Below are 57,671 nucleotides of genomic sequence, written 5' to 3'. Positions count from 1 at the left end.
CCGCGCGAACAAGACTCCCGAACAAGCCGCCACCGAAGCCGCTTCTGCCTGGCGCAATGGACTCAATGAGTGGGGCATGACCCCCGAGCGCGTACTTGATCTAAAAAACTCAGCAGACTTTGCCATCTATACCCCCGGTTCGAACTCAGGCATTCCGGTCAGTGTGCTTTCTTCGCTTGATGCTCCCAAACTGGATTGGGAGGAAAACCGTGAAGTTCTGCGCGAACGTATTTCGAGCACTGTAACAGCCTTGCTTGGCTTGGTCGGTATGAACGATCTTGACCCGCTTCAATCGCGTGAGCACATTCTGCTTTCCAATATTTTTGAAGAGCATTGGAGTGCGGGTAATGGCATCCAACTCGACGAACTGATTCTGCAAACTCAAAATCCGCCTTTTGATAAACTTGGCGCTTTTCCGGTAGACACCTTCTTCCCGCCCAAAGACCGCACCTCATTGGCCATGACCTTGAACAACATCCTCGCCGCACCTGCTTTTGAAGCCTGGCGCGAAGGTCAATCTTTAGATATTCAATCCCTGCTTTTCACCAATGAAGGCACGCCTCGTCATAGCATTTTTTACCTTGCGCATCTCTCTGATGGTGAGCGCATGTTCTTTACAACACTGTTGCTCTCTGCCGTGGAAACCTGGATGCGCACCCAAAAAGGCTCCACGTCTCTGCGCGCACTTCTTTATATGGATGAGATCTACGGGTATCTTCCGCCGACTGCCAACCCGCCATCCAAACAGCCCTTATTGCGCATGTTGAAACAGGCACGTGCCTTTGGCTTGGGCCTGCTGCTCGCCACCCAAAATCCGGTCGATATGGATTACAAAGCCCTCTCGAACACAGGCACATGGTTCATCGGCAAACTTCAAACCGAACGTGACAAGAATCGTCTTCTCGATGGACTCGAAAGCTTGGCGGGCGGTTTCTCGCGTGCGCAAATGGATAAGCTCATTTCATCGTTGGGTAAGCGCGTTTTCGTGATGAACAACGTTCACGAAAAGAATCCCATTCTTTTTCAAACCCGTTGGGCAATGAACTTCCTTGCCGGACCAATGACCCGCACACAGATTCGTGACCTCAACGCACTCGTTGGTGCTGGAGAAGTGGCTGCGCCTCGCTCTCAGCCCAAGCCTGCTCCAACACTTCGAGCCGAAGTGACGCCTCCACCAGTAGACCACGTTCAACCGATCTCAGTTCCGGCGGCTGCACCTGCACAAGTCAAACCTCAATCTCCACCGCGTAGTACAACTTCCGCTGCATCTGCCGCTAATGGCAGCATGACCAAGCCTCCGCTTCCGGCGGGGATTCGCGAATATTATCTGCCGCAAAATTACAGTCTGCCCGAAGCTTTCAATGCGGCAGGAAAAACCCAGGCGTACGGCGCGGCAATTCAAGGCGTAGTCTATCGCCCGACCTTGCTTGCCTCCGCCCAGATCCGCGTGCTTGACCGCAAATACGGCGTGGATGTGGAAGTGACCAAGACCACCCTTGTCAACAGCCTTGACCGCCGTGGGATTGTCCGCTGGGATGAATTCCCCTATGCGGGTCCCGCTCTCGACAAGCTCGAAAGTGGTCCAGCGCCTTCCTCAAAATACGGTTCCATTGAACCGCCTCTGAATGATTCAAAGTTGATGACCGCCCTGCAAAAAGACTTTACCGATTGGGTTTTCCGTAATTCGTCGGTCAATGCCCGCGCCAACACTGCTCTTAAAGTCTTTGCCGGTCCCGATGTCAGCCAGGCAGATTTTATGAAAGCCTGTGCCGACACCGCCAGAGAAGCGCGTGATGCTGAGATCACGAAAAAGACTTCAGCGCTCGACAAGAAGATCAAAACGCTTGAAGACAAACTGTATCGCGAGGAACGTGAACTGCGTGAGGACGAAACCGAATTGCAGAATCGCAAGATGGAGGAGTATGGCACACATGCCGAGAACGTCATCAGTCTCTTTGCCGGTTCACGCAGTACCCGCAAACTATCCTCGTCGCTTTCGAAGCGCCGTATGACCGAGAACGCCAAAGCCGATGTGGAAGAATCCATGCAGGCGATCAAACAGATGCAGCAGCAGCTTGCCGATTTCCAGCGAGAACGTGAGCAGATGGCGAAGGAGATCACGGATAAATGGGGCAGCATTGTCAGCAATATTGATGAGGTGACCATCAATCCGAAGAAAACTGACATTTATGTGAATATCTTTGGTGTGGCATGGATGCCCTACTACGTGATCCAGGTTGGGGCTGACAGCATGGAGCTTGCAGCATTTGGAATGGAATAGTTTGTAACGGATCTTTCAAAAACAAAAGGCAGAAGGCGTTTTAGAACCTTCTGCCTTTTGTTTTCATTTTGTATGTAACGAAACCCGCACCGACCGCATCTAAGCAGCATGAACATTTTGATCATCTTACTTTCACTTGCTCTCTGGGGCGTGGTTCATTCGATCCTCGCCTCACACTTTGCCAAAGACATGTTCAAAGGCGGGGTGGGGTCTGGCGGCATGCGCTTGTACCGGCTTGGATACAACATCTTTTCAGTCGTGAGCTTTGCGCCGATCCTGTATTTACTGGTCATCCTTGAAGACCAGCCCCTTTACCAGGTCTCAGCGCCGTGGAGTTGGGTCCTGCTGGGCGGGCAGGGAGTTTCAGCTCTGCTTCTTTTGGTTGCCGTACTGCAAACCGATACGCTTTCATTTATAGGTCTGCGTCAATTATTTGAAGAGGAAACTTCCGGTGCATTGGTAACGCGCGGTTTATATAAAGTGGTGCGGCATCCGTTATATCTGTTCAGCCTGTTGTTCCTATGGCTGAGCCCATCCTTAAGTGTAAACTCACTGGTTTTCAATATTGGTGTGACGTTGTACTTCATCATTGGCGCTTATTTTGAAGAACGTAAGCTTTTGAAAGACTTTGGGGATGCCTACGCGGAGTACAAACGCAAAACGTCGTTTTTGGTTCCCGGTTTGTAAGATGCAGATACAGGCAATGGATTTTTTTATTTGCCTGTATCTTTCATCCGGTGTTAAATTTCTAACGAACTTTTTTTCATAAAATCTTGACACTGTATTTAAGGCATGATAATCTTGCCCTCACGTGCCCGACCCGCCTTTGAAAGCGCAAGGTGGATGGGCATAAATTTTTTAAGCAGGAGTAACGAAAGATGTCAGAACGTATTGTTGGAACCGTCAAGTGGTTCAATGCGACCAAGGGCTATGGCTTTATTGGGCGCGATAGTGGCGAGGATGTTTTCGTCCATTTCTCCGCCATTCAGAGTGATGGCTATCGCAAGTTGGAAGCCGAACAGAAGGTGGAATTCTCCATCGAGGAAGGTCCCAAGGGCTTGCAAGCCGCCAATGTGGTGCCCCTCTCGTAAGAACACATCATTTGGCATACCGAACAGGGTCGTCGTGAGACGACCCTGTTTTTCTTTTAATCATATATTTTCGTTTTTCAATTCAGACTTATAAGACTTGCTTACTTTCTTTTCAAACACCTTCCAGGTTTTCAGTTCCATGACTTTCAACACTATTCGGATATGCTCAGGCAGATTTAGAATTTGATGGAGGGGACCCATAACTTTTTTAACTATCCTGCGACAGATATATTGGAGGTTTCACTTGTCCATATTGAATGTATTTAAAACCAATGCAAGCCGTCAAACAACTGCATCATCCGGTTATGTTGTTCCCGATCCGTACCGTTGTGTGCAGTGCGGCATTTGCAGTTATAACTGTCCGATCGGGATCGATGTCCGTGCCCATGCCTGGCGTGGGGAGCCGGTAAAGCACAGTGAGTGCCTGACATGCGGCGAATGTGTGGCAAGGTGTCCACGCGGGGTACTGCGTTTTGAGTTAACGGATTTATTTGCGGAGAACGGCTCATGAGATACGTCATCATTGGTACCGGCGTGGCGGGGATCTCGGCGATCGAAGCAATTCGCAGCGTGGATCGAAGCGGAGAGGTCATCTTGATAGGGGATGATCCGCACGCCTATTATTCCCGCCCGGGCTTGGCGTATCTGCTCACAGGCGAGGTACAGGATAAGACCTTGTTCCCCAAATCACGAGAAGATTTCATCAAGTTGAAATTTATTTACAAGAAGGCGCGAGTGATGAAGATCGACCGCGCCGGTAAAACCCTGCTCTTGCATGATAAATCACTCCTTTCTTATGACGTATTATTGGTGGCAACTGGAGCTTCCGCCGCTCCATTAACCGCGCCAGGCGCAAATTTACAAGGTGTCGTTAAGCTTGATGATCTTGAAGATGCCCGTGGCATTTTAAAATATGCCAAACGCGGGCGGACTGCCGTTGTGGTGGGTGGGGGCATAACCGCCCTTGAGCTGACCGAAGGTCTGCTGGCGCGTGGGGTGCATGTCCATTATCTTCTGCGCAGTGACCGTTACTGGAAGAATGTTTTGGATGAACAAGAGTCGCGGATTGTGGAAGCCCGCCTTCAGGAGGAAGGTGTAACTTTGCACTTCCGCTCCGAGGTCAAAGAGATTATTGGAAAGTCCGGTAAGGTGGCGGGGATTCACCTGACGGACGGACGAAAAATGAAATGCGATATTCTGGCATATGCAGTCGGCATCAAACCGCGCTTGGGGCTGGCGCACAATGCTGAACTTGCAATCGACCGTGGAATTCTGGTTAATGAATTTTTGCAGACCAACGACCCGGCAATCTATGCCGCTGGCGACGTGGCGCAGGTGTATGACCCTCTCACGGGTCGTTCAGTGTTGGATAGCTTGTGGAGTCCTGCTCGTGAGCAGGGCTTTGCCGCTGGCTTAAACATGGCAGGCGAGCGAAAACCTTATATCAAAACAGTGCCTTTCAATGTAACCCGCCTTGCCGGGTTGACGACCACCATCATTGGCGCGGTGGGAAGCGGGGTGGATGAAGATGTAGTGGGTATTGCGCGCGGCGATAGCGAGACCTGGCGTCAGCTTCCCGATGCCATTGTGGCTCAAGGTGGCTTTGATATGAACCATGTGCGCGTATTGATCGGTGAAAATCACATTGTTGGCGCTGTGGTGATGGGAGACCAGAAAATATCCACACCATTGCAAAAGATGGTTGAGCAACGATTGGATATTTCACCCATCCGCGACAAGTTGCTGGATAAGAATGCCAAGATTGCCGATGTGATCGTCGATTACTGGACGCACCATTTGATGGCTGCTAAATGAATTCATTTGAGAACACAGAGTTGCTGAGTTATTCAAACAGCATTTGTGTTCTTTGTTTTTATCTGCTAAATAAAGGATCGTCAAAACCAATTGCCTCGGGAGGGCACAACGATGCTTCGTGGAAACATAGAACTTTGGCTTGCTTTTTTAACTTGCATATTGATCAGTACGGGGTACAGTCTCGTTGCGTTCTTGACTCGCGAGATCCCCGCTGCTAGTGAATTTTTTGGGCATGCTCTGGGGATTCTGGGTTTCATTTTGATGTTAATGACTGAAACTTTTTACAGCCTGCGCAAGAGAAGCCGTAGCGCCGCCCTGGGGCGCATGTCCACCTGGTTGAAGTTCCATATTTACATGGGCTTGGTGGGACCTTTTATGGTGCTGCTTCACACCTCATGGAAGTTCAACGGGCTGGCGGGTGCCACCACCTTGCTGACCTTCATCATCGTTGTCAGCGGATTTGTTGGACGTTACATTTTTACCCGCATTCCCCGCACCATGGATGGGCTTGAGATCGAAGGTACGCTCTCTCAAGAAGCTCTTAAACGCGCCCGGCAGATGATGTCCCTTTGGCATACCGTCCATATTCCCATTGGCATTGCCTTGTTTTTTTCCGCTTTTGTCCATTTGGGTGGGGCGTTATATTACGCCACACTGTTGAAATAGGCGGCGGTCATGAACACTACCAATCGACTAGGCTGTCTTACCGGCACAGGTTTTGTTGCTGCACTTATTACACTTTTTGTTCTCGTTGGCGTGGCGTTTGCGAGTGGTTCGCAAATGTTCAGCGCAGGGGAGCTTAATGCTCAACCTGGCGAAACCATGGGCGGGGTGACATCTCATGCCGATATAAAAGAATGCAAGACCTGTCACTCTGCGCCGTGGGAACGTGCCACCATGGCAGACCGCTGCCTGGAATGTCACACCGAAATTGCCAGCCAGATGTTAAACACGGCTGAATTACATGGCAGCATTGTTCAAAAATCACCTAGTATTGCCTGTCGTGATTGTCACCAGGATCATCGCGGCGCCAACGCTGAGTTAACCAACCTCGGTGAAAATGTATTCCCGCATGAAGCATTGGGGTTTTCACTGAACGAACATCAACGAAAAGAATCAGGTGCACCCATCACTTGTGATGATTGCCATGGGGAAGATGTTACTACCTTCGTCTCTGACTCGTGCCAGACCTGTCACAGCGAAATGGATGTTGCCTTCGCCCAGGCGCATCTACTCTCGTTCGGTTCCGACTGCATTGCCTGTCATGATGGGGTGGATCGCTTTGACGATTTTAACCATAATGCCTATCCCTTCAAACTTGAAGGTGGTCATGCAAATGTTGCCTGCACCGAGTGCCACCTGGATGCCCGCTCCATTGCAGACATGCAGTCCGCGCCGCAGAGTTGCTATTCCTGCCATTATCAAGACGATGAACATAACGGGGACTATGGGCAGGAATGTGAAAATTGCCATAACCCCTCCAATTGGGAAGATGCGCAATTTGACCATGAACGTTTTGCTGTTTCAAATAGTTGTGTTACCTGTCACGCTGAACCACAGGAGCACGCCGGCCAATTTGGTACAGATTGTGCAAGCTGTCATACCACAACGGCATGGGAACCCGCATCCTATAATGGTACACATACATTCCCGATCCAGCATGGTGACGGAGATGGTAGCTGTCAAACCTGTCATCCCAACAGTCTCACAACCTATACTTGCTATGGCTGTCATGAACATAACCAGGTTAATATTGCGGCAGAACATTTAGAAGAAGGTATTTCTGATTACCAAAATTGTATTGAATGCCACAGCGATGGGCGGGAGCATGAAGGCGGTGACGATTGATACCCACCTTCATGCAGAGGTTTTCTGACCGATGAAGAACTCAACCGCCCAACTGGGTTGTCTGTCCCCGTCAGCTTTCATTGCAGCCATTGTCACCGCAGTGGTGATAGTGGCTGCCCTATATTCCAATGGCGGCTTGCTGTTCAGTTCTGGCGAGTTGAATGCGCACACCGGTGAAACTTTAGGCGGCGTCTCCTCGCATGCCGGAACAGAAGGGGAGTGTTCTGCCTGTCACACTGCGCCTTGGAGCACCGAAACCATGGCAGATCGCTGTGTTACCTGCCATACCGGTGTTGCTGTTGAGATCAACTCAGGTAGTGGACTGCATGGCATTCTTGCGCAGCCTTCTGCTTTGCAGGGTACGAACACTTTCATCCGAGCACGAGGCGGAAATGTTCGCATGCAACTGGCATTGGAAAGCCAAGCCCTTTCCTGCCGGGAATGTCATCCAGAACATCGCGGCGCGGAGGCTGCACTTATCGAAGTAGACCTCGTAGATTTTCCCCATGACGACCTGGGCTTTTCCTTGCGTGCTCATCCACAAAAATCAGATAACACTTCATTTACCTGCTCCGATTGTCACCAGGGTGAATATGATGAACCCTACGATGTCAGCACTTGTGTCACCTGTCATTTCAGCATGGATGCAGTATTCACAAAATCGCATTCTCTGGTCTACAGCCTCGACTGCCTGAATTGTCACGATGGATTGGAAACCCTCGCTTCTGACTTTGACCATAGCTTGCTTCTGTTTCCTTTGAAAGGATCCCACACTCAGGCAGCTTGTCAGGATTGCCACGAAGCCGCCACTACTTTTGCCGACTTCAAGTTGACTTCACAGAACTGCTTCGATTGCCACAAGGACGATGATGCTCATCAAGGGGCGCTCGGTGAAAATTGTGCCGCTTGTCATTCTGAAGAAGCGTGGGAGCAAACTCATGTGGACCATTCTCAATTTGCCTTCCCGTTAACTGGAGCGCATCAGGTTGTAGATTGCGAAGCCTGCCATCAAAACGAGATATTCAAAGGTACGCCTCAAGATTGCGCTTCCTGCCACCTAAAAGATGAGCCTCATGCAGGGCGTTTTGGCACAGATTGTGCGGCATGTCATACCACCGCTGCCTGGGAACCAGCGTCTTTTGATCACAATCTTTCTGTTTTCAAGTTGACCGGAGCACACGTCACTGCCGCCTGCGAAAGCTGCCATGTTAATAACGTTTTTCAAGGTACACCTCAAGAATGTATCGCCTGCCACCGCAGTGACGATAAACACAACGGTCAATTTGGAGCAAATTGTGCTGCCTGTCATACAACCGATACATGGGCGGGTGCCGCTTTCGACCACAATCTCGCCGCTTTTAAATTGACCGGAGCGCATGTGGCTGTAACCTGTGAACAGTGTCATGTGAATGGCGTCTTTAAAGGAACGCCGCAAGATTGTGTCACCTGCCATCGCAGTGACGATAAACACAACGGAAGTTATGGCACGAATTGCGCCGCCTGTCATTCGACCAGTTCGTGGAAAGGAGCTAACTTCGATCATTCCTTGAGCGGGTTCCCATTAACAGGTCGCCATGTCAATTTGGCTTGTGAGCGCTGCCATGTTGGTGGAGTGTATTCAGGGCTGGCTTCAGCTTGTGTTTCATGCCATGCCGATCCGGCTTATCATGCTGGTATGTTTGGGACGAACTGTGCATCATGCCATACCACCAATAATTGGTCTGCTGCATATCGTGGGCAACATCCCAGCATAGCAGATGAAGGCGGTAGTGGCGTTAATCATGGTAATACTACCTGTCGAACCTGTCATACCGCTTCACTGCATTCCGCCACTTGCACTGCTTGCCATGACGGAAACAACTTCGAGAATGATGGCGGTGGTGATGGCGGCGATGATGATTAGTGCGCGTTAGACTGAAACTGTCCTTAAAACAGAACTCCTCGAACCGATATTCGAGGAGTTCTGTTTTGCTTATTTCCCGTTCTTTTTTATTTCTTCCGATTCTCTAGGCTCTATCATGCCCCAACGACCGGCGGCGAGATAGAGGATATCCAGCACCAGATCGGTATGGGTGATACCCTCAGCAGCGGCTTGCAGGCACAAATCACTGTAGTCGGGGGTTAGTCCTGGCAATGTGTTGATCTCGATGAGGCGCGGGTTGCCTTCTTCATCCAGGCGAATATCCGTGCGAGATACATCAAGCACGTTGAGTATATTGTGCGCGCGATAGGCAAGATGCTTTAATTTCTTTTCCAGTTCCGGGTCAATATTGGCAGGACAGAAGAAGCCCGGGTTATCTTCAGGACCAACATCTTTCGATTTAGCTTCATTGGTGTAAACCCACGGACCCTCGGTATTGCCGGTATCAAGCTCTAAAACAGGAAAGCGGTGGAAACCGTCTTTTTCGTACCATTCCGGGTGGCGGGAATACAATTTTGCATCACTGTGGCCGAGAATCCCAACTGTGAATTCGCGCCCCGGTAGAAAATTTTCTACCAAGGCTGGTTGCTGATAGGTGTTAATGATGTAATCAGTGCGTTCTCGTAATTCTGCCTCGTTGTTGACGATGGCTTTCATATCCACACCCATGCCGGTGCCTTCACGTGCAGGTTTGACAAAGAGCGGAAATTTCAATTCTGGGCGCAAGGGCTCGTCACCGAAAGTGAACTCTTGAAAAGGGGCAACTGGCAACCGGCGGTCTCGCCAGATGCGTTTGGTCAATGTTTTATCGAGGGAGATGCCGTTTGCAAGCACACGAGAACCAGTGTAAGGGATGGCGAGCATTTCAAGCAAGGCTGGTACTTGTGCCTCTCGGGCATCGCCGCCCAGACCTTCAGCAATGTTGAAGCAGATATCGGGCTTGGCTTTTTTTAGGGCGTAGGGCAGGTTTCTATCGGCTTGGATAAAGACTGTGGCATGCCCATCTGTTTCGAGCGCAGCACGAAGCGCGTCCACAGTTTCGATATGATCAAAATCAGCAAAGGCATCTGGCGGGACGCCCTCCGGTTTGGGGTGATTATCATCCTTGATATTTGCAAGGACGGCTATTTTCCATGGGCGTTTCGGTGGACGGCGAGTATTCATCAATGATTGAGTCGCTCCTGTGTTTTCGACTGTGGAAGTATAGTATAAGATGTATGGATGACAAGGGCAGAGGATATTTTTAAGGATGGCTTTTGATATGCTTGCATTTGCGTTTTAGTGAGGATTTACCCTGCCTGTGATGCATTCCCTGTTGCTGGGGGAGTGCTAGACAATCACCGACCTTTCAGGTATCATTAGCCCGCTTGTGCGCTTACTCACTAAGTGGCAAGATAAAAGAACCTACGCCCGGATAAGCCCCTTATCCGGGTTGTTGTACGTAAAATGAATTTCCTGGTGGAGGCTACCGAATGTCAGACTTGATCAAGCAGATCACAAGTGATTTGCAGAAACAAATAGATGGTTTTAAGCCCGAATTCAATGTCAGCGACTCTGGTGTCGTGCTTGAAGCGGGTGACGGCATCGCCCGTGTACAGGGTCTTGCGAAGGTTCGTGCGCAGGAACTTGTGCAGTTTTCCAACGGTGTGATCGGCGTTGCGTTCAACCTTGAAAAGGACAACGTCGGTGTGATCGTCATGGGCGACTATGAAGGCATTACCGAAGGCATGTCCGTTAAAGGTTTGGGACGTATCGCTTCTGTGCCGGTGGGTGATGCAATGGTTGGGCGTGTGGTCAATGCATTGGGCGAGCCGATCGACGGCAAAGGTCCCATTGCGACGACCGGCTTCCGTCCGATCGAACGCATTGCTCCGGGTGTGGTGGAACGTCAGGATGTGGATACTCCGGTACAGACCGGTATCAAGTCCATCGACTCGATGATTCCGATCGGTCGTGGTCAGCGTGAGTTGATCATCGGCGATCGCCAGACTGGTAAGACCGCCGTCGCCATCGACGCGATCATCAACCAAAAAGGCAAGGGGATTACTTGTATCTATGTAGCGATCGGTCAGAAGAAAGCTGCCGTCGCTCGTACCCTTGGTATTCTTGAGAAAAATGGCGCGATGGAACACACCATCATCGTAATGGCTTCCGCAGACGAATCTGCCGCGCTTCAATATATTGCTCCTTATGCAGGCACTGCCATCGGTGAAGAGTTCATGGAAACTGGTCGCGATGCTCTCATCATTTATGATGACCTTTCGAAGCATGCTTGGGCGTATCGCCAAGTCTCCCTGCTTCTCCGCCGCCCTCCAGGACGCGAAGCCTATCCCGGCGATGTGTTCTACCTTCACTCCCGCTTGTTGGAACGCTCTGCGCGCCTCGCCAATCAATTTGTGGTGACCAAGAAAGATTTCAGTGGTGACTTCGCTGACGCCAAAGACGGCGTGGACGGCAAGGTGTACACTGGTCCTCTTTCAAAGCACGAAACGGAAGAAGCTGCCAAGGCAATGGGGGATGGCTTCAAGGCTGTGAAAGTGAAGGGAACCGGCGGTTCGCTCACTTCTCTCCCCATCATCGAAACCCTTCTCGGTGACGTTTCTGCTTATATTCCAACCAACGTTATTTCCATTACGGATGGTCAGATCTATCTTGAGAGCAACCTGTTCAATGCCGGTATCCGCCCGGCGGTAAACGTGGGTATCTCCGTTTCCCGCGTGGGTGGTGATGCTCAAACGAAGGCGATGAAGCAAGTTGCGGGTCGCTTGCGCCTCGATATGGCTGCTTATCGTGAGTTGGCTGCTTTCGCGCTTATGGCTTCAGACCTTGATAAGTCTACCCAGCAGCAGTTGAGCCGTGGTCAGCGCATGCAGGAAATTCTCAAACAGCCGCAATATCAGCCGATGGAATTCGAATTTCAGGTCATGGTCATTTTTGCCGGTACGAACGGTTACGCTGATGGTGTTCCGCTCGAGAAGATGGCACAGTGGCAGAACGACCTCATCCGTTACATGGAAACTTCCTATCCCGAAGTCGGTAAAGACATTGTGGCAAAGAAGACCATTGCTGATGATAATCGCACCGCTTTAACGAAAGCCCTCGATGGCTTCCGTGCGGGCTGGGCTGGTTAGTCGAACAGTCAAATAGTCTGGCAGTCAAGTAGTCGAATGAGACGAAAGACGAAAAGACAAATGACCAAGCGACAAATAGACTAAAGGACTAAAGGACTAACTATGGCTTCCGCTCGTGAAATGCGGCTCCGAATTAAGAGCGTAAAGAACATTTCACAGGTCACACGTGCGCTGGAAACAGTGAGCGCCAGCAAGGTCCGCAAGGCAGTAAATGCGGTCATGGCGACACGATCCTATGCAACGAAAGCGTGGCAGGTGCTCAGGCATGTCGCCGAACAACCGGGACGTGACTCTTTGCATCCGCTGCTTGTAAAGCGCTCCAACGTTAAGAATGCACTGGTTGTGGTCGTCACTGGCGATCGCGGTCTTGCCGGCGCTTACAACTCCAATGTGATCCGTTTTACGGCTCAAAAATTCGACCAATATTCTGTACCCGTCAAATACATCGCAGTCGGTCGCAAGGGTAGGGATCTGCTCTTCCGCCGCCGCAAGGATGTTATCGCGGATTTCAGCAACCTTCCCGCGGCACCCTCTTTTGCTGATGTGTCTGCCATCGGTCGTCTTGCTGTTGAAGAATACAACAATGGCAATGTTGATGAGGTCTTTCTCGTTTACACTGACTTCGTTAATATGGGGCGCCAGATCGCTACTGTGAAGAAACTCCTTCCGCTTGAGTTGGAAGGCGAGGGCTTGGTTGAGGATTTTGAACACAAAGCCTCTAGCGGACCCTCCGCGGCATATGAATATGAACCCGACCAGCGTGAAATTCTGGATGAGATCATTCCGCGCTTCACTGCATTGCAGGTCTACCAGGCGATCCTCGAATCACAGGCGAGCGAACATGCCGCCCGTATGGTTGCCATGCGCAATGCCACCGACAACGCGAAGGAACTCGTCAGCGCGCTGCAATTGGTGTACAACAAAGTTCGTCAACAGACGATCACAAACGATATTTTGGATATTGTCGGCGGCGCGGAAGCGCTTGCCGCGAAATAACTGGAGGAAATCATGGCAAATGCAAACGGCCGTGTCGTACAAATCTTAGGTGGCGTGGTGGATGTTGAATTCCCCGAAGGCAACGTCCCTGAACTTTTCGAAGCGATCACAGTAGATCGCGACAATAAGGAGCCGCTCGTTCTCGAAGTGCAGAAGCACCTCGGGGATAGCTGGGTTCGCACCGTAGCGATGGATTCCACTGATGGTCTCCAGCGCGGCGTTCCTGCCCAAGCAACAGGCGCCCCAATCACCGTTCCGGTAGGACCCGCAACCCTTGGTCGCATCTTCAACGTGCTTGGCAACGCCATCGACAAAAAAGGTGAAGTCAAAGCGACCTCGCACTATCCCATTCACCGTTCTGCTCCTGCGTTTGAAGAACAGTCCACTCGCGTGGAAGTCTTCGAAACCGGTATCAAAGTCATTGACTTGATCGCCCCCTTCACCAAGGGTGGTAAGACCGGCATTTTCGGCGGCGCTGGAACCGGCAAGACCGTTATCATCATGGAACTCATCCGCTCGGTGGCTTCGGTTCACCAAGGTAACTCCGTGTTCGCTGGTGTGGGTGAACGTACCCGTGAAGGAACCGGCTTGTACCGCGAAATGATCGAGTACGGCGTGATGAAAGACACCGTGATGGTTTATGGACAGATGAATGAGCCTTCCGGTGTGCGCCTTCGCGTTGCGTTGACCGCGCTCTCGATGGCGGAATACTTCCGCGATCAGGGCAAGGATGTGTTGCTCTTCGTCGATAACATCTTCCGCTTCTCCATGTCCGGCTCCGAAGTGTCCGCGCTTCTTGGTCGTATGCCTTCTGCGGTAGGTTACCAGCCTACTCTCGCCACTGAAATGGGTGAGTTGCAGGAACGTATTACCTCCACCCGCACCGGCTCCATCACCTCCATGCAGGCTGTGTACGTGCCCGCGGATGACTACTCCGATCCCGCTCCTGTGGCGACCTTTACCCACTTGGATGCGACCATCGCGCTCGAACGCTCCATCGTGGAAAAAGGTATTTACCCCGCTGTGGATCCGCTCGCTTCAACCTCCCGAATTCTTGATCCCAATATCGTGGGCGAAGAACACTACCGGACGGCTCGCGAAGTGCAGCGTGTTCTCCAGCGCTATAAGGACTTGCAGGACATCATCGCCATTCTCGGTATCGATGAACTCTCCGAAGATGACAAACTCGTCGTGTCGCGCGCCCGCAAGATCGAACGCTTCTTCTCACAGCCTTTCTATGTTGCTGAGCGCTTCACCGGTATTTCCGGGCGCTACGTTGCCATCAAAGACACAGTTCGCGGCTTCCGCGAAATTCTGGATGGTAAATGCGACGACCTCCCCGAGCAGGCTTTCATGATGGCTGGTACCATCGAAGACGTCCGCGAGCGTGCGGAGAAATTGGCAAACGCATAATTGGTAATTAGAGGTTGGAGATTGGTCTTAGCCAATCTCCAATTACTAATTACCAAAAGGTTATTTTTATGACCATTCGTTGTGAAATTGTTTCGCAAGATCGCACGGTGTTCACAGGTGATGTGGACATTGTTGTGCTTCCCGGTGCAGCTGGGGAGATGGGTATTTTGCCCAAGCACGCGCCCGTGCTGACCACCTTGAAGTATGGTTTTATCCGTGTTCGCAAAAACGGCAAGGAAGAAGTGTTTGCAGTGGCTGGCGGAGTTGCTGAAGTGCAGCCCGATATTGTCACCATCCTTGCTGATGCGGCAGAAAACGTGCTGGAGATCGACGAAGCCCGCGCCGATGCAGCCCGCAAACGTGCTGAAGAGATCCTCAAGAAAGGCGTCCCTGCAGATACAGATGCCTATCTCGCCATGGAAGCCGCCCTGCGCAGGTCTAACCTGCGTCTGGATGCCGTTCGCCGCTATCGCAAGGGCGGATCGAATATTCACATTTCGGAGAATTAAAACCTAGTGTTCTCGATGTTCTCGAAAGACCTGGGAATTGACCTAGGTACCATGTTCACGCGTTTCGCCGACAATAATAGTGTTTTGTTGGAAGAACCCACAATTGTGGCCATTGAAGTTGATGACCAAAAAATGGTTGCGGCGGGTGTTGAAGCGCGCGATATGTTCGGCAAAGTGCCGGAGAGCATCGAAGTCGCCCGCCCGCTCCGCAATGGGGTGATCGCCGATTATGAGATCACCGAAACCTTGCTTGCCTACCTGCTTCAGCGCGCAAGCGGATCCATGCGCATCTTTCGTCCAAGGGTCATGATCACCGTTCCGTATGGTGTGACCAGCGTCGAACGTCGTGCTGTTTATGAAGCAGTGATGGAAGCGGGCAGTCGTGAGGCTTTTCTTATTCAACAACCGCTTGCCGCCGCCATTGGCATTGACCTGCCGATCAATTCGCCTTCTGGCAATATGATCATTTGTCTTGGCGGAGGCTGCACAGAAGCAGCCGTTATGGCTATGTATGGTATCGTCTCTGCGGATACCTTGCGCTTGGGGGGCATGGATCTGGATGATGCCATTGTTAATTATGTACGCCGCAAATACGGCGTCATCATTGGGCAACAAACCGCTGAACAGTTAAAGGTTCGTATCGGTGCAGCCGTTCCTCAGGATATTGAGAACAGCATGGAAGTGCAGGGACAGGATCAGGTCACTGGCTTGCCGCGCCCGGTCACGTTGACCACGGGCGAGATCGTGGAAGCCCTGCAGGAACCTTTGAAGCAGATCGTTGAATCGGGTCGTAAAGTGCTTGAGAAGACCCCGCCTGAACTGGTTTCAGACATTATCGACCGCGGTGTGGCGCTGTGCGGTGGTGGGGCGCTGCTGCGCGGCATCGACAAACTGCTGACGAAATCGCTTGGTATTCCTGCTTATCTTGTGGATAACCCACTGACCTGTGTAGTACAAGGTGCCTCCAAAGCCTTCAGCATGTTGAATGTGATCCGCAGAAATTTACCTCAAGTATAAAAAGCAAACGGCTTCCGAAATGGAAGCCGTTTTTATTTCTTGGGTATTTATTTGGATTTTCAACCTGCATATACGGCAAAACAGAACGAGTGAAAGAAAGAGGCGGCATTCCATATTTTGTTCACATCACTATGTCTAAAAAGAAAATGCCCGGCTGCAAAGCCGGGCATTCGGTTTTACAAGTAGTATGTCATCCTTTGCAAATGCGTGGATGGGTCGATATATTGCACCTTTACATTGTTCGGCACATTTAAGCTGATGGGGGCATAGTTGAGAATGGCACGTACTCCTGCCTGTACAAGCTGGTCTGCCACTACTTGGGCTGCGGCTGCCGGAACTGTCAGCATGGCGATCTTGACGCCCAATTCCTTAATACGGTCGATCATGGTATCGGTATCTTCTACATTGAATTTACTGATATTTTGCCCAACTTTTGCCTTATCGTTATCGAAGATGGCAACAATGTGAAAGCCGCGGTCGCTGAAACCTTGATAGTTTACGAGCGCATGACCCATATCGCCTGCGCCAACCACTACCACGTCCCAATATCGGTCTACCTTGAGGATCTCACGTAATTTATCAATGAGATATTCAATGGAGTACCCCGTCCCTTGCTTTCCGAACTCGCCGAACTGAGAAATATCTTTACGGATCTGTGCCGCCGAAATACCAACATTCTCACCAAGCTCCTGTGAGGAAGTGGTCTTCAAGCCAATCTCCGCCATATGTTGAAGCGCACGTAAATACACTGGCAGTCTTCCGATGATGATATCGGGTATTTTCCTCGCGTTCATGTGCCCTCGCCTTTTTGTAGTATAGCCATAACTATACCAAAAAAACTTATTTTGTACAATTAGGTACAAGTGCTTCACAAACAAATACGTGGATGGAGGGCATCGCCTCAGACGGGGAAAAGGTTTAGGTGCCAGACCAAGCCGTTCTCACGCCGGAACCGCAGGCATCCAAATAAATAACGCCTCCCAAGCTGAGAGGCGTTATTTCTAAAATCTGATATGAAGTTAAGGAGGCGCTAAAAGGACACAGCTACAACTACTGCTGTCAAACCCCCAGCCGCTGGGGCAGGCGGTTTCGGTACAACTCGAGCCAGACTGACTGGGAGTATCACCGCTGCCCTCAACTTGCGGATTGTAGACCTCGCACAGCCCAAGGTCATTGTTTGCGTCAGCGGGACCACCAATAGATACGCGGCAGGCGTTATCCAGTTCTGCTAAAAGTTGAATGGGGTAATACGTATAGGAGCGAATTGCCGCGCCTGCTTCTTGAGGCGTTAGTTTGTCGTTAAAGTCGAACATGGCTGGGTCAAGTTTGCTGGCTGCCCAGGGTCCGGCAATGTATTTACCATCATCATCAACTAGCACTCGTTTGACAGCGATTTGGACTGAGTTCTGGTCATCTGGTGAAAGGCGTGCCCAGGCGGCATCGGCATCGTTGCCGATGCCATTATTAAAGACCTCAGTTTCGTACCCGTCACTGAATCCCGGGTTTTTATCAGCTTCGATTGAATTTGCTCCACCAACATCCTTATTTGTATCCTGCCAGATCTGTACATTGACAGTAGACCATTCGGTAGAGGCTGGCGCGGAAACAAGAATCAACCAATCCCCTTTTCCATCGATGTCGTTATCAAGTTCCAGCGCATATTCCCCTGGGAATGTTCCTTCGGCACTGCGCGAACGCAAGACAATTGTTGTGTAGATCCAGAGATCATCTTGCAGGATGTTATATTGTTGAATATCAAGATACGGGAAATATGTATCCATTGCTATGGCATTGAATGGACGTTCATACTCGCCAAAGGTAAAACGGTCTCCGCCACTTGCGCTATTGTCGCGGGAGGTTCTTGCTGAATCCTGGTCGGCAGCAACCCCGGAGGACGCCGCAGGTAAATCGGCGGGTACAAGGGTGTGCTGGATTTCTGTAGGCGGCGCCTCAGTAATAGGAGCATCTGGAAGATTCTCCTCTGGAATAAGAGCCTCTTGTGTTGGTGTATCGGCGGCAGGCATATTGCAGGCTTGAATTATGAGGACTACGAGCATTAACATGAGTTTTGTAGAATTGAATTTCATTGTTTCTCCAAAATAAATTTGTTCGACGTTCTTTTCCGCATTCGCTATATATTATGCTGGGGCTTCACTTGTTCCTGGGTCCATGCTTTTAATTTTTCATCCTCTGCTGCATCTTTATGTCCGACCACTTTATAAACGTTGACTGCCTTGGTTTTGCCTTTGACGGTGACCGCATCGGCAAACTCCACATCAAATTCATCTTTTACCTGCTGATATGTGCTTTCACTGATGAGAATGGGCCAGGCGTAGGTTTTGGTGAGATCTTGCAGACGGGCGGCAAGGTTGGCATTATCGCCGATGACCGTGTAGTTGATGCGCTGTGCGGAGCCCAATAAACCGACGAACACTTCGCCTGAGTTGATGCCAACGCCCATTTCGATCTGGCTGGGGCGGCCTTCGGCTGCCCATTTGTCGCGGAGTTCCGCCAGAGCTTTACGCATATCCAAGGCGGCGCGTAAGGCGCGGACAGCATGATCTTTATAGGGGACCGGTTCTCCGAAAAAGGCAATGATGGCGTCGCCTTCGTATTTATCCACGGTACCGCCGTGTTTGTAAATGACCTGTGACATCGCTTCCAAGTAGGGGTTTAGTAGTGTGACCACGCCCTCAGGCGTCATTTTCTCTGAGAGAGTCGTGAAGCCGCGAATATCTGAGAAGATGATGGTCAGGTCAGCGCGTTTGTTGACGGAGTTCAGGTCTTGCGTTTTCATCATCTGGTCGACCATTTCGGGAGAAATGAAACGGCTAAATAAATTACGAACACGGCGTTTTTCCTGTTCTTGTGAGACAGCTTGCTCAAGTGTAGGCAGGATCACGCCCAAAAATAACATCAGGATTGGGGCGATCGTTGGCAGGATGTAACGTTGGCTTGAGAACATCACAAAGGCGGTGACGATGTATGCTGCAATAACCATGCCTAGTAATGAAATAGTCATTGCTGGGCGTTTAGAAAGAGTGATCAAGGATGCCAGCCCGGCTGCGACGAGAATGCTCACCAGACCCAGCCAGGGTGGGGCATAGGTCATAAATTTCCCATTAATAATGGTATCCACAGTGTTGGCGACGATCTCCACACCAGGAGTTGGTTTCGTAGCAGAAAAAGGTGTTGGGTAAATATCCTGCAAGGTGATGGAGGTTGCTCCGATCAGGACGATCTTTCCACGAAAGGCATCGGGGTCCTGTTCGAGAACAATGCCATCATGAACATCTGAAGCGGAATAGGTCGGGTAGGTTCCGGCGGGACCAGAAAAATAGACGGGTAAAAGCCCTGAGTTGAGCGGAATGTCTTGCCCATGGAACTTGACATTTGATGAACTGAAGACCGGCGCTTCAGCACCCAAGTATAGGCGTGCAACCTCGAATGCCCAATGCGGGTAAGTCTCTCCTTGATATGCGTTATATGCCACCACATTACGGACAATAGCGTCTTCGTCACGTTTGACATCGGTAATGCCCATCCCATCGAGCGCTTCACGGTAAACAGACAACGGCTGGATGAGAGACTCGGTTTCAAAGCCCTGCCCGCTGCTGCGCAGAATCTGCAAAACAGTTGCTGAAGCGGGGCTTTTTTCTAATGCGGAAGCAAACGCTGAGTCGTTTTCCGGTTGCTGTTCATCCGGTTCGAAGAGCAGCACATCCACGCCAACAACTTTACCGCCGCCCAGGTTGATCTGTTCCACGATCTCGGCAAAGTACGAGCGAGGCCAAGGCCATTGCAAGCCAGTCCAGTTGAAGGACTGGTCGTCGATCGCTACAATGACGATTTCGCCTGAGATATCTTCGGTACCGCGCACGCGCACAAAGGTATCCTGCATTGAATATTCCAGCCGTTCAATGGGCGTGGTAATACTGCTGAATAAGCCTAGTACCTGAACAATGAGTAGCAATGCACTGGTACCGATCAAAAGGATGAGGCGTAGGTTTACGGGTTTTGTGTCTTTTGGCATGATGGGTTGTTACTCTTAGTGAATTAATAGCCAAAACATGAATATGAATAACAGCTTCCAAATGGATCACAAGGGTCGCAGGTTGTATTGGATGGATCAGCAGGCGGCTCTTGTTCTTCCTCTTTTTCAGGCTTGGCTTTTTCGGTGGGGTCTGCTTTTGGCTTGGAGAACTGAGCAGAGGGGCTGGCGCATATTTCTTTTCCGTCTGCGCCGTATACAGTTACGAACCATTCGTAACTTCCACCGTTTGGTAGAACTTCAATATAGAATTCTGCACTATTCGTGCTTGTTTCGATCCTTGCAGTGCTGCCATCTGCATTGACGAAGGTGATTACATACGCTTGTGCATCAGGATGCTCGCTCCATGCAAAATTTACCTGTCCTGCTTTGCCAAGAGAACTACCGTTTGCAGGTTCCTGTATTTGTGAACAGGCATTGCTTGAACCGCCCTCTGGCGCCGCCGCATCAATCTCCGTAGGCGGTACCTCTGTGGGAGCTTCAGTAGCTGAGGTTGCTGTAAGGGCTGCCATAGCCTGGTCGAAGAGAGCCTGTGCTTCGGGGTTATTATCCAGCCATTCCTGAAATTCATCGGGGGTCATATCGCCCAGTAGGGGGGAGTTCCACTCACCGGTGTTCGGATCTTGATGAAAGAGAACGGCTCGTTGTCCATTCGTGAAATTGACCTCTTCGCCATTGGGGTTGCGCACGGAACAATTCCCTTCAAGACAGGTGACGTAGACATCATTAGTGTTTGGGTCTACTTCCACTTTCATGTAAGAGCCGCGCACTGAAGCCACGCCTGAGGGCGTTTCCACATCTGCCCGCCCACCATTGAGGATGATGAATATCTTGCCGACCTCCATTTTGATCTTTGTGAGCAATCCGCCATCACCTTCATCGTTCGAAGTTAATGTAAAAAGTGATGAAGGTGCCACACGGATGATCGTCCCGGAAGAAAGGTCAAGCCGCACGCGTCCGTCATCGCCAGTTTGGATCTGCCCATTCACATTCAAAGTTGCCGAAGCGGAGACAGATTCAAAGGCATCTGCTTCGGCTTGTCGGATCTGCACCAGCCCGGTGATCTCGCTTAGCGTGGCTGAAAGCGGCGAGTCTTCTGCTTTCGGTTGACAGGCTGTCAGGGCTGCAATTACTGCGAAAAGGATAAATAAGAGTCCTTTTTTATTCATGGGTTATCTCTCCGTTTTTTATGGCTCATTCAACTTGATCTTGACCGTATAACCAGGTTGTATATTCTGACCCGGAGATAGCGGCGAAATTCTCAACAAATAAACTTCATCTGCAATAACACGCACCTGTTGCCCGATTCCACAATTGAGTCCATTTGTCAGTGGTTCGGCATCTGATCGTTGTAATTCTAATTGAATGCTGCCAGGGTCACACGTGATCTGAATGATAACATCAGGATATTGTGATGAAAAAGCAATCCAATCTTCGATATCTCCACTGGAGGTGGAAACTTTCCCTGTAAATTGCGCCGACCGTGCAGAAAGTATCGATAGCGTGAATATAGCTAGCGGCACCTCGGCTGAGTCGCCCTCATTGGGTGCTGCAATTACAGAAACAACCGCCGTCATTGGTATCGTACCTACTTCCGTGGGTACGGTTGCAACCGGTTGGTTTGTCGGCTCGATCACTTGCACGGCTTCAAGATTATCCACCTGTAGGAATTCCACCGCTACCCATCCTACTCCGTCTGGCGAAGCCGGATACTCGATCTTCACCCAGTTGCCCGAAGAATCTTTTCCAAGGATCGATACCACATCGTTCTGATTTAGCAGACCGAGCGACATAAAATCGCGCCCCGCACCATTGCGGACATTTACCCCATTAACAACCACGCCTCGCGCACCAGACCCAATGACTGATTCTGCTCCCAAAACTGGAATCTCCGCTGTGACATCGGTCACTTGGACATAGTCCGCACGGACCCAGCCTGAGTCCGTCCCAATGTAGATGATGCGATACCATATCCCGCTGCCATCCTTGCCTATGATCTGCACAGGACTAAAAGCGGGAAGCGTCCCTAACGAGGTGCTGGCAGTGGATGTATCCACCCTTACATTGACTTCTGTGGTTGTAGTACCCGCGATGGGTGCTATGGCGGGTGCTGTTGTAGGGGGGAGCGCCGTTTGTGTAGCGAATGGAATTGAAGTGGCTGGCAGGGTGGCTGTGATGAATTCTGTGGTGGGAATCGAGGGGGGCGTGGACGCAGTGTCGCATCCGCTGAAGAGCATGGAGGTCGCGATGAGGAGAATCAGCTTTTTATGGGTCACCTGATAATTGTATCCAAAAAAGCCATGAATGTTACCAGTGCGTCCTGTACCAAGACCAATGTACCATCAGGGTATAAAAACATCCACCTTGATGGTGGATGTCTGGCACCCCCATGCAGACTCGAACTGCACTCTACGGCTCCGGAGGCCGTCGCTCTGTCCACTGAGCTATGGGGGCGAGCGAAGCGAATTTTACCATGCCTATGCTTGGGAGAGGCTTATCAAAGAGCCTTGAACTGCAAAGGCATTTATCAGACCTTTGTGATTCAAGGCTCTTTATTATGGGTATTTTTCACGCTTTAATTTTAGGCTTTTGCCCTTGGAGCCAGGCTGGCAATATTTGCTCTTAATTTTTCTATTATGACACTATTACCACGTTCATCACCAAATTTTGCGAACTGCTCCTTCTTGTGAGCAAGTTCACCCAAGTATTGGTAGAAGTGATTTGTGATGCGATAAACACCACTGCTCATGGCAGACATACGCGCACTGAATTGGAAGAAGGATACTGCGGTTTTGAATTGGGCTTCGGAGATCAGCCCGTTTGCCACTTCTTCCGCAAGGTGTTTTTTCAGCAAGCCCTGTTCGTGTCTCACCATCCAGAAAATGAAACCGAGGAACATGATCCAGCTGGCCCATTCGATCAGGATGATAAGCGCAATACTGCCCAATCCGGTTGCAAAAACAAGAACAGTATTATGAAAGGCGTGCGCAGATACAGCCAGGAAATAGCCCACAATTGGCGCGGCAAGCTTTATCAGGATGTTACGGTTCGTGCGCGAAACAGCAAACCCGAGCCCGGTAAAAGCAGTGTAGAAAGGATGCCCCCAGGCAAATACACCCACACGCAGGGCGAAGTTGGTGAACATACCACCCCAACCCGCATCTGCATATTGACCCATGAAGTAGAAGACGTTTTCGGTGGCGGCGAAACCAAGCCCGGCAATCCCACCGTAAATAATACCATCCAGAACGGAATCAAATTCCTTGCGGAAAATCAAAAATACGGCAAAAACAGCCAGACCTTTCCAGAATTCTTCCACCAAGGGAGCGGTGATCGAACCGCCTGCAATATCTTCAAGGATAGCATCTTGAAGAACAAAGCTGAAACCGACCTCAAAAATAGAGGCGACGATCAGTGTGCCGATGATGGCAACAAAACCGCCCCAAGCGAAAGTCAGGAAAAGCAACCAACGCGGTTCTTTCTCGTACCGGTCAAGCCAATATATGAACCATGAAAAGAAGAATGCAGGAATGAACGCAAGTGGAATTGCAACCAGTAGTGCCATTGAATACTCCTCCAGTTAAGTTTGAAAACCGACTTATTTTACCGGGCAGTTGCTAAAACCAACATAGGAGATTGGTATATATACCAGCACCTCGCAGAATTTTCTGCGGGGTGTAATTTACTCCTGAAAAATCAAACGCGTCCGTTCTACGCGTGCAGTTTCCGGCTCGATGCCGAGTGCCAATAAGACTTCTTCGGGTCTGCCTGTTGCACCTTCACGAGCGGCGAGAGTCATCTTTAACCAGGCAATACCATCTGCCTGCGTGATGATACTTAACATTTCAACTAACGGACGCAGGTCATAGGACTTGTTACGCCGCTCACGGATGATGGATTCGGCATTCATCAGTTCTTCGACCCTGCGCTTCAACTCGGACCCTTCGACGGGTTCTGTTAAATGAACATCATACGCGGCTGATAAAACCAGCGTTTGCAATGCAGGCAGACGTTCATTGACGCTTTCAATGTTCAATACCTGAATATCTGGTGGAAGATTATCTTTGAGGCGGTTGGAAATATCCTCAACTGCCACATCTTCGTTCAGGCGCACATCCAAAACCTCATTGCGCGAGGAAAATCCCAGCGGCAAGGCGGCGGCGAGACTGATCTTAGGCTGGGGATGAAATCCCTGTGAATAGGAAATGGGCAGGCTGGCACGGCGCATGGCGCGTTCCCACAGGCGGTGCAGGTCAAGGTGACCAATGTAGCGTAAGGCGTTTTGTTTTGTAAAGGTGATTCGAACTCGCATGATTATTTTAGCTCGCTGGCAATGCGCTTCAACCACTGATGGATCGCAATACTGGTGCGGCGGTACGGACGATAGGTATGTTCCGCAATGCGATGATAGAGATCATGGTCGAGGCATTGGTGATGGGTGAGTTTATCGATGGATTCAAGGATGCTGGTATATACGGCAAGTTCCTGTGAGGCGATCTCATCGAATTCAATATTTTTATACAGGTCGAGGATGAGCGGGTGAAATTTATCTTTTTCCAGCAGAGAAGATTCGTAATCTGGATAATTGTATTCCCGCTGAAAATTTTCCAACGCCGTAAACGAAGCAGAAGGCGCATATGTCTCCCCATGCAGGATCTCGCTTAGCCGGTCAGCGATGAACTGTTCGTGGGTGAGCACCTCTGCCAGCAAGTCTTTCACCGTCAAGCCGCCGATGACGCCGCGCATGGTCAACTGACGCGTAAAACCGATGCGGTTCAGGAGAAGTTCGAACCGGTCGCGTTCATCTTGCAGGCGTTCCAGGAGGAGTATCTTGTTCATCGAATAAAAAGGAATCCAGAAGTTCCACTTGCGACTTCCAGTTTTTTAGTCACCGACCACCGGTAATTCGATGTCTAATTTTTGCGCGGGGCTTTTTACTTCAGGACACTTCCAACCTTCTCCCGGGTTTTCGCGGCGCAGGTTGGCAAAGGTCGGCAGGATGCCGCAGGCGAAGCAATTCAGACGGCAGTCCACGCGGATCTGTCCTTCGAGCGACATGCGGAAATCTTGAAAAAGGAAATTCTTACGAACAGCGGCTGTGATGTGTTCCCAGGGGAATATTTCATCGGTGCGGCGCTGGCGATAGGTGTAGAAAGCAGGGTCGATGCCGAGTTCATTGAAGGCTTCCATCCAGGTATCGAACTTGCGTCCTTCATCCCAGGCGTCGAACTTCGCACCTTTCTTCCATGCACTGTAAATGACTTCCGCCATGCGGCGATCACCGCGGGAGAGCCAGGCTTCTACTAAGGTGTCGTCTGGTTTGGTCCAGCTTAGTTTTATGTTTTTATCCTTCATCAATTGGCGTTTGAGTAACGCCTGTTTTTCAAGGATGTTGTCTCGGGTATCGCAGGAGACCCATTGGAAAGGTGTCTGCGGTTTGGGCACAAAAGTGCTGACGCCTGCGTTGAGTTTTACCTTCCAGCCTGCTACTTTGCGCCCTTCGGCAATCACACGTTTGCACAGGTCGGCAATGGCTTGCACGTCTTCCAGTGTTTCGCTGGGATGACCGATCATGAAGTACAGTTTTATGGTCGTCCAGCCGCGACTGTAAATTTCATTGGTAGTCTTGATGATCTCTTCATCAGGGATGAATTTATTGATGATGCGGCGCATCCGTTCGCTGGCGGCTTCGGGGGCAAGGGTGAACCCGCCGGAGCGATGCTGTTTGAGCTTTTCCATCAGATCCACAGAGACAGACTCAATACGCAGGGAGGGCAATGAAACGGTCAGCTTACGTCCTTCAAAGCGTTTGCTGATGGCATCTACGAGGTCTTTGATGTAGGTGTAATCAGAAGAGGAAAGCGACATGAGTGCCAGTTCTTCGAAACCCGTGGAACGGATCGCCGCGTCAGCGGCATCCACGACCTCTTCCACGCTTCGTTCGCGGACGGGGCGGGTGATCATGCCTGCCTGGCAGAAGCGACAACCGCGGGTGCATCCACGCATGATCTCGACTGAGACGCGGTTGTGAACCACGTCAATGTTCGGGACGATGAACTTGGTGGGTGGCGGCGGCAATTTGGCAACGATGCGTTTGTGGATCAGTTTTGGAGCTTCGGCGATGATAGGCTCGGTTGTGGCGACAGTGCCATCATCCATATAGGTGGTTTCATAAAAACGAGGTACATATACTCCGGAAATGAGCACAAGTTCGCGCAGGCGCTCTATGCGGGGCATGCCTTGAGTCTTTTGCAGCGAGTTGATGATGTCGTGGATAACCTCTTCACCTTCGCCGATCACAAATGCGTCGATAAAGGCGTGCATCGGTTCGGGGTTGGTGGCGGAATGTCCACCGGCAATGACGATGGGGTGCGAGTCGTCGCGTTCTGCAGTGCGGACGGGGATGCCCGCGAGGTCTAGGATGTTGAGAGCGTTGGTGTAGAGTGTTTCGTAAGGGAGGGAAAAGCCGATGAGGTCGAAACTGGCTAAAGGTCGTTTTGATTCGAGCGCATAGAGCGGTATGCCATGCTCACGCATCAATGCTTCCATATCCAGCCACGGCGAGTAGGCACGCTCGGCAAGCGCATCATCGCGCTGATTAACCTGATCGTACAGGATCTTTAAACCAACGTTAGAAACACCAATGTCGTAAATATCGGGGAAGACGAAAGCCACGCGGGTTTTCGCCGCTTCCCAGTTTTTGACGGTGGCATTCAGTTCACCGCCAACGTAGCGTCCGGGTCTTTCAACCTTTAAAAGGATTCTCTCAAGTTTGGCTTCGATTTGTTCTGGAGTAAACATGTCGCCGATTATACCTGATAAGAAAAGTCAGTTTCAGGGTCGCGAGGTTGGGGAATTTTTTCTTGTTTTATATTTTTGAACGTAGTTGCCTCTGTCTATCGCTTCATCTAATAAAGGGATTTGCTCGTTTCTTACAGATTTGATAAGAACGGTCTCTGTAAAATAGCCCCAAGGGGTCAACTCCTCATTGAGGGCTTGGGCATAGAATGAAATCAAATTAGCATAGGAGTATGACATGAGAAAAACACTGTTTATCATTCTTGCCTTTGTGTTGGCAGCTTGCGGCACTGCACAGCCTGCCCAGCAACTAGAACCCCCGACGCCGATCGTGCAAACCGTGGTGGTGGTGGCTACCACCCAAGTGGCTCCACCGACTGCGATCTCGCTTCCGACTCAGGGACCGACCAATACGCCGCTTCCAACTGAAACAGCCACCGCACTTCCGCCAACGGCAGTTCCTCCCACCGCCATTCCACCAACTTCTGTGCCACCCACATCGGGTTCATCAAATGCCTCTGCGCCTGCATCGGACCTTATTCCGGTTAATATTGATAACATTCTTGGCAAAGGTGTTTTCGTGGATATTGCCTTTACCAGCAACCGCATTACCCTGAATTGTTATCCGCGTGAGTTCAATATTTCGATGAAAGCCTTGCACCCGGATGTAACCCGTGCTGAAATGTTCTATCGGGTGGTGGAGGCACCGACTTACTTCCGCCTATCAGATTGGTATCTGGTCGGGAACATGGATACGGACGGCAAGGGTACCTTCTTTATCACCTTCAAAGCCACTGATATCATTGACGACTGGCGTGTTTTGGATCATGCCGTGATCGACTTCCAATTTGTCGGCGTAAACAAAGGCGGCGGTGTAGTGGACCGAACCCAAAAGATCGAACGGTTCGTAGATTACTATAAGAATTGTCCATAAACTGAGTTCGTATCATTAAATCAAACAGCCGACGGTATACATTCCCGTCGGCTGTTTACTAACCAGACTTTTTATGCTTCACTAACAACAGGCTTCTTTGTCAACTCACGACTCCAGAGCCAGAGCGCACCCAGCCCAAAGAACATGATGAGGAAACCGATAAGCCAGCCCACGAACGGCAGTTTGACCAATAAACCAACGATCACTACACCGAGCAGCATTGGCCATACCTTGTGTTCCGCAAGCGCCGGGTTGAAGCGGTTCAGGATCCATTTGCCGCTCATCCATGCCACCAGGGCTTGCGCTCCGAAACCGGTGAATAGCACGAACCCGAGGGTTAGGGCAAACAAGGCGAGGATACCAACCCAGATGATGGTAGCTGTTATACCGCCGAGAGAAATGATCCCGAAGAGAATGCCGCCCACGGTCATTGCTACTACGATCAGCAATAACGCAAAGAAGAAGGCTGCATAAGCGACCACGCCCCATCCAAAACTTGGCACCGGCTGAGCCTGAAGTTTTTCAGACAGGCCTTTCAAGAAAGCTGGTGCAAGCCAGACCAGCAGAAGCCCAAAGATGGCAAGGGTTACAATCTTTCGGAGTAGATCAAAGACCCAGGTCAACGCAGTTTCGCCTGCAGTGGGAGGAGTTGGTATATTCTCTTCGTCCACGGCAGGTTCGTTTCGGGTTACCTTTCCATCAACCACAGAGCTGGGCAAGTCGATATCTGCAGACTGGGTATAAGTGAAGTCACCTTTGATTTTTGCACTATCGGCAACTGTCAACCCTGGTTTAACGTTCGGGATCGATACTTTGGTGTCACCCATGTACATTGATGGGGAAGGGGAGCCTTCTTCCGCTTCACCGACTTCAGCTTGGACATTTCCGCCAACCTCGCCGCGTAATTCCAGTGCGCCTGCACCGACCATCAGATTGCGTTCGATCGAGCCAGCCAGCAAGCCTTGAGCTCCTGCAAAGACCACATCATTCCCAACTGTGCTGCCATCTTTGACTTCCAAGCTTGCGCCTGCTGAGACAAGATCTCCGCCAATGACAGCTTTTTCATCCAATTGCAGCGCCGCACCAGCAATGCGGGCGTCGTCTTTCACTGTCCCTGTAATGACAATGGTGTTTCCCGCTGCAATCAGGTCGCCTTCCACTGTACCGTTAATGACAATATAGGAACCGAATACGACCAGGTCGCCTTTAATGGTTCCGTCCAGAGTGAATTCATCGGCAGTCACATACAGGTCATCATTGATCACTTCATCTGTTTTGATCAAGATCACATCCCCTGCACGCCCATCAAATGCCAGGGCGGGTGAGACGATGGTCAACGAGAGTATGGCGGCAAGGGTGAAAATTGCCAAAATTCTTTGAATTGTTTTCATAGTTGCTCCTTTGAAAAAACTTACCTAAGGAGGATATACGCCTGGTCTTTCGAAAAGTTGTGCGGATTTTTCCCCGCCACTCTTTAACCCCGGCTCAACCCTGCCCATTGTGCATAATTCCACCTGAAATCCTCCCAAAATGACGCTTTACAGCGCTTTTAAACGTGCTGGTTGTCCAAAATACCAATTCATCAGCTCAATGAACCAGTAGCAATATTGCTCTTTATCCCTGATAATGCTGGTCCGAATATCGTCCAGACTCATGAAGTTGACTTCAGCAATTTCCCCCGGATCAAACTGCACAGATAGCCCGTTTAAGCTGCCTTCGTAAATCTCACTGATCTCATTATCGTTGAAACCGTACTCCATTTGGATCTTTCCGCGTAGGGTGACTTCAACGCCTTCCACGCCCATCTCTTCCTTTAAGCCACGCATCGCCGCTTCGAGATAACTTTCTCCGGCTTTGACATGTTCAGATACCGAACAATCCAACAAGGACGGTGAATTTGCCCGGTCGGCGCTGCGTTTTTGGATGAGCATTTCACCCTGCTCATTAAATAGAAAGACATGCACACCACGGTGCTGTAACCCTTGTTGATGAACGACCGAACGCATTTCTTGCCCGGTCACTTCATCGTTGTCATTTACTACGTCCAATAATTCGTCTGCCATGATTTCTTTGTCATTGCAGGCGGATGCTTTTCCGCCGAAGCAATCTCCTTATTTCAAATATTTTGCCATCGCCTGCGCCGCCCGTTGACCTTCCAGCGCACAGTGATCTGCCGTTTCCACACCGCGTAATAGGTTGCCTGCTACATAAACTCCATTTACCGAAGACTTGAAATCCTTATCAATCACCGGTCCCTTCGTGTGCGGATTAATCTCCAGCCCACCCATGCGCGCCAGTTCATGTTCGGGAATCCAATTGCCGGTAAAGATGACCGTGTCACATTCTACAAGCTGCTTGCTTCCATCTTTATGGGTGAGCTCGATCCCTTCGACTCGTTTCTGACCAAAGATATTCGATATTCGAGTATTCGTCAAAACCGGGGTTCTGGAAATAATATCCGCCAATGCCCATTTCATGAATACATACGGGAATTCGATCTGATGGGTGGCTTCCTCTGTCACCATCATTGCACATTCTATTTTTGCGCCCATCAACGACATCAATGCGGAGAGGCTAACCAACTCTGCGCCGATAATGACCGCCCGTTTTCCAACCGGCAAATGTTCTTGATATAAGAACCGTTGTAATGACCCCGTCGTGAAAACACCCTGCGGACGTTTCCCCGGCACCAACCGCGCTGCCCGTGGACGTTCCCTTACACCCGTTGCCAGCAAAATCGCACCCGCTTCGATCTCACCCAATCCTTGTGGGGAGGTGTATGCCAGCTTCTTTTTATCCATCCATCTAGTAATCGTTGTGGATGTGCGTACTTCAATATCCATTTTCTCAGCCAACTCACGGTAATACTTTGCGTACCTTGGACCCGACCACATGCGCCACAGATCTTCACGCCCAAAGCCGGTGTGATGACACATGCGCGGCATCCCGCCTGCTTCAGATTCGCGGTCTACCACCAGAATATTTTTGATGCCCTGCTTTTTCAATTCAATCGCTGCCGAAAGCCCTGCTGGTCCACCACCGACGATCAGAATATCATATGTCACACCTGCACTTGCGCCAGGTGCAAGTGTTGCGAGGACGCTCTTGTCCTTGTCCGACCCTTGCACCGCCCGCAAGGGCAGGTGAGCAATCTCTGTCACAGTCATGGGATTGCTTCGTCGTTCACTATCGTTCACTCCTCGCAATGACGATACCAATGCCGCATGACAATTGAACCCCTGACAACGACCTTGGGAAGCGCGAGTCCTTCTGCGTAGCGCATCTATCGTTGTAGCAGGGATGGGCGCGTTCATCGCATCCATCAACTCGCCGCGCGAGACGCGCTCACAGTGACAAACCATCTCGGCATAGGCAGGGTTTGCCGTCACCATATCTGCATCCTGGTGCGGACGCGTGAATGCTTGCCCGATTGTTGGTAGCTTTATAGTTTTGAATTCAGGTTTCGGCGTTAATTCCAAACCTGCATCGCGCAGGAGCTCAACCCCGTATTCAGCAATGCCCATCGCACCAGAAATGCCCGTAGAGCGGATCCCGCCCAGGCACAAGTAGCGAAGCGACGAATCCATTTCGATTTGGTAATCGCTGTGTTCTGTCGCCGCCCGCAGACCGGAATAAGTGGCAGTCACTTCCTCATCCAACAACTGTGGCAAGATCTGTTTGCCTTTTTCGAGCAAAAATTTCAAACCATCTTCTGTTGTTTCAGTGGCAGTTTTGTCGGGCAGGTCCTCAGCGGTTGGTCCCAATAAAATATTTCCGTACACTGTCGGGCTGATAAGCACGCCCTTTGTAATGGATGTAGGAACGGGCAGCAATACATGATTGACCAACGGACGCGCCATCTTATCATAGACGATCAACTGCCCGCGCCTCGGCGTGACCTTGAAGCTGGTCTTTCCAAACATGGCATTGATCTCGTCTGAGAATAAGCCTGCTGCATTAATTACGAAACGCGTATCAATTACCTGTTCTGACGATGGACCACTGACGATTGACCATGTCGTCTGTCGTCCATCGTCTGTCGTCGATGGTCTGATCTCCTTCACCCGAAAATTCAAAAACAACTCCACCCCATTTTCCACCGCCTGATATGCCATTGCCAGCGGAACGGAGAACGTGCAGAGAATCCCTTCGCCAGGGACGTATAGTCCGCCAAGGGCGCCTTTGTTAATATGCGGCTCGCGCTGATGGATCTCCTCCGCAGAGATGATGCGCACATCCATCTCGTCGTTGTCGTGAGCTTGTTTCAATAACTTGGGGAGAGTATCAAACTGTTCCTGATTCCATGCGATGAGCAAACCGCCCAAGACTTCATGGGCGATATTCGCTTCAGGCAGGTAACCCTTCATCAACGCGTAACTGCGTCGTAAAAGTTTAGCTTCCAGTGAACCGGGTTTGGCATCGTAGCCGGTATGCCAAATGGCGGTGCTGGCTTTTGAGGTTCCCATACCCACATCTGAGTTCGATTCGACGAGTGCGATTTTTAGATCGTAACGAGAGAGTTCTCTTGCAATGGCGCATCCCACCGCCCCCGCGCCGATGATGGTGATATCGTAGGTTGTTGTCATAAGTGCCTTTTTGACGATGGACGATAGACCATTGACCATTGCAGATCATCCTTGAGGGTGGGTAGATCGTCCATCGTTCGTCGTCTATGGTCTGTCGTCGTGAAATTTTTTCACTGCTTCCAGCGCCTTGTTCCACTGCGCTAATATCTTTCTTCTTTCCTCTTCTTTCATGCCCGGAGTATAAACCCTCTCGGCTTTCCAGTTTCCTGCCAACTGTTCGAAGGAAGTTCCAAGCGCCGAAACACCTGCAAGATTGGCAATACCGATGGCGGTCGCTTCTACAGAGGCAGAGACGCGCACTTCGAGGTTGAGCAAGTCCGAGATCATTTGCATCAGGTATGGGTTGCCAGCCGGACCGCCATCCACTTTGAGGTAAGGAGGGGGAGTGCCGCTGTCTTGCGACATGGCAGTGACCACTTCATACACGCGGCAGGCAATGCCATCCAGTGTGGCGCGGACGATGTCATCCGAAGTGGTGCTGCGGTTCAAGCCAAACATGGCGCCTTGCACATCTGTGCGCCAGTGCGGGGCAGCGAGTCCTTGCAGGGCGGGGATGACGACCACGCCCATATCTTTTGATTGAGAAGCGGCATTGTTGCTTGCCGCAGAGTCGGGAATAAATTTTAGATTGTCGCGTAGCCATTGCACAGCTGAGCCAGTGACGAAGATGCCGCCATCGAAAGCATAGGCGGTCTGCCCATTGAAATTCCAGCCGACGGTGGTGAGCAATCCATTGTTCGAGAGTTTAGGTTTATCGCCGACATTCATCAATAAGAAACTGCCTGTGCCGAACGAGCATTTCATTTCGCCAGCTTTGAAGCAAGCCTGCCCGAATAGTGCGGCTTGTTGGTCAACCAGAAGCGCATGCAAAGGCAGTGGTTTGCCGTTGCCAAAGTCAACGTCGCCAATATGTCCTGCCGAAGGTTTCACTTCAGGCAGCATGCTTTTGGGCACATCAAATAATTGCAGTAATTTTTCATCCCACTGAAAGGTGTTCATATCGAACAATAGGGTGCGTGATGCGGTGGAAGGATCGGTGACGTGTAATTTCCCGCCGCTGAGTTTCCAGATTACCCAGGTTTCGGTAGTGCCAAATTTGAGTTTGCCTTCATGTGCATGTTGACGGATCTCTGGATGATTTTCAAAGACCCACTTGAGTTTTGGGGCAGAGAAATAACTGTCGAGCAGCAACCCGGTCGTTTGGCGCAACCAAGCCAAATCCACGTTTGAGGCGAGCGCGTCACAAACCGCCTGTCCGCGTGTATCCTGCCAGACGATGGCAGGCGTTACGGCTTCGCCAGTTTCCACATCCCACACCACAAAGGTTTCGCCTTGATTATCAAACCCGACGGCAGAGATTTCGTACTTGGAAAGAAGCGGAGCGCAGGCTTCTTTGACGGTGCGGAGGATGTCCTCCGGCTCTTGCTCGACCCAGCCTGCCTGCGGGAACCGAGCCGGGAGCTGCGCCGAATTCTTTTCGATCATCTCGCCAAATTCGTTGACGATCACTGCGGTGGTTTGGGTGGTGCCCTGGTCTATGCCGAGAAGATATTTCATGAAGCCTCCGAAGGTAAAAAAAGATTGGAGATTAGTGATTGGTTTGTGCCAACCTCCTAACCTCCAATCTCCAATTACTGCTTACAAATTACTGAATTAGTGTTCGCCGTATTGCTTTTCGATCTCGGCGATCTTCGCCTGGCGTTCCTTGATCTTATCGCCTTCCGGCACGCCTTCGAAGCGGGTGTCTTCACCACCGGTCATAAAGGTGATGACGGCTCCTACGACCGCGATACCGATGGCAATATAGGAGGTCGATGCATTGGGGATGAGGAAGTGCATAACGTTTTCCTCAGATACGGGGATGAAGCTCAACAGCAACCCGATGACAGCCACTGCAATACCCACCGGAGCCGTTTTCTTGGACCAGAACCCAAGCAAGGCAACTACGAACACGATGGTGAAGTAGAAGACTTTTTCATTGGGCGGGAAGAAACCGCTGATCGCCAGAACGATACCAAAGATGATGGCGAGGAAAGCGTTCGGTTTGGAAAGCCCGCCAAGGTTGAACGGACCCTTTTCCTTCCATTTGGCACTGCCTTCAGCAAGCAAGCCTGCTGCGATCGGCATGACCATGGAGATGTACAGGAAGACCGCACAAGCCACTGCCAAAATGAGGTAGGCAGGTGCATAAAGTGTGCTGGCAAAAGCAAAGATAGCGGAAACCCAAACAGCAGTTCCAGGAGTGCGATACTTGGTGCTGACATTGGCAAGTGCCTTGGAAGCAGGCAAACCGCCGTCACGGGCGAAAGCATACATCATGCGGGAGGTGGAGGTGAGCCCCGCCAGTGCACAAACGTAGTTGACCAATACCATACCGACTGCGAGGAATAAGCTCAAGGCGAACGGCATCTTGGAGGCGCTCCACATATAGAAGAACGATCCCCAGCCGAGGGCAGCGGCTTCATTTAAATCTGGCATGGTTAGCACATAGGCAGCAACCGCCACGAGACCGAAGACCCAAGACCAGAAAACTGCAGTCCACATACCCTTCGGTACATTGACCTGAGCATCCTGAGTTTCTTCAGAAGTGTGAGCCGAGGCATCAAAGCCTGTGATGGTGTAACATACGTAGGAGAGACCGAGAAGGAAGGCAAATGCCGCGCTCTCAGTGCGGAACGGAACCACACCACCGCCAGCATCACCAGTCACGTTCTGGAAGGTCCAAAGGCGGGTGAAGTCGAGAGGCACGGAGCTGAATGCAAACAGGGTGACGATCAAAACCACGGTCAGACCGAGGATGACGTAGCCGCTCCAGTCGGTGAGTTTGGTGGTGATGTCGATATAGTAGTGATTCAAGAGAGCCTGAGAACCGAGAGCAATTACGAGGAAGATTGTCTGTTGGGTAGTGCCCCAAGCAGAAACATCGACTCCCAAAACGGTCGCAAGCAACAGGTCTTTGAAGAACACGGTATAGAGCAACACATCTACGGAGGAAACTACGCAGATCAAACCGATGAGGTTGAACCAGGCAGTTGCCCAGCCCCAGAATTTCCCGCCGAGGTGCGAGCTCCAGTGATAGAGACCGCCCGCAGTGGGGAAGGAGGAGGCGATCTGTCCCATGCCGAATGCGACACTCAAAGCGATTACGCCGCCGACCAGCCAGATCAAGAATGCGCCGCCGGACCCCAACGCGTTGAACGCAGCAGGGAACGCCGAGATACCGCCAGCCAGAATACAAATGATGGAAAATGAAATTGCGAAGTTCGAGAAACCGCTCATGCGGCGTGAGAGCTCCTGCGCATACCCCAATTTATGCAGGACTTGCTTGTCGTGCGCTTGACTTTTTTGAGCCATTTTCGTAATTCTCCTTGACATTGAGTTGGTTTGTTAGATCAAGTAACCGAACTTACGAAGTGCACTTTATGAATCACCGGTCTTACACCTCCTCCTCCTGTGGGGAGTTAATTTCTCCGAGTGTATTTTGATATATTATAAACCCCGGCATTAAAAGTTAGGTACGGAAATGAGGTTGTTAACATTGGTACCAGCCGGGTTTGTTCTTTAAAGTACAAGAGCATGGAGTTATCCATACTCTTGTACTTGTGTAACCGATTAACCGAACAACTCCATCAGTTGCTTGACGTGTACGATACCATCGAAGCCTTTGAGCTCGCCTTTGCGAATCTCAGCTTTTTCACCATCCGCATCGCCAAGGCAGGAGACAATGATGTCACCCGCCGAAACATCTTCCTTTTCGGTGTAGTGATTGGTGGTAACAACGACCTTCGCACCGGAAGCTTTGGCAGCAGCAAGCCCGTTCTTTGAGTCTTCCACCACCATGACTTCATCTGGTTGCAAGCCCAGCTTTTCGAGCGCAAGGTTGTAAATGGCAGGATCTGGTTTTTTCTTTTCAACCACATCGCCAGCCAACACCACTTCGAATTTAATATCTTTGAGCGGACCTTCCGTGATCGCCTTTGCAGCCTGTTCATTGGATGTGGTGCAGATGGCAAGTTTAAGCCCAGCATCCATTGCCTCTTTCATGAATCGGTGAATGCCCGGGCGCAAGGGCAGTTTGCCCGTCTCGATCAATTCCACGAACAAGGCAGTCTTGCGCTTGTGCATTTCCTTCACCAGCGCGTCAATTTCTTCTTCGGTCATCGGCTTGGAGAAGCCCTTGGTCTGCCAATGCTTCTTCATGCGCTCTTTACCGCCGCCGACCTGCAGAAGTTCGTGGTAATACTCGATATCCCATTCGTCGGTGAAACCGAATTCTTTGAAAGTCATATTGAAAGATACGCGGTGACCGTCGCGCTCAGTGTCAATGATCACGCCGTCCTGGTCAAAGAAGACTGCTTTAATTTTGGACATGAGTTCCTCTTTTCAATAGACCTTACAGGTTCTTGAAACCTGTAAGGTCTTGTTGAATAACTATTTCTTCACACCAAAGAATTCAAGCATGGTGTTCACGAACAATTCATTCTCTTCCTTGGAACCAATCGTCACGCGGAACCAACCATCAGAGCCGTACTTCTTGCTTTCGCCGCGGAGAATGATGCCCTTGGTCTCAGCGTATTCGAGCGCCTGCTTGCCGGTCTTGCCGGTTTCGCCGCAGTCGAACAGGATGTAGTTGGCTTTGGATTGCATGACGTAGAAGCCGGGGATGACACTCAAGGCTTCGCTGATGTAATCCACCGCATCATTGTTGAACTTGACGCGTTCTGCCAGACCTTCGGTATCTTCGAACGCTGCAAGCGCCGCCCACATGGGGATGGTGCCCACGTTCCAGGGCAGGAGGGATCCAGCAACCTGTTTGAGGGTGTCTTCATGGGCAATGGTGTAACCAAAGCGCATACCAGCCAGACCATACGCCTTGGACATGGTGCGGGTGACGAATACATTCTTGTATTTCTTGGTCAACTCGACCTGAGACATGCCCAAACCGGCGTATTCAATGTAGGCTTCGTCAACAACCAACGGGATGCCTAGTTTTGCAAAAGGCTCAAAGTGCTGCGGGTCCATGAAGTTGCCGCTGGGGTTGTTGGGGTTCGGGATGACGATGATCTTGGTCTTATCGGTAACGGCTTTCATCAGACCATCGTGGTCGAATTTCAACTTGTGATCTTCGTAAAGCATCGGCACCGAAACCATCTTGGCGCCGAGCAGGGTTCCGCGCAGACCGTAAATACCAAAGCAGGGGGTGTGCTGAATGACTTCGTCGCCGGGTTCGAGGAACATGCGGAAGATGTTGTCATACACTTCGCTGGAGCCATTACCGATCATTACGTTCTGCGGACCGGCAACACCGTTGATCTCGGCGATCTTGCTGCGGACGACCAAGCCCTGATCGGGGTAGCGGTTGGTCATCTTGGCATACTTGAACATCGCCTCCAAGACCTTATCGGAAGGCGGTACAGGGTTTTCATTGGACATCATGCGGTGCAGTTCGGGCTTGCGCCACGCCAACTCAATATGCTCCGAAATGTACATCGGAATGCCCTTTACCCACGGGGCATAATATTCTTCGATATTCTTAGTCATGCTTAACTCCTTGATATAGTTATATAAATTTAGTATTGACCGCCGACCGTAATGCGACAACAGTCTATCGTCTACAGTCGGTCGTCATTTTATTAAGCCTTGCCGTTGCAGCCAAGCTTGTCCATCCAGTGCATCACAGCATTGCGGGTCGCATCGCGGACGAAGACATCCAGTTTGCCGGGGTCGTATTCATCACGGTGAGCGCTGAGATATTCCCATTTGGCATTGATGAGGGTGTGCTTGAGCTCGGTGGAGACGTTGAACTTCGCGCCGCCCGCTGCGAGCAACTTGGCAACATAATCATCGGGCAAGCCGGTTCCGCCGTGGACGACGAGCGGGGTCTTGATGCCATTGCTGTTAAGCATCTTGTGAATGGTCGCCATGCGTTCGAAGTCGATCTTGGGGTTCTTGGTCTTGTACACGCCGTGCGCGGTGCCGATGGCAGGGGCGAAGATATCCACGCCGGTGCGTTCGACGAACTCGATCGACTGTTCAGGGTTGGCAAGCTGTGCTTCATCTTCTGCAACCTTGATCTGGTCTTCCACGCCGCCTACGGTTCCCAGCTCGCCTTCAACAGAGATGTTGCCGACGCTGTGAGCGTAGTCTACTACTTCCTTGGTCTGACGGATGTTCTCTTCATAGGATTGCTTGGACGCGTCGATCATGATGTTGGTGTAACCGGCATCCGCGCATTTTTTGCAGTAGTCAATGCTGGTGGAATGATCGAGGTGCAAGCAGACGGGGATGGGGGCAGACTCTGCCAATGTGCGATAGATATTCACCATCATCTGCGTGCCAAGGAACTGCGAAGGTTTGACGGAGGTCTGTACGATCACAGGGGCTTTCTTTTCGATCGCCGCATCGATCACCGCTTCGAATTGCAGCAGGTCCGTCACGTTGAACGCGCCGACTGCCCAGCCTTCTTTGGCGGCAGGGATCATGATTTCTTTTGCATTTACGATAGACATTTGGTACTCCTTATTTGGTTATCTTTTTTAGTAGAAATTCTTTATTACGAATGAAGAATGCAGAATGATGCATGCAAAATAGTCATCTTTCTGCATTCTGACTTCTTCATTTACTCTTTTTCGACGCATCTTTTAGCCACTGTTCCCAGCGATAGTCAGTGGTGTGCATACGGTAGCGTCCGAACCACAAATTGGCGTACCCCTGGAAATCTTCTTCAAGCGTGGAAATGACCGATTGGGTCGTACCCCACATGGCTTCATGTAACTCAGACATCGCCCACATAATTCTCAGACGGGCATAATGCTTGGGTTGGAATGACCCAAAATAGGCGGTCAGGAAGAGGCGGATCTGGTCTTCGTTCAAACGATGATGATGGGCAAAATTCCCAAGGTCAAAGAAGATATCGCCCATGCCGGCATATTCCCAATCCAGCAGACGGATCTCGCCAATGTCACCCGCCACTTCTTCGTCCAACCAGTTGAGGTTGAGCAGGTCGTTGTGGCAGGGGGTTGGTTTGTAGGGATCTTTGAGCAGGGCTTTTTCTGCTTCACGCATTTTCTTTTGAATGAAAGCCCAGTCTTCGGGGAATTGTGCGTTCTTGGCTTTTGCCGTTTTTGTGAGCATTTCAACACGGCGGAAAACGTTGAACTCACCTTTTAACTTCGGGGCGTTGCGGTGGAACAAACGCAGTTTTTGTGCAATACGTGTCAGGTAGTCCGGTTTGACAATGTCCTCAGGCATGATGCGCTTGCCGGTCACAAAGCGGGTGACAATATATCCTTCCGGCTCAATGAAGTACACCACTTCGGGCGCGATGCCCAATTCACCAGCCACTTTATTAGCGGCGTATTCCACATCGCGTTTGATGCCCAACTGGTCGGTGCCTTCCCCTGCAAGGCGGATAACGTAGGCGCGTCCATCCGCTTCGATCTTGAAGTTCAGGTTGGTGATGCCGCCGCTGAGCGGGATCTTCTTGATGTTCTTCGAATCTGCGAGAAACGGTACTTTGGCAATGGCTTTATCGATGGCAAGCGTATTCATGTGACTGTGTTCCTTCCTTTGGTTGAAAGAATATTTTTTGCGGATGAAGAACCCGCTTCTGTCCTAACTGAAATCTGCTTCTGCTTTCTCGAGCCTTTTTCTTGCCCTCACCCTAGCCCTCTCCCGTAGGAGAGGGGACTCCCTTCCCCTTGCGGGGGAAGGGTTGGGGATGAGGGAAAATCACTACGCCTTAATTCGTTCGTTCTTCGGATCCCACAAAACTGTCTGTGTTACTTCCGCGCCAACCTGCTCGCCGAAGCATTCGATCTCAAGTTTGGTTCCAGCCTTGGAATATTCCAGCGGCAAATACGCGTATGCAATGGATTTATTGACCGAGTAACCAAATCCACCTGATGCGACCCAGCCGACGATCTTACCGTCCACGCGGATCGGTTCCTTACCCATGACGATGGTGCGGTCATCGGCGAGAGTCATCGTGCAGAGTTTGGATTTGAGCCCTTCTGCCTTTTGTTTGACCAGCGCATCTTTGCCGGTGAAATCACCCTTGTCTAACTTCACAGCGAAACCAAGACCGGCTTCGTAGGGAGTGTAGTCGGGAGAAATTTCACCGCTCCAATAGCGATATGCTTTTTCGAGGCGCAGCGATTCAATCGCTTTGTATCCGCCAGCCACCATACCTTCAGGTTGACCCGCTTCCCAGAGTGTATCCCACAAGCGCAGACCATATTCCATCGGGCAGTAGAATTCCCAGCCGAGTTCGCCGACATAGGTCACGCGCGAAGCGAGGACGGGCACATCGCCAACGTTGATGCGCTTGGATGTCATATACGGGAAGCCCGCATTTGAGACATCCTCAGTGGTGACCTTCTCAAGGATGGTACGAGCCTTGGGTCCCCACATACCAATACAGGCATAGTTCGAGCCGACGTCTTCCAACGTCACACTGCCATCTTCGGGCATTTGCAGGGAGAGCCAGGACATATCGTGCTGACCAAATGCCGTTCCGGTAACAATAAAGAAGCGGTCTTCCGCAAGGCGGGTGACGGTGAAATCGCATTCAATACCGCCGCGTTTGTTGAGCGCTTGCGTGTAGACAAGATTTCCGACGGGCACATCAATTTGATTGGCGCAAACCGTGTTGAGGAATTTCAATGCGCCGGGTCCGCGTACTTCGAATTTGTTGAAGGATGTTTCATCGAAGAGACCGGCATGCTCGCGGGTCATCAAATGTTCGTGACCCGTGGCGCGGCTCCAATTGTGGCGCATCCATCCGCGTGGTTCGTGACCGTGTGTGGCAAGTTCTTCATATTTACGGAACCAGTTCGGGCGTTCCCAGCCCATTTTCTCGCCGAACGTACAGCCAAGGTCACGCAGGCGGAAGTACGTGGGGGAGATGCGCACATTACGCTTCGAGAGTCTTTCTTCGCCGGGGTAGTGGATATCGTAATACTGGGTGTAAGTTTCAAAAGTACGCGCACGCGCATATTCGAGGCTGTTGTAGTTCGGACCAAAGCGACGCACATCCAAACGCCAGACATCCCATTCGGGGCTGCCGTCTACGATCCATTCAGCCATCACCTTGCCGATACCGCCTGCACCTGCGAGTCCATGCGCACAGAAGGCGCAGGCCACCCAGAAGCCTTTGACGGAGGTGGGTCCCAGCAGGAACTCGCCATCGGGCGTGAAGCCTTCAGGTCCATTGAGCAGCAATTTCACTGGGGCACTTTCCACCGCAGGCACGCGACGGATGGAGTTTTCCATCAATGGAGTGAAGCGATCCCAATCGGGTTCGAGTAATTTAAATTTGAAATCACGCGGAATGCCGTTCATGCCAAAGGTAGCGGGCTGACGTTCATAACCGCCGGTGACAAGTCCGCCGACTTCTTCGCGATAATACACAAGCAAGTCTGGGTCACGCAGGTTGGGGAATTTATTGGTCACGCCTTTGATGGGCTCGGTCAGGATGTACAAATGCGCCATGGGGATGACCGGCAAATTGAGCCCAACCATTTTGCCGATCTCGCGTCCCCACATGCCGGAAGCATTGACCACGATCTCGGTCTTGATCGTACCTTTATCTGTCACCACTTCGCTGACGCGCCCATTGACGACATTGATCTTCTCAACATTGGTATAGAAGAAGAAACGTGCGCCGCGATTTTTCGCACCAATGGCAAGGGCGTTGGTGAGTCCGGTTGGGTCGATGGAGCCATCGTTAGGGGTGTAGGCTGCGCCGACCACGCCGGTAATGTCCATGAGCGGGAACATGTCCTGCGCTTCTTTTGGAGAGATCAAATCCATGGGCACGCCGAAGGAACGAGCGAGACCCACGAGGCGTTTGGTTTCTTCCATGCGTTCATGAGAGGAAGCGAGGCGAATGCCGCCGACTTCGCGCCATGAGGTGTCTTGACCGGTTTCGGCTTTGAGGCTGCGGTACAGGTCGGTACTGTAGTGCATCATGCGGGTCAGATTCGCATCGGAACGCATTTGCCCGACAAGACCCGCCGAATGCCAGGTGGAGCCGGAAGTTAACTCGTGGCGTTCAAGGACAACAACATCCTTCCACCCTAGTTTGGTGAGGTGGTAGGCGATACTACTTCCACCCACGCCGCCACCGATGATGACGACCTGGGCTTGTGTTGGGAATTCAGACATATATGTCTCCTGTGATAGACGTTTGACGATTGACCGTAGACAACCTGCTATCGCCTATTGTCCGTGGTTTGTCGTCTAATTTATTTCTGCCAGACAGAATCGGGTCTTGCCATTTCAGCCACGATATCGAACGTGGAAATTACGCCAAGCGGGAAGGAGTCGGGATTTTCTTTGTCGATGACTACAAGACGGTGATAATGGTTTTGAATGAGCATGTCTGCCGCTTCGCGTAGACTGGCTGAAATATCAATGGTCAGGGCAGAGTGCATCACATCACGGACGGTGAGCTTTTCGTCCACACCAGTTTTAACAAGGTGCAGCAGGTCATGTCCGCTTACCACCCCAAGTACTTTGCCGTGAAGATCAACGACCAAGACCGAACGCCAGCCAGAGGAGGTCATGGCGCGGGCTGCGGAAAGCACAGAAGTTTTTCCGCGGCATACCAGGATCGCATCCGACATTACATCACCGACCATATCGCGTTTGGATCTGATCTTTTCCGAAAGTCCGGCAACAAAATCAGAAAGCGAGATCGTCCCAACGGGCTTGCCGTTGCTCAGAACTAAAAACCGCCCAACTCTTTTTTGCATAAAAAGGTCGGCGGCTTCGGGCAGGGGAATGTTGGCGTCGATGGTATTGACCGGCTTGGTCATTAGGTCGGAGGCGGTCAGCTTTCGCATGGTGTTTAAACTTTCAGGGTCTGAAGAAAGCCATTCACCAGCCATCAGGTCGAAATCAGAAATCACACCCATGATGCGCCCATCACGGTCGGTAACGAATAATGCGTGAACTTTGTGCTGATCCAACAAGATCGCAACCTGACCCAGAGTTGCATCGGGTTTGCACATGATCACGCCGGGGTGCATTAAGTCTTTTACAAGTTTCGTCATTAAGACTCCACAAAATAAATCACCCCGCAGTTTTTTCTTTCGAACTCCATTTACTCTGCGGGATGTTTGAATTACTCTTTCAACAGATTATAATGAAAAAATCAAAAACTTGCAAATTCCTTCAGATTCTTATATAATCCGTCAGATGGGTAAACCCCTCATTCCAGCCCAACGCAGAGAGAAGATTCAGGAGTTTCTTGCTGTTCATCAGATCGCACGTACCGCCGATTTGATGGATCTGCTTGAAGCATCTGAAGCTACAGTTCGCCGCGACCTGGAATGGCTCGAACAAAAAGGGTTTCTCGAACGCACACATGGGGGTGCGATTTTGAATCAGCGTGTTATCTTTGAACAGGCATATCAACAGCGCGCGCAATATCATCCTGAAGAAAAGAAATTGATAGGTCAGTTGGCTGCATCTTTGATCGAAGATGGTGACATTGTTTTTATCAACAGCGGCACGACCGCCACACAAGTACTCAAACACATCCGGCGCGATGCCCGGATTACGGTCTTTACGAATAATGTAAATGCAGCGATCGAACTCGGCGACCCAGGCTTTCATTACTATTTGACCGGAGGCGAATTTCAAGGGCGTTCCAACTCTCTTGCCGGACGCTTCGCGCTTGATAATTTAAATCTGGTCTATGCCAACAAACTGATCCTCGGTGTGGATGGGATCTCCCTGAAGCATGGATGCACCGTACCCACCAACGATGAAGCGGAAGTGGTTCGCCGTATGATCGACCGGACCAAGGGCAAGGTTATTGTGGCGGCTGACCGCAGTAAGTGGGGAGCGGTTTCGAATTTTCATGTTGCGAACATTGACGAAGTGGATATATTTGTGACGGATGAAGGTTTTGACAAGACGGCGAAAAAAGAACTTGCCGTTCATTCGATCGAGATCCTTACCGCCCAAGAACTTAATCTTTAATAACAAGATAGCGGCGACAAAGTCGCTATGCTATTTTTAAATCAATTTGCGGAGCGAATTAATGAAGACTCAAGCAGAGATCGTTATCATCGGTGGTGGGATCTATGGCGCGCAGGTAGCCTATCATCTTGCGAAGAGCGGGCGCAAAGATGTGGTCATTATTGAGAAGGGCGAGATCGCCAGCGGCGAATCGTCGCATGCGGCGGGGTTGGTGACGCAGTTTGCGACATCGCAAGCCATGCTGCGCTTCCGCATGTATAGCGTGCAGTTGTATAAAGAACTGGGCTTGTTCGACACCGTGGGTAGTTTGCGTGTGGCTTCGAGTAAGGAACAATTACTCGAAATGGAACGAAGCGTGAGCCGCGCCAAGGCGCTTGGGCTTGATTGTGAAGTCATCTCACCGGAAGAATCCAAGAAATATATGCCGCAGATTTCTGATAAGGAATTGTACGGCGGTATTTATCTGCCCGGCGACGGTCAACTTGACCCGTACACCGCCACCACGTCGATGGCGCGCTTTGCCAAAGAACAAGGTGTGGAAATTTACACCAACACCCGCGTGACAGGAATCAAAGTGTCAGCGAAGGGTGAGGTTGAGGCGGTCGTAACAGATAAAGGCACGATCCGATGCGAGATCATTATCAATGCAGCGGGGATGTGGGCGCCGCGCATCGCCGCCATGGCAGGTCTGCATGTCCCAACGACTCCAGTAGATCATCAACACATTGCGCTGCGGGCTGTGCCGGGGCATGAGTTCAACGACCAAACGCCCTGTTTGCGTGACCCGGATAATTTGGTTTACATGCGGCAGGAAAAGGGCGGCTTGGTGATCGGCGGTTATGAGCCGAAGCCGCTTCCGCGTTGGATCGATGGAACGCCGTGGGAACATGGCAGCAAATCCTTCCCTGGCGATATGGATCAATTTGAAATGTTGCTCGAAGGTGCAATTCGCCGTCTGCCGTTTTTGGATCAGGCAGGCATTATTACATTGGTTCGTCACCCCGGTGCGTACACGCCCGATTGCCAGCCTTTGCTTGGACCGATGCCCGGCGTAAAGGGCTTCTGGATGATGGCGGGTATGTCGCTTAATGGCTACGGTGGGGCGGGCGGTATGGGCAAGTTGATCGCAGAATGGATCATTGACGGTGAAGCGCCGATGGATGTGTATGGTTATCGCGCCACCCGTTTTGGAAATTATTATTCCGATTTCAAGTATGCCGCCGAGCGCACGATGGAAAGCGTGAAGTATTACTATCGCTTGAAGTTCCCGAATGATGAACATGAAGAAGCCCGTCCGCATCGTACCAGCCCGGTGCATTATCGTTTGATGGAGAATGGTGCGGTCTTCGGCGAGAAGTTTGGTTGGGAACGTGTGAACTACTTTGACCCCGGCAAGGAATGGCGCCGCATGGGCGAAGACCAGCGCAAGTGGGGCTGGGCAAAACCACCTTACTTCGAGCGCATGCGTGTGGAACATACTGCCGCCCGCGAGCGTGTGGCTTTGTTTGACCTGACTTCTTTTGGCAAAATAGAACTAAAAGGTAAAGGCGCATTGCCTTTATTGCAAAGACTGACCTCCAGCAATATTGATAAACCGGTTGGCAGCGCGATTTACACCCAGTTCTTGAATCGTAATGGCGGTATCGAATCCGATTTAACCGTGACTCGCTTGGGAGAGGACCATTTCTGGGTCATCACGGGATCAGGTTTCATTGCCAATGACCACGCCCGCATTTTGATGAACGTGGACGAAAAAGACGGCGAAGTGTCCATTCGTGATATTACACAGGAACATGCTTGTCTCGCCTTGTGGGGACCGAAATCTCGTGATGTATTAAAGAAGATTACAGATAGCGATGTCTCGAACGAAGCGCATCCGTATTTGATGACCAAACCCATTGTTATTAATGGCGTGAAGGTGCTGGCTCAGCGCGTGAGTTATGCCGGTGAACTGGGCTGGGAGTTATATATCCCGAACAACCGCGCCACTATGGTTTGGGATATGCTCATTGAAGCGGGTAAAGAATTCGGTATGGAACTCGGAGGGTACAAGGTACTCGATCCGTTACGCCTCGAAAAAGGCTTCAAGTATTTCACTACAGATATTACTCCCAGTACATCGCCTTACGAAGCCGGTCTCGGTTTCTGTGTAGACTTGAACAAAGGCGACTTCATTGGTCGCGATGCGCTGGTGAAGCAAAAAGCCGAAGGACTGACTCGCAAGCTTTGCACGCTGGTGTTGACCGGCACAGAGGATTTCGTCCAGATATATGGTGGTGAAGCGGTTTATTATGGTGATAAACTGGTTACCCGTGTGCGTAGCGGCGGGTATGGCTTTACGGTAAAGAAGAATATTCTCTATGCCTACCTTCCCATTGATCTGGCAGTGAAAGGCAATCGCTTTACCATCGAACTCATCGAAGGAAACCTTGAAGCCGAGGTGACTGCCAATGTATTGGTTGACCCAAAAGGCGAAAAACTGAAATCCTAGACCATAGACCTTGGACGATGGACGATAAAAGTCCATCGTCTGTGGTTTATCGTCCATCGTCTACTTATGGCAAAGAAATCAACTTCCCCCGCATACATCGGTTTCGGCATGTTAACCCCGGTGTACATCATGTCTTTGGACCAACTGCCCAAGTTGAATACCGGCGCAGTGGTTCATGAGGTCAGTGACTACGTCTATGATGACGCTGCCATCATTGCCTGTAACTTGAGCCAATGGAATATCCCTTCTGCAATGATCGGTACGGCAGTGGGGGATGATATGCTGGGACACTACGTTAAAGATAAATTGCAGGCGTTTGGCGTACAAGGGGAAGTCCGTTTTACCAAGAAGTACAAAACGCCGCTGGAAGTTAACGTCTCGGATAAAAAGGGTGCGCGCACCTATTTCTGGCAGCGCTCGAAGGAGATTCTAAGCACACTGGATACGGCGGATCTTTCGCTTATTAAGGAGGCGAAGCTGTTATATGTGGACTGGTACGATGGCGATAAACAGATTCTGCGTGCCATGCGCGAAGCCCGTAAACATCGCGTGCCGGTTTTTCTGAATTTTGAGCATGGGCATCAAGACCCGGAATTGTTGAAAAAATATTCCGGACTGGTTACAGTTTGCCAGGCGGTAACCGATGCGGCACAGATCGGAAAGAAACAAGCCATGCTCGGTGTGGCTCGCAAGCTGATCAAATCTGGGATCCAGACCGCTATCATCACCATGGCGAGTCAGGGTTGTATGGTCGTGCAGGGCAATGAGATCATTCGCGCATATGCGCCCAAAGTAAAAGCTGTGGATGCCTCCGGTGCGGGGGCAACATTTTCTTCCGGTTTTATCTATGGTTACCTGAACGGCTGGAGCCTGGAAGACACGGTTCGATTTGCCATTGCGGCGGCTTCGTTAAAGGTGACGCGTTCCGGTTTGAAGATGTTTACAACGCGCGAGATCATGGGGCTGGCTCACACGGTCCGCATTGAGCGAATGCAATACCGCGGAGATCAGTTCGTCAAGATCCGTGAGATGTTCCAATTGCCGGAAGATAGCCCATTTATTGATAATGCTCTTGTAAAAGAGAGCCGTAAGCTGGCAGAGAAGTTCTTGCCAAAGAAAAAAATGGAACGAAAAAAGATCAAACGATCAATGGTTGGATAATTTATCATACACCAAGGATGTGAAACCATGTCATTCGCTGCTTTACTTACACAGGAACAGGTTGAGAGAATTCACGATGCCTCTTTGGAAATTCTGGAAGAGGTCGGTTTAAAGGTTCGCTATGAACCTGCGCGAGAGTTATTTCAAAAACACGGATGCAGTGTGGATGGTGAGCGGGTCAAGTTTCCACGCGCCGTTGTAGAGAAGTATCGGAAGATGGTCCCCCCATCTTTTACCTTTCACGGGCGTGACCCGAAATTCGATAAGACCATCCCGCAGGATAGCCCGGTGATCGTTACAGCGAGTTCAGCGCCCGATATCATCGATCCAGTGACCGGCAAGGAAAGACGCGCCGAGTCTGGTGATATTGCCCGCATCGCACACCTTATCAACGAACTGCCCGGTTACGATATCTTCTCGATTTCTACTCTGGCAGATGACGCGCCCGCGGATCAATTCACACTATCGCGCCTGTATCCATCCATCAAGTATTGTCTTAAGCCGATCCGTGTCACCACCACTGATATGAAAGACACGCGCAGTATCATGGAGTTGGCATACATGGTGGCGGGTGGAGAAGAGGCGTACAAGGCGCATCCTTTCCTTACGCATCATTACTGTCCCGTTGTTTCACCATTGACGATGGATAATCTTTCCACCGAGAATGTGATGTTCTTTGCGAAAGAAGGCTTGCCGGTTTATCCGACCATTGTGCCAAATGCCGGTTTGACGTCGCCCATGTCTATGGCGGGGTCATTGGTGCAAGGCAACGCCGAATTCCTTTCTGCCTTGTTGCTAATGCAAATGACGAAGGAAGGCACGCCAACGATCTATGCCACCCTCGGCACCGTCGCGGATATGCGCTCCGGGGCATATACGTCCGGCGCCATCGAGTGCGGTATGCTTCACATGGCATTCGCACAGATCGCCCGCTTCTACAATGTTCCCGCTGGCGGGTATGTAGGTTTGACCAATTCCAAGCTGAACGATGCACAGGCGGGATATGAAACCGGTATGTCGGGAATCGCCGGCGTGCTTGGCGGTATGGATATGTTCAACATCGGCGGGCTGATCGATGCGCTCAAGACCTTCGATTTTGCGAAAGCCGTCATTGATGACGAAATGGCGCAAATGATGAAGCGCATGAAGCACGGCATCCATTTTAGTGAGGACGATCTGGGTCTTGACCTGATCAAACAGATCGGACCCGGCGGTTCGTTCATCACAGCCAAACACACCACCAGCCGTATGAAGACCGAAGCCGTGATGACCAAGATCGCCGACCGCGATGCGCGTACCATCTGGGAAAAGAAAGGCGCGACCGACACCCAAGCGAAGGCAATGAAAAAAGCAAAAGACCTTATGAATGTGAATACCGCGCCGCTTATTTCTGCCGAATTGGACGAACAGATCCGCGCAAAATTCCCTGGTTTGGTTCCGGGGATATTGGAACCCATTTCGTAATTTGATCTTTCCCGGGGCAGCCCGCATGGGTTGAGTAAAAAAATAAGTCCGGCAGGCGGCAAACCTGCCGGATGAAAACAAAGGAAGATTGCATGTTTCGCTTTTTCAAGCGCAAAGAAGACAAATTTCAAAAATTGATCGAACAACAGGCAGCTTTATCTTTTGAAGGCTTGCGGTTGCTGGTGAAATATCTGGATACCACCGATCCCGAAGTTGCCGAGGAGTTATCCTTAAAAGAGAAGGAAGCGGATGAGGTGCGCCGCATCCTGATTGATGAACTAAATCGCACATTTGTGACTCCGTTTGACCGTGAAGATATTTTCGCCCTTTCCCGTTCGATCGATGATGTGGTCGATTATGCCGATACTACGGTCATGGAAATGGTCATCTTGAACGTTCAGGCAACCCCGTATATGCAGCGCATTGCTTCTTTACTAAAAGATGCTGCTTATGAGATCTGGCAAGGTGTCTTACGTTTGCCGAAAAACCCTAATGTCGCTCTTGATCATGCCCAGCGTGCAAAGGCACTTGAAAACCGCGTAGAGGCGGTCTATCGAGAAGCCGTGGCAGATCTGTTCAGCGGACCCGAGGATATCCACCATGTGGTGGAGATGTTGAAGATGCGTGAAGTCTACCGCCATCTTTCCAATGCAGCTGACCGTGGCGATGAAGCAGCCAATATCATTGCTGATATCGTTGTAAAGAGAACTTAACCGGATGTTAATCCCGTTTTCTCTGGCGCTGGTTATCATTCTGGCGCTGGTTTTTGAGTTCATCAATGGTATGCGCGATTCGAGTAATATCGTCGCGACGATGATCTCATCGCGTGCATTTCACCCACAGACTGCCCTGAGCATGACTGCCGTTGCTGAATTTGCCGGTCCGCTTTTATTTGGCGTCACGGTGGCAAAGACGATCGGTAGTGATATCGTTGCTTCTGAAGTGATCTCGCTTCAAGCACTGACTGTGGGGCTGCTTGCCGCCATTGTGTGGAATCTCATCACCTGGTATTTTGGCATTCCAAGCAGTTCCTCTCATGCACTTATCGGCGGTTTGATCGGCGCAGCGGTCGTTTCTTCGGGTTGGGAAGCAGTCAAGGTGACGGGTTTGATCAAGGTTCTGCTTGCCTTATTTGTCTCACCCTTGATCGGTTTTGTCGCCGGGTTCGTTCTGTTGAAGATTGTTTATCTGTTGTCGCAGAATGCCACACCGCATATTAATAATTTTTTCAAAAACAGCCAAATGTTCACTGCTGTAACGCTGGCGTTCAGTCATGGAACCAATGATGCTCAAAAGACCATTGGTATCATCACTTTGAGCTTGATCATCAGTGGCAAGTTAAGTGATTTCTCTGTTCCGTTTTGGGTGGTGCTTGTCAGTGCTGGGACGATGGCAGCAGGGACGGCGCTGGGGGGGTGGCGCTTGATCCGTACTCTTGGTGGTAAGTTTTATAAGATCCGCCCGGTGCATGGATTTGCAAGTCAATTAACTTCTGGCATTGTGATCCTGAGTGCCTCCATGATTGGGTTGCCGGTCAGCACTACGCAGGTTGTTAGTTCGGCGATCATTGGCGTGGGGGCTTCAGAGCGTTTTGGAAAAGTTCGTTGGGGAGTGGCTATCGATATTTTGACAGCCTGGGTTATTACCATTCCGATCAGTGCTTTATTCTCTGCAGGGATCTATTCAATGCTCGTGTATTTCAAAGTATCCCTGTAGTTCTTTTTGGTCATTAATTCAGAGTCAATGAATCCTCGTTTGACTTTGAATATTGATAATGCTAAAATGTTAAGGATATGTTAACAGAATTGGAGGTGCTGGGATTCAGATATTTAGAGTGCAAGTGATTTCGTTCGTTTGATTCATCCAAAACAAATAAGGAGAAAGAGATGCGTACGAAGAATTTTGCTTTTCATGTGCTTGCCCTGTTCGTGATCGCCGCGACCTTGCTGTCTGCGTGCGGTGGTGCTGCGACCGAAGCCCCTGCGACCGAAGCCGCTGCTACTGAAGCTGCTGCTACTGAAGCCCCTGCTACCGAAGCCGCTGCTGCCGATCCTATGGCTGACCTCGTTGCTGCTGCCCAAGCCGAAGGTATGCTCAGCACCATTGCTTTGCCCCACGACTGGTGCAATTATGGTGAAGCTATCGAAACCTTCAAGGCGAAGTACGGCATTGAAGTCAACGAACTTAACCCTGACGCTGGCTCTGGCGATGAAATCGAAGCCATCAAGGCGAACAAGGACAACACCGGTCCGCAGGCTCCTGATGTGATCGACGTCGGCTTTGCTTTTGGCGAATCCTCCAAGGCTGAAGGTTTGATCCAGCCGTATAAGGTCTCTACTTGGGATTCCATTCCTGATGAAGCCAAGGATGCCGAAGGTTATTGGTATGGCGATTACTATGGTGTGTTGTCCTTCCTCGTCAACACCGATGTTCAGCCTGATGTTCCCCAAGACTGGGCTGACCTGCTCGATCCCAAGTACAACGGACAGGTTGCTCTCTCTGGTGATCCCCGCACCTCCAACCAGGCCATCCAGACCGTCTACGCTGCGGCTCTTGCCAATGGCGGCTCCCTTGATGATGCCCAGGCGGGTCTCGATTTCTTTGCTGATTTGAACTCAGCTGGCAACCTTGTTCCATTAATTGCGAACAACGGTTTGGTTGCCACCGGTGAAACTGCCGTCCGCATTACTTGGGACTATAACGCTCTCGCCGCTGTGGATAGCTTCGAAGGTAATCCTGCTGCTCAGGTTGTGATCCCCGCTACCGGCCGCTTCGCTGGTGTGTACGTTCAGGCGATCAGCGCCTACGCCCCGCACCCCAATGCTGCCAAGTTGTGGATGGAATTCCTTTATTCCGACGAAGGTCAGACCATCTGGATGAAGGGCTACTGCCACCCGATTCGCGAAGCTGACATGCGCGATCGCGGCGTGATCCCCGCTGACTTGCTTGCCAAGTTGCCGGATGTTTCTGGCGCCGTGTTCCCCTCCCTTGACCAGCTCAATGCCGCCAAAGAGTTGATCGTGGCGAATTGGGATAGTGCCGTTGGTGCTGATGTACAGGCCGCCCCGTAAGAAAAGATTTTGAAGTAATAATGCGAGACCCTGCCATTTGGCGGGGTCTCGCCATAACAAGTGAAAATATTGCAGTAAGGATCTCTGAACTTTAAGTGCAAATAAGGGTAAGTATAAAATATCAAGTTTGGCAAGTTATGCATCAACAGTACGTTGAGGTTACTAAATTATGGCTCAAACTGCTCTAAACCCTAAAAGTTCTTTTCCTGCTCCTGGTTGGAAAAATTGGATTGGCGTTGCTCCGTTTTTTCTGTTCGCTATCCTGTTTCTGGTTTTACCCTCCCTTCGCCTGGTTATGGGAAGTTTTACAGATAGTGATGGGCGGTTTACGTTTGCAAATATTCTCCAGTTGTTCCAAGAGCAAGCCATTCTCGATGCTTATTGGTTAAGTATCCGTATCAGTGCAGCTACTGCGGTGGGTGGCGGAATATTTGGCTTTCTGCTGGCATATTCCGTAACAGTTGGCGGTTTGCCAAAACCCTTAAGATCTGCATTGATTACTTTTTCAGGTGTTGCATCCAACTTTGCCGGTGTTCCGCTGGCGTTTGCGTTCATTGCCACGCTTGGGCGCACAGGTTTTGTTACTGCGCTTATCAAGGAATTGTTCGGTGTAAATTTATATCAACAAACAGATTTCGATCTGTATAGTTTTTGGGGATTGAGTCTGACTTATATGTACTTTCAGTTCCCGTTGATGGTATTGATCATGGCACCTGCATTGGATGGGTTAAAGCGGGAATGGCGTGAGGCTGCAGAAAATTTAGGCGCAAGCACTTTTCAGTACTGGAGGAAGGTTGCTTTCCCGGTTTTACTTCCATCCATTCTTGGTTCCATGATCCTGTTATTTGGTAATGCGTTTGGTGCATATGCCACTGCATATGCTCTAACAGGAGGGCGTCTCGGTATCATTACTATTCAGATTGGTGCCCAGATCCGCGGAGATGTTCTTCATAATCCAGGGCTTGGTTATGCCATGGCCATGGGAATGGTAGTCGTTATGGCGATATCCTTGATGGGGTATTCCTGGCTTCAGAAACAATCGGAAAGGTGGCTGCGATGAACATACTCTCTAAGATACGTCAGATTCCATTTTGGAGTTGGTTTTGGTTTATTTTAGGCGCCTTGTATTTTCTTTTGCCATTATATGCGACCGTAAATTTTTCCCTCCGCATGGAAAGAGATGTGATTGGGTTTAAGGCGTATATACGAGCATTTGAAGATCCGGAATTTCTCGAGACTTTCTTGTATTCCAATATGCTGGCGCTTTTGACCATTGTAGCAAGCATTATTCTTATCGTTCCAACTGCTTATTGGATCCGCTTGCGTTTACCGGAAGCCCGCCGAATTGTTGAGTTTATTACACTCCTGCCGTTCGTCGTACCAGCGATTATTCTGGTATTTGGTTTGATCCGTATTTACAGTTCTCCGATAAAAATCCCATTTACAGAAATAAAGTTGTTTCAACCATTAACAACATTCGAAGTCGGCACGGATATTTTGATTATTGCAGGGTATGTTGTTTTGGGTTTGCCCTATATGTACCGCTCTGTAGATACGGGCATGCGTACTGTGGATGTGCGAACCCTGACCGAGGCAGCTCAAAGCCTTGGAGCGAGCTGGTTTACGATCATTTTGCGGGTGATTCTGCCGAATATTCGTGCGGCTTTGTTGAGTGGCGCCTTGCTTACCTTCGCGATTGTCGTTGGTGAAGTGACCCTTGCTTCTTTTCTCGGCGTCCCTGCTTTTGGACCATACCTTTTCCTGCTTGGACAGCACCGTGCTTATGAGCCTGCTGCACTTTCGTTTGCCAGTTTCCTCATGACCTGGCTTGCCATGGGGCTTATACAGATGTTTACGGGCGGTCAAGGGCAGACCGCTGGTACGCACTAAAATCTATTTGCGGAGAATTCTCAATGTCTTATTTAACCCTCTCGAAAATTACCAAGCAATTCGGCGATACTGTTGTTGTAGATGATTTCAGTTTGGAAATTGCCAAAGGCGAATTTGTTTCGTTTCTGGGTCCGTCAGGCTGCGGAAAGACTACGACCCTGCGAATGGTGGCGGGTTTTGAAATCCCCTCGTCAGGAAAGATCATATTGGATGGGGCGGATATTACGGATAAAGCGCCCAATCAGCGTAACGTCGGTATGATCTTCCAGTCCTATGCCTTGTTTCCGAATATGACCGTTGCGCAGAATATTGGCTTTGGCTTAAGTGTTCGCAAAGAGTCGAAAGAGATCATCAAACAACGTATTGATGAAATGATCGCCCTGATCAACCTCGAAAAACATGCAAACAAATACCCCTACCAACTTTCAGGCGGGCAGCAGCAACGTGTCTCCCTGGCGCGTGCGCTTGCCATTCATCCGCAAGTACTTTTGCTCGATGAACCGCTCTCTGCATTGGATGCCAAGATCCGGGTCTCTTTGCGAGCCGAAATTCGGGCTATTCAGAAGAAATTAGGCATTACCGCCATATTTGTGACTCATGACCAGGAAGAGGCACTTTCGATCTCTGACCGTATCGTAGTCATGAATGTAGGGCTGATGGAACAAGTAGGGACTCCTTTCGAAATTTATAACTTCCCGCAGACTCAGTTTGTGGCAAACTTTGTGGGGTCACTTAATACTGCCAGTGCTGAAGTGTCTGACCCTGCAAGTGGTCTCTTGACCGTTGATGGCGTTCAGTTTATTACTGCGTCTGATATCAAATCCCGCAAAAAGGGAGATGCGATCCGTGTTTCCGTCCGCCCGGAACGCTTCAGCTTTGTATCTGAACAGAAAAAGGATAATGTCCTCGACTGTACCATTGAGAATATTACCTTCCTTGGGGCGGTTGTACGCATCCAGGTGAAGATCGGAAACGCCAAGTTCAATATGGATACCTTCAACAATCCCTTCCTGGAACTGCCCAAGATCGGCTCTAAGCAGCAGGTGACCTGCTCAAAGGAAGCAGTTCTGGTTCTGGAAGAATAATCTCTCTGCATGGAAAATAGGAAGTCTTCAAGACTTCCTATTTTTTTATTGAGGTAATCATGAACAAAGTCATTCTTGTTTTATCTGATGCTTTGCGCTACGACACGGCGATCGCTAATATGGGTTATCTTGGGCACCTCGTGGAATACAAGAAAGCCAGTTTGTATAAGATCATTGGCGAGTTGCCGAGCATGTCTCGCCCAATGTATGAGAGCATCCACACCGGGACGCCTTCCAGCGAGAATGGCATTGTTGCTAATTCGATTGTGAGACTCTCCAATCAGCCGAATGTCTTTCGCAAGATACGAGAAGCAGGTAAAGTGACTGCTGCCGCGGCGTATTACTGGTATTCTGAACTATACAATCGCGCTCCCTATGATGCTATCGACGACAGGGAAGTGGACGACGCTTCACTCAACATCCAACACGGACGTTTTTACACGCAGGATGAATACCCCGACATTGAGCTTTTTAACACCGCTGCACACCTCGTCCGTAAGTATTCACCTGATTATCTTTTACTTCACCCCATGGGCATGGACTATCATGGCGAGACCTACGGCTCTGATACGAAGGAATATCGTAATCACGCCATTTACCAGGATTCAAAACTCGCGCCGCTTCTCATGGAATGGCGCGAGCATGGATACACAATTTTCGTAACGGGCGATCATGGCATAAATGCCGATGGGGGACATGGCGGCACCACGCCCGAGCAGAGAGACGTTCCCTTTTTGTGATTCAGCCGTCCTTAAGGGAAGAGGCGATACGGGTCAGGTCATCTCACTTTGCAGATCGCACCCACAGTGTTGGATCTGCTAGATGTCCCCATCCCATCCACGATGAAGCGCGAGCCTTTATTCCTCGACTAATGCCTTGACCAGTTCGCGGTTGAAATCGGGAATATCCGCCACCACCCGCCCCCAAACCTGGTTGCCCTCTCGAAATGCAGCTTCATCTGCCCAGACCCCGCCGACATTTTCAAGATCATCCTTGATGCCGGTCGAGCCGGTAACGCGTTGACCTTTTTTGATGATGCCCGCTGAGATGGCAATGGAACCGCCGTGACAGATGATGCCAATAATTTTATTAGCATCACTCATTTCTTTGACAAGTTTTTTAACCACATCATATCTGCGGACTTTATCAGGAGCCCAGCCGCCGGGCAAAATGATCGCAAAAAGTTCACTGGCTTTCAGATCTTCGATCATTGCGTCGGGCGTGATGACCAGACCATTCTTGCCGCGCACGGGTTTGAGGTCGAGTCCGGCACTCAATACTTTTGCGCCTTCTTCTTGTAAGCGCATCACGGGCACATAGTATTCAAGGTCTTCGACCCCTTCCGCAACCAATGTGACAATCGTTTTATTTTTTAATCTCATATCATCCTCTCACTTGAATAAAGCTTCAAATCGCGCACCGCTTTTGATCATGTCTTCCTGTTCTTGCTCGTTGAGCGGAGTAAAGTTCTCACACGCCTGAATGACCATCGGCAGGATGTTGATATCCCCAGCCGTGCAAACCCCAGTGACATCATAGGAAAGTACGTACTTGTACTCCCGCGTTGATCTCATCCATCTTATCGAAGGGTTCATACCAGGTGGTGGCAGTTGGGTTTATCACCCCACGGACCTTTTGTGATCGATTTAATGATCATGGTGCCAACATCTTTTGCTTTGCAGGTGGAGATCAATTCTTCAGTGAGTTCTGCGGTATTCGGGCATTGCCATTTGAAAGAAATTTATTGGGAAGAGAACAGAGTTCAAATCAAAGCGACGCAGGGCTTCGAGATAGATCTTCGGCGCATCCACCCCATGACCAGTAATGCCGATGTATTTTGTTAGCCCTTGTTCGCGGGCTGCCACCACTGCTTCGATGGCTCCGTCTTTGGCAAAGATGGCATCCAGTTCGTCCATGGTCGTGATGGCGTGGCATTGATACAAGTCAAAAGAATCGGTATGCAAACGTTCGAGCGACTCGTGCATTTCACGCCATGCGCCTTCTTTTGTACGTTCCATGGTCTTGCAACCGAGGAAAAAACGCCCGCGCTCGGTCTTCATCCACGGACCAACGCGCAACTCAGCCTGCCCATAGGATGGGGCGATGTCAATATGATTGATCCCTGCC

Annotated in this window: 48 protein-coding genes and 1 tRNA gene (1 of these 49 running past the window's edge); 24 read left to right on the top strand and 25 right to left on the bottom strand. The window is 50.6% G+C overall.

Annotation, left to right across the window (positions count from 1 at the left end; genetic code table 11):
• The 7 genes from IPG80_RS13630 to IPG80_RS13600 form a co-directional block, all read left to right on the top strand.
• Positions 1-2,281 carry the 3' portion of a DUF87 domain-containing protein gene (locus IPG80_RS13630; protein ID WP_345107746.1) on the top strand. Its footprint begins 290 nt before the window's first position, so only the last 2,281 of its 2,571 coding nucleotides appear in the window; its start codon lies off the left edge, out of view; it ends in the stop codon at positions 2,279-2,281.
• A gap of 108 nt (positions 2,282-2,389) precedes the next feature.
• Positions 2,390-2,968: an NnrU family protein gene (locus tag IPG80_RS13625; RefSeq protein ID WP_345107744.1), complete on the top strand. Its 579-nt coding sequence runs from the start codon at positions 2,390-2,392 to the stop codon at positions 2,966-2,968.
• 191 nt (positions 2,969-3,159) lie between these two features.
• Positions 3,160-3,372: a cold-shock protein gene (locus tag IPG80_RS13620; RefSeq protein WP_345107743.1), complete on the top strand. Its 213-nt coding sequence runs from the start codon at positions 3,160-3,162 to the stop codon at positions 3,370-3,372.
• Between the two features lie 507 nt (positions 3,373-3,879).
• Positions 3,880-5,187 (top strand): FAD-dependent oxidoreductase, encoded by a 1,308-nt coding sequence (locus IPG80_RS13615; RefSeq protein ID WP_345107741.1) that lies wholly within the window; start codon positions 3,880-3,882, stop codon positions 5,185-5,187.
• Between the two features lie 267 nt (positions 5,188-5,454).
• A complete protein-coding gene (locus IPG80_RS13610; protein ID WP_345107739.1) occupies positions 5,455-5,853 on the top strand; it encodes a hypothetical protein in 399 nt (132 codons plus the stop codon).
• 9 nt (positions 5,854-5,862) lie between these two features.
• The gene (locus IPG80_RS13605) at positions 5,863-7,035 is read left to right on the top strand and encodes a cytochrome c3 family protein (protein ID WP_345107733.1); all 1,173 of its coding nucleotides are present in this window, start codon (positions 5,863-5,865) and stop codon (positions 7,033-7,035) included.
• Between the two features lie 31 nt (positions 7,036-7,066).
• Positions 7,067-8,938 (top strand): hypothetical protein, encoded by a 1,872-nt coding sequence (locus IPG80_RS13600; protein ID WP_345107731.1) that lies wholly within the window; start codon positions 7,067-7,069, stop codon positions 8,936-8,938.
• Positions 8,939-9,007: 69 nt separating this feature from the next.
• Here the strand turns inward: IPG80_RS13600 and IPG80_RS13595 are convergent, their stop codons facing one another.
• Positions 9,008-10,120 (bottom strand): hypothetical protein, encoded by a 1,113-nt coding sequence (locus IPG80_RS13595; RefSeq protein ID WP_345107729.1) that lies wholly within the window; start codon positions 10,118-10,120, stop codon positions 9,008-9,010.
• 308 nt (positions 10,121-10,428) lie between these two features.
• On the opposite strand from IPG80_RS13595, the gene atpA reads away from it, so the two are divergent.
• From atpA to IPG80_RS13570, 5 genes are all read left to right on the top strand, one after another.
• Positions 10,429-12,087, top strand: a complete 1,659-nt coding sequence (gene atpA / locus IPG80_RS13590) for a F0F1 ATP synthase subunit alpha (RefSeq protein WP_345107727.1) — start codon at positions 10,429-10,431, stop codon at positions 12,085-12,087.
• 102 nt (positions 12,088-12,189) lie between these two features.
• Positions 12,190-13,083, top strand: coding sequence for an ATP synthase F1 subunit gamma (atpG, locus tag IPG80_RS13585; RefSeq protein ID WP_345107725.1), 894 nt, complete (start codon positions 12,190-12,192; stop codon positions 13,081-13,083).
• Positions 13,084-13,095: 12 nt separating this feature from the next.
• Positions 13,096-14,496 (top strand): F0F1 ATP synthase subunit beta, encoded by a 1,401-nt coding sequence (gene atpD, locus IPG80_RS13580; RefSeq protein ID WP_345107723.1) that lies wholly within the window; start codon positions 13,096-13,098, stop codon positions 14,494-14,496.
• 68 nt (positions 14,497-14,564) lie between these two features.
• A complete protein-coding gene (locus IPG80_RS13575; protein WP_345107721.1) occupies positions 14,565-15,005 on the top strand; it encodes a F0F1 ATP synthase subunit epsilon in 441 nt (146 codons plus the stop codon).
• A 15-nt stretch (positions 15,006-15,020) separates the two neighbouring features.
• Positions 15,021-16,022 (top strand): rod shape-determining protein, encoded by a 1,002-nt coding sequence (locus IPG80_RS13570; RefSeq protein WP_345107831.1) that lies wholly within the window; start codon positions 15,021-15,023, stop codon positions 16,020-16,022.
• 176 nt (positions 16,023-16,198) lie between these two features.
• Here the strand turns inward: IPG80_RS13570 and IPG80_RS13565 are convergent, their stop codons facing one another.
• The 10 genes from IPG80_RS13565 to IPG80_RS13520 form a co-directional block, all read right to left on the bottom strand.
• Positions 16,199-16,816 (bottom strand): redox-sensing transcriptional repressor Rex, encoded by a 618-nt coding sequence (locus tag IPG80_RS13565; RefSeq protein ID WP_345107719.1) that lies wholly within the window; start codon positions 16,814-16,816, stop codon positions 16,199-16,201.
• Positions 16,817-17,041: 225 nt separating this feature from the next.
• Positions 17,042-18,109 (bottom strand): hypothetical protein, encoded by a 1,068-nt coding sequence (locus IPG80_RS13560; RefSeq protein WP_345107717.1) that lies wholly within the window; start codon positions 18,107-18,109, stop codon positions 17,042-17,044.
• Positions 18,110-18,153: 44 nt separating this feature from the next.
• A complete protein-coding gene (locus IPG80_RS13555; RefSeq protein ID WP_345107715.1) occupies positions 18,154-20,055 on the bottom strand; it encodes an adenylate/guanylate cyclase domain-containing protein in 1,902 nt (633 codons plus the stop codon).
• A 23-nt stretch (positions 20,056-20,078) separates the two neighbouring features.
• Positions 20,079-21,242 (bottom strand): FecR family protein, encoded by a 1,164-nt coding sequence (locus IPG80_RS13550; RefSeq protein WP_345107713.1) that lies wholly within the window; start codon positions 21,240-21,242, stop codon positions 20,079-20,081.
• 18 nt (positions 21,243-21,260) lie between these two features.
• Positions 21,261-22,349: an SH3 domain-containing protein gene (locus IPG80_RS13545; protein WP_345107711.1), complete on the bottom strand. Its 1,089-nt coding sequence runs from the start codon at positions 22,347-22,349 to the stop codon at positions 21,261-21,263.
• Between the two features lie 103 nt (positions 22,350-22,452).
• Positions 22,453-22,527 (bottom strand) — tRNA-Arg (locus IPG80_RS13540).
• Between the two features lie 127 nt (positions 22,528-22,654).
• On the bottom strand, positions 22,655-23,638 hold the full coding sequence (locus IPG80_RS13535; RefSeq protein ID WP_345107709.1) for a PrsW family intramembrane metalloprotease: 984 nt from the start codon (positions 23,636-23,638) through the stop codon (positions 22,655-22,657).
• A gap of 117 nt (positions 23,639-23,755) precedes the next feature.
• Positions 23,756-24,385 carry a TIGR03936 family radical SAM-associated protein gene (locus IPG80_RS13530; RefSeq protein WP_345107707.1) on the bottom strand — a complete coding sequence of 210 codons (630 nt, stop codon included), beginning with the start codon at positions 24,383-24,385 and terminating at the stop codon, positions 23,756-23,758.
• Between the two features lie 2 nt (positions 24,386-24,387).
• A complete protein-coding gene (locus IPG80_RS13525; protein WP_345107705.1) occupies positions 24,388-24,912 on the bottom strand; it encodes a hypothetical protein in 525 nt (174 codons plus the stop codon).
• A gap of 45 nt (positions 24,913-24,957) precedes the next feature.
• A complete protein-coding gene (locus IPG80_RS13520) occupies positions 24,958-26,874 on the bottom strand; it encodes a TIGR03960 family B12-binding radical SAM protein (RefSeq protein ID WP_345107703.1) in 1,917 nt (638 codons plus the stop codon).
• Between the two features lie 235 nt (positions 26,875-27,109).
• On the opposite strand from IPG80_RS13520, the gene IPG80_RS13515 reads away from it, so the two are divergent.
• Entirely contained in the window at positions 27,110-27,805 is a 696-nt protein-coding gene (locus tag IPG80_RS13515) for a hypothetical protein (RefSeq protein ID WP_345107701.1), read from the top strand.
• Between the two features lie 71 nt (positions 27,806-27,876).
• Here IPG80_RS13515 and IPG80_RS13510 read toward each other — a convergent pair whose 3' ends face one another.
• From IPG80_RS13510 to IPG80_RS13460, 11 genes are all read right to left on the bottom strand, one after another.
• The gene (locus IPG80_RS13510; RefSeq protein WP_345107700.1) at positions 27,877-29,196 is read right to left on the bottom strand and encodes a polymer-forming cytoskeletal protein; all 1,320 of its coding nucleotides are present in this window, start codon (positions 29,194-29,196) and stop codon (positions 27,877-27,879) included.
• A gap of 147 nt (positions 29,197-29,343) precedes the next feature.
• Positions 29,344-29,868 (bottom strand): NUDIX domain-containing protein, encoded by a 525-nt coding sequence (locus IPG80_RS13505; protein WP_345107698.1) that lies wholly within the window; start codon positions 29,866-29,868, stop codon positions 29,344-29,346.
• Positions 29,869-29,916: 48 nt separating this feature from the next.
• Positions 29,917-32,391 (bottom strand): FAD-dependent oxidoreductase, encoded by a 2,475-nt coding sequence (locus tag IPG80_RS13500; protein WP_345107696.1) that lies wholly within the window; start codon positions 32,389-32,391, stop codon positions 29,917-29,919.
• Between the two features lie 84 nt (positions 32,392-32,475).
• A complete protein-coding gene (gene glpK, locus IPG80_RS13495) occupies positions 32,476-33,948 on the bottom strand; it encodes a glycerol kinase GlpK (protein WP_345107695.1) in 1,473 nt (490 codons plus the stop codon).
• A 96-nt stretch (positions 33,949-34,044) separates the two neighbouring features.
• A complete protein-coding gene (locus tag IPG80_RS13490) occupies positions 34,045-35,745 on the bottom strand; it encodes an amino acid permease (RefSeq protein ID WP_345107693.1) in 1,701 nt (566 codons plus the stop codon).
• 258 nt (positions 35,746-36,003) lie between these two features.
• Entirely contained in the window at positions 36,004-36,762 is a 759-nt protein-coding gene (locus tag IPG80_RS13485) for an HAD-IA family hydrolase (RefSeq protein WP_345107691.1), read from the bottom strand.
• Between the two features lie 60 nt (positions 36,763-36,822).
• Positions 36,823-37,932, bottom strand: coding sequence for a histidinol-phosphate transaminase (locus IPG80_RS13480; RefSeq protein WP_345107689.1), 1,110 nt, complete (start codon positions 37,930-37,932; stop codon positions 36,823-36,825).
• Between the two features lie 92 nt (positions 37,933-38,024).
• On the bottom strand, positions 38,025-38,900 hold the full coding sequence (locus IPG80_RS13475; protein ID WP_345107687.1) for a class II fructose-bisphosphate aldolase: 876 nt from the start codon (positions 38,898-38,900) through the stop codon (positions 38,025-38,027).
• 106 nt (positions 38,901-39,006) lie between these two features.
• A complete protein-coding gene (locus IPG80_RS13470) occupies positions 39,007-39,942 on the bottom strand; it encodes a choline/ethanolamine kinase family protein (protein ID WP_345107685.1) in 936 nt (311 codons plus the stop codon).
• Between the two features lie 183 nt (positions 39,943-40,125).
• Positions 40,126-42,558: an FAD-dependent oxidoreductase gene (locus IPG80_RS13465; protein ID WP_345107684.1), complete on the bottom strand. Its 2,433-nt coding sequence runs from the start codon at positions 42,556-42,558 to the stop codon at positions 40,126-40,128.
• A gap of 80 nt (positions 42,559-42,638) precedes the next feature.
• A complete protein-coding gene (locus IPG80_RS13460) occupies positions 42,639-43,448 on the bottom strand; it encodes a CBS domain-containing protein (RefSeq protein ID WP_345107682.1) in 810 nt (269 codons plus the stop codon).
• A 145-nt stretch (positions 43,449-43,593) separates the two neighbouring features.
• On the opposite strand from IPG80_RS13460, the gene IPG80_RS13455 reads away from it, so the two are divergent.
• From IPG80_RS13455 to IPG80_RS13405, 11 genes are all read left to right on the top strand, one after another.
• Positions 43,594-44,382, top strand: coding sequence for a DeoR/GlpR family DNA-binding transcription regulator (locus tag IPG80_RS13455; protein ID WP_345107680.1), 789 nt, complete (start codon positions 43,594-43,596; stop codon positions 44,380-44,382).
• A 61-nt stretch (positions 44,383-44,443) separates the two neighbouring features.
• Positions 44,444-46,873, top strand: a complete 2,430-nt coding sequence (locus IPG80_RS13450; RefSeq protein ID WP_345107679.1) for an FAD-dependent oxidoreductase — start codon at positions 44,444-44,446, stop codon at positions 46,871-46,873.
• Between the two features lie 66 nt (positions 46,874-46,939).
• Positions 46,940-48,034 (top strand): PfkB family carbohydrate kinase, encoded by a 1,095-nt coding sequence (locus tag IPG80_RS13445; protein ID WP_345107677.1) that lies wholly within the window; start codon positions 46,940-46,942, stop codon positions 48,032-48,034.
• Positions 48,035-48,061: 27 nt separating this feature from the next.
• Positions 48,062-49,498: a trimethylamine methyltransferase family protein gene (locus IPG80_RS13440; RefSeq protein WP_345107676.1), complete on the top strand. Its 1,437-nt coding sequence runs from the start codon at positions 48,062-48,064 to the stop codon at positions 49,496-49,498.
• A gap of 92 nt (positions 49,499-49,590) precedes the next feature.
• Positions 49,591-50,211, top strand: a complete 621-nt coding sequence (locus IPG80_RS13435) for a DUF47 family protein (protein WP_345107674.1) — start codon at positions 49,591-49,593, stop codon at positions 50,209-50,211.
• Positions 50,212-50,215: 4 nt separating this feature from the next.
• A complete protein-coding gene (locus IPG80_RS13430) occupies positions 50,216-51,214 on the top strand; it encodes an inorganic phosphate transporter (protein ID WP_345107672.1) in 999 nt (332 codons plus the stop codon).
• A gap of 338 nt (positions 51,215-51,552) precedes the next feature.
• Positions 51,553-52,569: an extracellular solute-binding protein gene (locus IPG80_RS13425; RefSeq protein ID WP_345107829.1), complete on the top strand. Its 1,017-nt coding sequence runs from the start codon at positions 51,553-51,555 to the stop codon at positions 52,567-52,569.
• A 169-nt stretch (positions 52,570-52,738) separates the two neighbouring features.
• Entirely contained in the window at positions 52,739-53,629 is an 891-nt protein-coding gene (locus IPG80_RS13420; RefSeq protein WP_345107670.1) for an ABC transporter permease subunit, read from the top strand.
• Entirely contained in the window at positions 53,626-54,459 is an 834-nt protein-coding gene (locus tag IPG80_RS13415) for an ABC transporter permease subunit (RefSeq protein ID WP_345107668.1), read from the top strand. The genes IPG80_RS13420 and IPG80_RS13415 overlap by 4 nt, the downstream gene beginning before the upstream one ends.
• 23 nt (positions 54,460-54,482) lie before the next feature.
• On the top strand, positions 54,483-55,544 hold the full coding sequence (locus IPG80_RS13410; RefSeq protein WP_345107667.1) for an ABC transporter ATP-binding protein: 1,062 nt from the start codon (positions 54,483-54,485) through the stop codon (positions 55,542-55,544).
• 59 nt (positions 55,545-55,603) lie between these two features.
• Entirely contained in the window at positions 55,604-56,284 is a 681-nt protein-coding gene (locus IPG80_RS13405; protein WP_345107665.1) for an alkaline phosphatase family protein, read from the top strand.
• Positions 56,285-56,401: 117 nt separating this feature from the next.
• Here IPG80_RS13405 and IPG80_RS13400 read toward each other — a convergent pair whose 3' ends face one another.
• The 3 genes from IPG80_RS13400 to IPG80_RS13390 all read right to left on the bottom strand — a co-directional run.
• A complete protein-coding gene (locus IPG80_RS13400) occupies positions 56,402-56,926 on the bottom strand; it encodes a type 1 glutamine amidotransferase domain-containing protein (RefSeq protein ID WP_345107663.1) in 525 nt (174 codons plus the stop codon).
• Positions 56,927-56,935: 9 nt separating this feature from the next.
• Positions 56,936-57,118, bottom strand: coding sequence for a hypothetical protein (locus IPG80_RS13395; RefSeq protein WP_345107661.1), 183 nt, complete (start codon positions 57,116-57,118; stop codon positions 56,936-56,938).
• Positions 57,119-57,241: 123 nt separating this feature from the next.
• The coding region (locus tag IPG80_RS13390; protein WP_345107659.1) for an aldo/keto reductase at positions 57,242-57,671 on the bottom strand (430 nt) is incomplete at its 5' end.

It is taken from the genome of Candidatus Villigracilis vicinus, assembly GCF_016702885.1.
Classification (GTDB): domain Bacteria; phylum Chloroflexota; class Anaerolineae; order Anaerolineales; family Villigracilaceae; genus Villigracilis; species Villigracilis vicinus.
The sequence above is the reverse complement of the archived record's forward strand: the minus strand, read 5'-3'. Positions and strand labels throughout refer to the sequence as shown.

Coding starts and splice junctions, on each gene's coding strand:
- IPG80_RS13625 (WP_345107744.1), top strand. CDS start 2,390: ATGAACATTTTGATCATCTTACTTTCACTTGCTCTCTGGGGCGTGGTT.
- IPG80_RS13620 (WP_345107743.1), top strand. CDS start 3,160: ATGTCAGAACGTATTGTTGGAACCGTCAAGTGGTTCAATGCGACCAAG.
- IPG80_RS13615 (WP_345107741.1), top strand. CDS start 3,880: ATGAGATACGTCATCATTGGTACCGGCGTGGCGGGGATCTCGGCGATC.
- IPG80_RS13610 (WP_345107739.1), top strand. CDS start 5,455: ATGACTGAAACTTTTTACAGCCTGCGCAAGAGAAGCCGTAGCGCCGCC.
- IPG80_RS13605 (WP_345107733.1), top strand. CDS start 5,863: ATGAACACTACCAATCGACTAGGCTGTCTTACCGGCACAGGTTTTGTT.
- IPG80_RS13600 (WP_345107731.1), top strand. CDS start 7,067: ATGAAGAACTCAACCGCCCAACTGGGTTGTCTGTCCCCGTCAGCTTTC.
- IPG80_RS13595 (WP_345107729.1), bottom strand. CDS start 10,120: ATGAATACTCGCCGTCCACCGAAACGCCCATGGAAAATAGCCGTCCTT.
- atpA (WP_345107727.1), top strand. CDS start 10,429: ATGTCAGACTTGATCAAGCAGATCACAAGTGATTTGCAGAAACAAATA.
- atpG (WP_345107725.1), top strand. CDS start 12,190: ATGGCTTCCGCTCGTGAAATGCGGCTCCGAATTAAGAGCGTAAAGAAC.
- atpD (WP_345107723.1), top strand. CDS start 13,096: ATGGCAAATGCAAACGGCCGTGTCGTACAAATCTTAGGTGGCGTGGTG.
- IPG80_RS13575 (WP_345107721.1), top strand. CDS start 14,565: ATGACCATTCGTTGTGAAATTGTTTCGCAAGATCGCACGGTGTTCACA.
- IPG80_RS13570 (WP_345107831.1), top strand. CDS start 15,021: ATGTTCTCGAAAGACCTGGGAATTGACCTAGGTACCATGTTCACGCGT.
- IPG80_RS13565 (WP_345107719.1), bottom strand. CDS start 16,816: ATGAACGCGAGGAAAATACCCGATATCATCATCGGAAGACTGCCAGTG.
- IPG80_RS13560 (WP_345107717.1), bottom strand. CDS start 18,109: ATGAAATTCAATTCTACAAAACTCATGTTAATGCTCGTAGTCCTCATA.
- IPG80_RS13555 (WP_345107715.1), bottom strand. CDS start 20,055: ATGCCAAAAGACACAAAACCCGTAAACCTACGCCTCATCCTTTTGATC.
- IPG80_RS13550 (WP_345107713.1), bottom strand. CDS start 21,242: ATGAATAAAAAAGGACTCTTATTTATCCTTTTCGCAGTAATTGCAGCC.
- IPG80_RS13535 (WP_345107709.1), bottom strand. CDS start 23,638: ATGGCACTACTGGTTGCAATTCCACTTGCGTTCATTCCTGCATTCTTC.
- IPG80_RS13530 (WP_345107707.1), bottom strand. CDS start 24,385: ATGCGAGTTCGAATCACCTTTACAAAACAAAACGCCTTACGCTACATT.
- IPG80_RS13525 (WP_345107705.1), bottom strand. CDS start 24,912: ATGAACAAGATACTCCTCCTGGAACGCCTGCAAGATGAACGCGACCGG.
- IPG80_RS13520 (WP_345107703.1), bottom strand. CDS start 26,874: ATGTTTACTCCAGAACAAATCGAAGCCAAACTTGAGAGAATCCTTTTA.
- IPG80_RS13515 (WP_345107701.1), top strand. CDS start 27,110: ATGAGAAAAACACTGTTTATCATTCTTGCCTTTGTGTTGGCAGCTTGC.
- IPG80_RS13510 (WP_345107700.1), bottom strand. CDS start 29,196: ATGAAAACAATTCAAAGAATTTTGGCAATTTTCACCCTTGCCGCCATA.
- IPG80_RS13505 (WP_345107698.1), bottom strand. CDS start 29,868: ATGGCAGACGAATTATTGGACGTAGTAAATGACAACGATGAAGTGACC.
- IPG80_RS13500 (WP_345107696.1), bottom strand. CDS start 32,391: ATGACAACAACCTACGATATCACCATCATCGGCGCGGGGGCGGTGGGA.
- glpK (WP_345107695.1), bottom strand. CDS start 33,948: ATGAAATATCTTCTCGGCATAGACCAGGGCACCACCCAAACCACCGCA.
- IPG80_RS13490 (WP_345107693.1), bottom strand. CDS start 35,745: ATGGCTCAAAAAAGTCAAGCGCACGACAAGCAAGTCCTGCATAAATTG.
- IPG80_RS13485 (WP_345107691.1), bottom strand. CDS start 36,762: ATGTCCAAAATTAAAGCAGTCTTCTTTGACCAGGACGGCGTGATCATT.
- IPG80_RS13480 (WP_345107689.1), bottom strand. CDS start 37,932: ATGACTAAGAATATCGAAGAATATTATGCCCCGTGGGTAAAGGGCATT.
- IPG80_RS13475 (WP_345107687.1), bottom strand. CDS start 38,900: ATGTCTATCGTAAATGCAAAAGAAATCATGATCCCTGCCGCCAAAGAA.
- IPG80_RS13470 (WP_345107685.1), bottom strand. CDS start 39,942: ATGAATACGCTTGCCATCGATAAAGCCATTGCCAAAGTACCGTTTCTC.
- IPG80_RS13465 (WP_345107684.1), bottom strand. CDS start 42,558: ATGTCTGAATTCCCAACACAAGCCCAGGTCGTCATCATCGGTGGCGGC.
- IPG80_RS13460 (WP_345107682.1), bottom strand. CDS start 43,448: ATGACGAAACTTGTAAAAGACTTAATGCACCCCGGCGTGATCATGTGC.
- IPG80_RS13455 (WP_345107680.1), top strand. CDS start 43,594: ATGGGTAAACCCCTCATTCCAGCCCAACGCAGAGAGAAGATTCAGGAG.
- IPG80_RS13450 (WP_345107679.1), top strand. CDS start 44,444: ATGAAGACTCAAGCAGAGATCGTTATCATCGGTGGTGGGATCTATGGC.
- IPG80_RS13445 (WP_345107677.1), top strand. CDS start 46,940: ATGGCAAAGAAATCAACTTCCCCCGCATACATCGGTTTCGGCATGTTA.
- IPG80_RS13440 (WP_345107676.1), top strand. CDS start 48,062: ATGTCATTCGCTGCTTTACTTACACAGGAACAGGTTGAGAGAATTCAC.
- IPG80_RS13435 (WP_345107674.1), top strand. CDS start 49,591: ATGTTTCGCTTTTTCAAGCGCAAAGAAGACAAATTTCAAAAATTGATC.
- IPG80_RS13430 (WP_345107672.1), top strand. CDS start 50,216: ATGTTAATCCCGTTTTCTCTGGCGCTGGTTATCATTCTGGCGCTGGTT.
- IPG80_RS13425 (WP_345107829.1), top strand. CDS start 51,553: ATGGCTGACCTCGTTGCTGCTGCCCAAGCCGAAGGTATGCTCAGCACC.
- IPG80_RS13420 (WP_345107670.1), top strand. CDS start 52,739: ATGGCTCAAACTGCTCTAAACCCTAAAAGTTCTTTTCCTGCTCCTGGT.
- IPG80_RS13415 (WP_345107668.1), top strand. CDS start 53,626: ATGAACATACTCTCTAAGATACGTCAGATTCCATTTTGGAGTTGGTTT.
- IPG80_RS13410 (WP_345107667.1), top strand. CDS start 54,483: ATGTCTTATTTAACCCTCTCGAAAATTACCAAGCAATTCGGCGATACT.
- IPG80_RS13405 (WP_345107665.1), top strand. CDS start 55,604: ATGAACAAAGTCATTCTTGTTTTATCTGATGCTTTGCGCTACGACACG.
- IPG80_RS13400 (WP_345107663.1), bottom strand. CDS start 56,926: ATGAGATTAAAAAATAAAACGATTGTCACATTGGTTGCGGAAGGGGTC.
- IPG80_RS13395 (WP_345107661.1), bottom strand. CDS start 57,118: ATGAGATCAACGCGGGAGTACAAGTACGTACTTTCCTATGATGTCACT.